General features: G+C 46.1%; 51 protein-coding genes and 1 pseudogene (1 of these 52 running past the window's edge). 36 read left to right on the forward strand and 16 right to left on the reverse strand.

From position 1 onward, the window contains the following. From AC0YNV_RS15965 to AC0YNV_RS15985, 5 genes are all read left to right on the forward strand, one after another. A partial coding sequence (locus AC0YNV_RS15965) for a pentapeptide repeat-containing protein (protein ID WP_475768948.1) occupies positions 1 to 657 on the forward strand: 657 nt, incomplete at its 5' end. Positions 658 to 671: 14 nt separating this feature from the next. Then, positions 672 to 1433: an ABC transporter ATP-binding protein gene (locus AC0YNV_RS15970; RefSeq protein WP_475768949.1), complete on the forward strand. Its 762-nt coding sequence runs from the start codon at positions 672 to 674 to the stop codon at positions 1431 to 1433. Next, entirely contained in the window at positions 1434 to 2201 is a 768-nt protein-coding gene (locus tag AC0YNV_RS15975; protein ID WP_475768950.1) for an ABC transporter permease, read from the forward strand. It abuts the gene before it with no gap. Positions 2202 to 2491: 290 nt separating this feature from the next. Then, positions 2492 to 3715, forward strand: coding sequence for a serine hydrolase domain-containing protein (locus AC0YNV_RS15980; protein ID WP_475769357.1), 1224 nt, complete (start codon positions 2492 to 2494; stop codon positions 3713 to 3715). A gap of 174 nt (positions 3716 to 3889) precedes the next feature. Continuing rightward, entirely contained in the window at positions 3890 to 4168 is a 279-nt protein-coding gene (locus AC0YNV_RS15985; RefSeq protein ID WP_475768951.1) for a hypothetical protein, read from the forward strand. An 18-nt stretch (positions 4169 to 4186) separates the two neighbouring features. On the opposite strand, the gene AC0YNV_RS15990 is transcribed toward AC0YNV_RS15985, so the two are convergent. The 5 genes from AC0YNV_RS15990 to AC0YNV_RS16010 form a co-directional block, all read right to left on the reverse strand. Continuing rightward, positions 4187 to 4393, reverse strand: a complete 207-nt coding sequence (locus AC0YNV_RS15990; protein ID WP_475768952.1) for a hypothetical protein — start codon at positions 4391 to 4393, stop codon at positions 4187 to 4189. Positions 4394 to 4552: 159 nt separating this feature from the next. Continuing rightward, the gene (locus AC0YNV_RS15995) at positions 4553 to 6013 is read right to left on the reverse strand and encodes an ABC transporter substrate-binding protein (RefSeq protein WP_475768953.1); all 1461 of its coding nucleotides are present in this window, start codon (positions 6011 to 6013) and stop codon (positions 4553 to 4555) included. Positions 6014 to 6049: 36 nt separating this feature from the next. Beyond that, positions 6050 to 6949, reverse strand: coding sequence for a sugar phosphate isomerase/epimerase family protein (locus tag AC0YNV_RS16000; RefSeq protein ID WP_475768954.1), 900 nt, complete (start codon positions 6947 to 6949; stop codon positions 6050 to 6052). A 4-nt stretch (positions 6950 to 6953) separates the two neighbouring features. Next, positions 6954 to 7856: a sugar phosphate isomerase/epimerase family protein gene (locus AC0YNV_RS16005; RefSeq protein WP_210044274.1), complete on the reverse strand. Its 903-nt coding sequence runs from the start codon at positions 7854 to 7856 to the stop codon at positions 6954 to 6956. Between the two features lie 194 nt (positions 7857 to 8050). After that, positions 8051 to 9079 carry a LacI family DNA-binding transcriptional regulator gene (locus AC0YNV_RS16010; protein WP_475768955.1) on the reverse strand — a complete coding sequence of 343 codons (1029 nt, stop codon included), beginning with the start codon at positions 9077 to 9079 and terminating at the stop codon, positions 8051 to 8053. A 343-nt stretch (positions 9080 to 9422) separates the two neighbouring features. Here AC0YNV_RS16010 and AC0YNV_RS16015 point away from each other — a divergent pair, with 343 nt between their 5' ends. From AC0YNV_RS16015 to AC0YNV_RS16025, 3 genes are read left to right on the forward strand one after another with little or no spacing between them, the layout of a single operon-like run. Continuing rightward, the gene (locus AC0YNV_RS16015; RefSeq protein ID WP_210044284.1) at positions 9423 to 10364 is read left to right on the forward strand and encodes a carbohydrate ABC transporter permease; all 942 of its coding nucleotides are present in this window, start codon (positions 9423 to 9425) and stop codon (positions 10362 to 10364) included. Further along, entirely contained in the window at positions 10361 to 11191 is an 831-nt protein-coding gene (locus AC0YNV_RS16020; protein WP_475768956.1) for a carbohydrate ABC transporter permease, read from the forward strand. Before AC0YNV_RS16015 ends, AC0YNV_RS16020 begins: the two co-directional genes overlap by 4 nt. A gap of 39 nt (positions 11192 to 11230) precedes the next feature. Further along, on the forward strand, positions 11231 to 12415 hold the full coding sequence (locus AC0YNV_RS16025) for an MFS transporter (protein ID WP_475768957.1): 1185 nt from the start codon (positions 11231 to 11233) through the stop codon (positions 12413 to 12415). A 188-nt stretch (positions 12416 to 12603) separates the two neighbouring features. Here the strand turns inward: AC0YNV_RS16025 and thpR are convergent, their stop codons facing one another. Continuing rightward, positions 12604 to 13272 carry an RNA 2',3'-cyclic phosphodiesterase gene (gene thpR / locus AC0YNV_RS16030; protein ID WP_475768958.1) on the reverse strand — a complete coding sequence of 223 codons (669 nt, stop codon included), beginning with the start codon at positions 13270 to 13272 and terminating at the stop codon, positions 12604 to 12606. A gap of 272 nt (positions 13273 to 13544) precedes the next feature. Here thpR and AC0YNV_RS16035 point away from each other — a divergent pair, with 272 nt between their 5' ends. The 4 genes from AC0YNV_RS16035 (at position 13545) to AC0YNV_RS16050 (ending at position 16979) form a co-directional block, all read left to right on the forward strand. Further along, the gene (locus AC0YNV_RS16035) at positions 13545 to 15323 is read left to right on the forward strand and encodes a DUF5050 domain-containing protein (RefSeq protein ID WP_475768959.1); all 1779 of its coding nucleotides are present in this window, start codon (positions 13545 to 13547) and stop codon (positions 15321 to 15323) included. 55 nt (positions 15324 to 15378) lie between these two features. Further along, positions 15379 to 15894 carry a GNAT family N-acetyltransferase gene (locus AC0YNV_RS16040; RefSeq protein WP_475768960.1) on the forward strand — a complete coding sequence of 172 codons (516 nt, stop codon included), beginning with the start codon at positions 15379 to 15381 and terminating at the stop codon, positions 15892 to 15894. 91 nt (positions 15895 to 15985) lie between these two features. Further along, positions 15986 to 16291: a hypothetical protein gene (locus AC0YNV_RS16045; protein WP_475768961.1), complete on the forward strand. Its 306-nt coding sequence runs from the start codon at positions 15986 to 15988 to the stop codon at positions 16289 to 16291. 13 nt (positions 16292 to 16304) lie between these two features. Next, positions 16305 to 16979, forward strand: a complete 675-nt coding sequence (locus tag AC0YNV_RS16050; RefSeq protein ID WP_475768962.1) for a hypothetical protein — start codon at positions 16305 to 16307, stop codon at positions 16977 to 16979. A gap of 822 nt (positions 16980 to 17801) precedes the next feature. On the opposite strand, the gene AC0YNV_RS16055 is transcribed toward AC0YNV_RS16050, so the two are convergent. Then, positions 17802 to 18239 (reverse strand): SRPBCC family protein, encoded by a 438-nt coding sequence (locus AC0YNV_RS16055; protein ID WP_475768963.1) that lies wholly within the window; start codon positions 18237 to 18239, stop codon positions 17802 to 17804. Between the two features lie 20 nt (positions 18240 to 18259). Next, the gene (locus AC0YNV_RS16060; protein ID WP_475768964.1) at positions 18260 to 19072 is read right to left on the reverse strand and encodes an N-acyl homoserine lactonase family protein; all 813 of its coding nucleotides are present in this window, start codon (positions 19070 to 19072) and stop codon (positions 18260 to 18262) included. Between the two features lie 294 nt (positions 19073 to 19366). Here AC0YNV_RS16060 and AC0YNV_RS16065 point away from each other — a divergent pair, with 294 nt between their 5' ends. Beyond that, on the forward strand, positions 19367 to 20254 hold the full coding sequence (locus AC0YNV_RS16065) for a class I SAM-dependent methyltransferase (protein WP_475768965.1): 888 nt from the start codon (positions 19367 to 19369) through the stop codon (positions 20252 to 20254). 119 nt (positions 20255 to 20373) lie between these two features. On the opposite strand, the gene AC0YNV_RS16070 is transcribed toward AC0YNV_RS16065, so the two are convergent. Beyond that, on the reverse strand, positions 20374 to 22266 hold the full coding sequence (locus tag AC0YNV_RS16070) for a PAS domain S-box protein (RefSeq protein WP_475768966.1): 1893 nt from the start codon (positions 22264 to 22266) through the stop codon (positions 20374 to 20376). Positions 22267 to 22555: 289 nt separating this feature from the next. Between AC0YNV_RS16070 and AC0YNV_RS16075 the strand changes: the two genes are divergently transcribed. The 3 genes from AC0YNV_RS16075 (at position 22556) to AC0YNV_RS16085 (ending at position 24045) form a co-directional block, all read left to right on the forward strand. Beyond that, entirely contained in the window at positions 22556 to 23461 is a 906-nt protein-coding gene (locus AC0YNV_RS16075; RefSeq protein ID WP_475768967.1) for an SDR family oxidoreductase, read from the forward strand. 66 nt (positions 23462 to 23527) lie between these two features. Beyond that, a complete protein-coding gene (locus AC0YNV_RS16080; RefSeq protein ID WP_475768968.1) occupies positions 23528 to 23695 on the forward strand; it encodes a hypothetical protein in 168 nt (55 codons plus the stop codon). A gap of 137 nt (positions 23696 to 23832) precedes the next feature. Beyond that, entirely contained in the window at positions 23833 to 24045 is a 213-nt protein-coding gene (locus AC0YNV_RS16085) for a hypothetical protein (protein ID WP_475768969.1), read from the forward strand. Between the two features lie 130 nt (positions 24046 to 24175). Here AC0YNV_RS16085 and AC0YNV_RS16090 read toward each other — a convergent pair whose 3' ends face one another. Beyond that, positions 24176 to 25015: an SDR family NAD(P)-dependent oxidoreductase gene (locus AC0YNV_RS16090; RefSeq protein ID WP_475768970.1), complete on the reverse strand. Its 840-nt coding sequence runs from the start codon at positions 25013 to 25015 to the stop codon at positions 24176 to 24178. Between the two features lie 304 nt (positions 25016 to 25319). Here AC0YNV_RS16090 and AC0YNV_RS16095 point away from each other — a divergent pair, with 304 nt between their 5' ends. The 4 genes from AC0YNV_RS16095 to AC0YNV_RS16110 all read left to right on the forward strand — a co-directional run bounded on the left by AC0YNV_RS16095 (position 25320) and on the right by AC0YNV_RS16110 (position 32491). After that, entirely contained in the window at positions 25320 to 25697 is a 378-nt protein-coding gene (locus AC0YNV_RS16095; RefSeq protein ID WP_475768971.1) for a MerR family transcriptional regulator, read from the forward strand. Positions 25698 to 25879: 182 nt separating this feature from the next. Then, positions 25880 to 30493 carry an S-layer homology domain-containing protein gene (locus AC0YNV_RS16100; protein WP_475768972.1) on the forward strand — a complete coding sequence of 1538 codons (4614 nt, stop codon included), beginning with the start codon at positions 25880 to 25882 and terminating at the stop codon, positions 30491 to 30493. A gap of 255 nt (positions 30494 to 30748) precedes the next feature. Next, positions 30749 to 31180 carry an SRPBCC family protein gene (locus AC0YNV_RS16105; protein ID WP_210044355.1) on the forward strand — a complete coding sequence of 144 codons (432 nt, stop codon included), beginning with the start codon at positions 30749 to 30751 and terminating at the stop codon, positions 31178 to 31180. Between the two features lie 315 nt (positions 31181 to 31495). Beyond that, entirely contained in the window at positions 31496 to 32491 is a 996-nt protein-coding gene (locus AC0YNV_RS16110; RefSeq protein ID WP_475768973.1) for an aldo/keto reductase, read from the forward strand. A gap of 104 nt (positions 32492 to 32595) precedes the next feature. On the opposite strand, the gene AC0YNV_RS16115 is transcribed toward AC0YNV_RS16110, so the two are convergent. Further along, positions 32596 to 33033 carry a winged helix-turn-helix transcriptional regulator gene (locus AC0YNV_RS16115; protein WP_210044368.1) on the reverse strand — a complete coding sequence of 146 codons (438 nt, stop codon included), beginning with the start codon at positions 33031 to 33033 and terminating at the stop codon, positions 32596 to 32598. A gap of 410 nt (positions 33034 to 33443) precedes the next feature. Here AC0YNV_RS16115 and AC0YNV_RS16120 point away from each other — a divergent pair, with 410 nt between their 5' ends. After that, positions 33444 to 34055: a class I SAM-dependent methyltransferase gene (locus AC0YNV_RS16120; RefSeq protein WP_475768974.1), complete on the forward strand. Its 612-nt coding sequence runs from the start codon at positions 33444 to 33446 to the stop codon at positions 34053 to 34055. A gap of 217 nt (positions 34056 to 34272) precedes the next feature. Here the strand turns inward: AC0YNV_RS16120 and AC0YNV_RS16125 are convergent, their stop codons facing one another. The 3 genes from AC0YNV_RS16125 to AC0YNV_RS16135 all read right to left on the reverse strand — a co-directional run bounded on the left by AC0YNV_RS16125 (position 34273) and on the right by AC0YNV_RS16135 (position 38556). Next, positions 34273 to 35640 carry an ABC transporter substrate-binding protein gene (locus AC0YNV_RS16125; protein ID WP_475768975.1) on the reverse strand — a complete coding sequence of 456 codons (1368 nt, stop codon included), beginning with the start codon at positions 35638 to 35640 and terminating at the stop codon, positions 34273 to 34275. A gap of 139 nt (positions 35641 to 35779) precedes the next feature. Further along, entirely contained in the window at positions 35780 to 37138 is a 1359-nt protein-coding gene (locus AC0YNV_RS16130) for an LLM class flavin-dependent oxidoreductase (protein WP_475768976.1), read from the reverse strand. A gap of 44 nt (positions 37139 to 37182) precedes the next feature. Further along, positions 37183 to 38556: an LLM class flavin-dependent oxidoreductase gene (locus AC0YNV_RS16135; protein WP_475768977.1), complete on the reverse strand. Its 1374-nt coding sequence runs from the start codon at positions 38554 to 38556 to the stop codon at positions 37183 to 37185. A 412-nt stretch (positions 38557 to 38968) separates the two neighbouring features. On the opposite strand from AC0YNV_RS16135, the gene AC0YNV_RS16140 reads away from it, so the two are divergent. Both AC0YNV_RS16140 and AC0YNV_RS16145 read left to right on the forward strand, forming a co-directional pair. Next, entirely contained in the window at positions 38969 to 39472 is a 504-nt protein-coding gene (locus tag AC0YNV_RS16140) for an ankyrin repeat domain-containing protein (protein ID WP_475768978.1), read from the forward strand. Continuing rightward, positions 39382 to 40587, forward strand: a complete 1206-nt coding sequence (locus AC0YNV_RS16145; protein ID WP_475768979.1) for an ankyrin repeat domain-containing protein — start codon at positions 39382 to 39384, stop codon at positions 40585 to 40587. The genes AC0YNV_RS16140 and AC0YNV_RS16145 overlap by 91 nt, the downstream gene beginning before the upstream one ends. A 128-nt stretch (positions 40588 to 40715) precedes the next feature. Here the strand turns inward: AC0YNV_RS16145 and AC0YNV_RS16150 are convergent, their stop codons facing one another. After that, positions 40716 to 41510 (reverse strand): cyanophycinase, encoded by a 795-nt coding sequence (locus AC0YNV_RS16150; protein ID WP_475768980.1) that lies wholly within the window; start codon positions 41508 to 41510, stop codon positions 40716 to 40718. Positions 41511 to 42314: 804 nt separating this feature from the next. Between AC0YNV_RS16150 and AC0YNV_RS16155 the strand changes: the two genes are divergently transcribed. Continuing rightward, positions 42315 to 47747 (forward strand): S8 family serine peptidase, encoded by a 5433-nt coding sequence (locus AC0YNV_RS16155; RefSeq protein ID WP_475768981.1) that lies wholly within the window; start codon positions 42315 to 42317, stop codon positions 47745 to 47747. A 127-nt stretch (positions 47748 to 47874) separates the two neighbouring features. On the opposite strand, the gene AC0YNV_RS16160 is transcribed toward AC0YNV_RS16155, so the two are convergent. Beyond that, on the reverse strand, positions 47875 to 48246 hold the full coding sequence (locus tag AC0YNV_RS16160; protein ID WP_475768982.1) for an iron chaperone: 372 nt from the start codon (positions 48244 to 48246) through the stop codon (positions 47875 to 47877). A gap of 507 nt (positions 48247 to 48753) precedes the next feature. On the opposite strand from AC0YNV_RS16160, the gene AC0YNV_RS16165 reads away from it, so the two are divergent. The 12 genes and pseudogenes from AC0YNV_RS16165 to AC0YNV_RS16220 all read left to right on the forward strand — a co-directional run. Beyond that, on the forward strand, positions 48754 to 48975 hold the full coding sequence (locus AC0YNV_RS16165) for a hypothetical protein (RefSeq protein WP_475768983.1): 222 nt from the start codon (positions 48754 to 48756) through the stop codon (positions 48973 to 48975). A gap of 43 nt (positions 48976 to 49018) precedes the next feature. Next, positions 49019 to 49933 (forward strand): phosphotransferase family protein, encoded by a 915-nt coding sequence (locus AC0YNV_RS16170; RefSeq protein WP_475768984.1) that lies wholly within the window; start codon positions 49019 to 49021, stop codon positions 49931 to 49933. A gap of 109 nt (positions 49934 to 50042) precedes the next feature. Then, positions 50043 to 50879, forward strand: a complete 837-nt coding sequence (locus AC0YNV_RS16175; protein WP_475768985.1) for a nucleotidyltransferase domain-containing protein — start codon at positions 50043 to 50045, stop codon at positions 50877 to 50879. Between the two features lie 753 nt (positions 50880 to 51632). After that, on the forward strand, positions 51633 to 51824 hold the full coding sequence (locus tag AC0YNV_RS16180; RefSeq protein ID WP_475768986.1) for a hypothetical protein: 192 nt from the start codon (positions 51633 to 51635) through the stop codon (positions 51822 to 51824). Positions 51825 to 51881: 57 nt separating this feature from the next. Further along, entirely contained in the window at positions 51882 to 52490 is a 609-nt protein-coding gene (locus AC0YNV_RS16185) for a zinc dependent phospholipase C family protein (protein ID WP_475768987.1), read from the forward strand. Between the two features lie 255 nt (positions 52491 to 52745). Continuing rightward, positions 52746 to 53216, forward strand: a complete 471-nt coding sequence (locus tag AC0YNV_RS16190) for a DinB family protein (protein ID WP_475768988.1) — start codon at positions 52746 to 52748, stop codon at positions 53214 to 53216. 273 nt (positions 53217 to 53489) lie between these two features. Then, positions 53490 to 54035, forward strand: coding sequence for a DinB family protein (locus AC0YNV_RS16195; RefSeq protein WP_475768989.1), 546 nt, complete (start codon positions 53490 to 53492; stop codon positions 54033 to 54035). Positions 54036 to 54344: 309 nt separating this feature from the next. Continuing rightward, positions 54345 to 55010, forward strand: a complete 666-nt coding sequence (locus AC0YNV_RS16200) for a short chain dehydrogenase (RefSeq protein ID WP_475768990.1) — start codon at positions 54345 to 54347, stop codon at positions 55008 to 55010. A 235-nt stretch (positions 55011 to 55245) separates the two neighbouring features. Further along, complete coding sequence (locus AC0YNV_RS16205) at positions 55246 to 55584, forward strand: VOC family protein (protein WP_475768991.1); 339 nt, start codon at positions 55246 to 55248, stop codon at positions 55582 to 55584. 139 nt (positions 55585 to 55723) lie between these two features. Next, positions 55724 to 56185, forward strand: a pseudogene (locus AC0YNV_RS16210) (DUF6985 domain-containing protein). Between the two features lie 499 nt (positions 56186 to 56684). After that, positions 56685 to 56843, forward strand: a complete 159-nt coding sequence (locus AC0YNV_RS16215; protein WP_475768992.1) for a hypothetical protein — start codon at positions 56685 to 56687, stop codon at positions 56841 to 56843. A gap of 255 nt (positions 56844 to 57098) precedes the next feature. Continuing rightward, positions 57099 to 57671 carry the 5' portion of a TetR/AcrR family transcriptional regulator gene (locus AC0YNV_RS16220; RefSeq protein ID WP_475768993.1) on the forward strand. It continues 153 nt past the right edge of the window, so 573 of the gene's 726 nt are visible here — the first part of the coding sequence; the start codon lies at positions 57099 to 57101; the stop codon falls past the right edge of the window.

The following is a 57671-nucleotide window of genomic DNA, read 5'->3' on the forward strand; positions in this document are numbered from 1 at the left end:
CTCTCCCGCTCGCTCGAGCGGCAGGTGGTGACCAACTTTAACGGAAGCAACCTGGCGAAAAGCGACTTTGCAGGCGTTACGGCCCATAAAGGACAGTTTAAAGGCAGCGCGCTGCACGGATCCGACTTTGCGGGCGCAGACTTGACCGGCAGTTCGTTTAAGGGCAGCGACGTGCGTGAAGCCAATTTTGACGGAGCGAACCTGACGGACTGCAGCCTATCTGCCCTTGACCTGACGAATGCAAGCTTCGATCAATCGATCCTTGTACGCACGAGCTTCAACATGTCGGAACTGGCCGGAACAAAATTTATCGGTATAAAACTGACCGATGTCAAGTTGACCATGACCGATCTTAGAAAAGTGATCTTTGAAAACTGTATGTTTGACGGCGTTGACTTCAATTCCTCCGATCTGCGAGGGTTGCGATTTGACCGGCAGACCTTTATCGGCGTCAAATTTGATAAGGCGGCACTAAACGAAGTTTCGTTTAAAGGCGCGACACTCAAAAATACTTCATTCAATCCTGGTTTTACATTGTCCAAGAAGTACTACCGCGCCATCAAAACCATCTGCTTCGACGGTGCGATGATGGATAAGCTGACCTATGCCTCCCTTAAAGGCATAGGTGCCAATTTGTCAAAAGTTACGGTTATCTAAGGGAGGGGAAGAATATGCCAACCAAATCCATTCAAGTAAAAGGACTGCAAAAATCCTACAAGCAGCTTCAAGTCCTAAAGGGCGTAGATTTCGAGGTGGAAAAGGGTAGTATTTTCGCCCTCCTCGGCTCCAACGGGGCGGGCAAGACCACGGTTGTCAAAATCCTCACCACGCTGCTCAAGCCAGACAGCGGAACCGCCACCGTAAATGGATTCGATGTTGCGTCCAAACCCGACAATGTGCGGCAGGCAATCAGTCTGACCGGGCAATTTGCCGCCGTGGACGAAATGTTGACCGGACGGGAAAATCTGATCATGATTGCCAAACTGCGATACCTCAAAAATCCGCGTCAGGTTGCGGACGACTTGCTTCAACGCCTCGGCTTGACAGACGCTGCCGACCGCAGGGCGTCTACGTATTCGGGCGGGATGCGCCGCAGGCTCGACATCGCCTTGAGCCTTGTGGGAAAACCGTCGATCCTTTTCCTCGACGAGCCGACGACGGGGCTTGACCCCGAGGCGCGCATCGAGGTTTGGAAGATTGTCAAGGAGCTTGCCGGCGGGGGCACGACGGTTTTCCTGACCACGCAATATTTAGAGGAAGCTGAGCAGCTTGCCGACCGAATTGCCATTCTGCACGAGGGTAAGATTATCGCAAACGGCACGCTCGCGGAGCTTAAAAAGCTGTTCCCCTCCGCAAAGGTGGAGTATGTTGAAAAACAGCCGACATTGGAAGAGATATTCCTCTCCATCGTCGGCAAGAAGGAGGCCATGTAAATGGAGGCGTCAAAAAATCATTTCTTCACCGATATTAGTGTGATGCTCGGGCGTTCCATGCGCCATATTTTCCGCAGCATGGACACCATCATCACGGTCTGCATCACGCCGATTGCGATGATGCTGCTGTTCGTCTATGTGCTTGGCGGCGCCATTCAAACCGGTACGGATAACTATGTGAACTACCTGTTGCCCGGTATCCTGCTGATTGCGATTGCAAGCGGCATATCCTATACGGCTTACCGTCTGTTTTTGGATAAGCAGCGGGGCATCATTGAGCGGTTTCATACCATGCCGATTTCACGTTCCGCCTTGCTTTGGGGGCATGTGCTGACCTCGCTGGTATCCAATGCCATCTCGGTTGTCGTCATCATTCTCGTAGCGCTCATTATGGGCTTTCATTCGTCCGCCGGGATACTGTCATGGCTTGCAGTAGCTGGCATACTCGTATTGTTTACCCTGGCCTTAACCTGGGTCGCGGCGATTGCCGGGCTGACCGCAAAATCGGTGGAAGGCGCAACCGCCTTTTCCTACCCGATTATCTTCCTGCCGTTTATCAGCTCGGCGTTTGTGCCGACCGAGTCGATGCCGAAGGTCGTCCGCGCCTTTGCCGAAAACCAGCCGGTGACCTCGATCGTGGAAGCCATTCGTGCGCTGCTGTCAGGTCAGCCGGTGGGCAATGATATATGGGTCGCTCTTGCGTGGTGCGTCGGGATTTTGCTCGTAGCCTATTTCTTTGCAATGAGGGTGTATAAAAAGCGGGTGTGATAATGGTAACATTGAATTTGATGAAATCGAGAATAAACGTCTGACGAGCATATGGCTCTAAGCTAAGTGCGGGGACATATCTCGATTTTGATCACCCTGAACAGGAGGTGAGTCATCATGTGATTGCCAATAGTTATTCTCTTTGCTGCATCGAACACACCTTTTTTGACAAAGGGTTTTCCAGCATGAATAACGAATTAGTAGTTGAAAACAATAGGGCTGATAAAAAAGGAAGAGAGGGAAACCAAATGCAAAAGATTACAACAGAAGATTTTAGTTCGTCGGAAAATATGAAGAATGTTGTTGGCTTCTCCGAAACAGGGCTGCGCAGAATGCGAGAGGTGCTGGCACGGCATGTCGAGTCCGGGAAGATTCCCGGGCTGGTCGCCCTGGTCAGCCGGGGCGGTGAGACGCATGTCGAAGCGATCGGGACGATGCGCCATGATGGTGGCGCGCCGATGCGCCGGGACACAATCTTCCGTATGGCCTCGACGTCCAAGCCAGTCGCGGTTGCGGCGGCGATGATTTTGCTCGACGAGTGCAGGATACGGCTGGACGACCTGGTAGAGCAATGGCTGCCTGAACTTGCCAATCGGCAGGTGCTGAAACAACCTGACAGTCCGCTAGATGATACTGTGCCAGCACGGCGGCCGATTACCGTACGGGATCTGCTAACCTCCACGTTCGGGCTCGGTTTGGATTTTACGGCGCTGGGCACTCCGATCATGAACGCGATCCTCGAGAAGAATCTCGCGCTCAATGTACCGCCGATGCCCGATCCGGATGAGTGGATTCGCCGCATTGGCTCGCTTCCGCTGCAGTACCAGCCCGGAGAACGCTGGCAATACAACATCAGCAACGATCTACTCGGCGTGCTCGTTTCTAGAGTCACGGGCCAGTCGTATGGAACGTTCCTACGCGAACGTATCCTCGATCCGCTGGGCATGAAAGACACTGGTTTCTATGTGCCCGAAAACAAGATCGACCGGCTGCCGCCCCTCTACGCCCCCGATCCGCAAACCAGAGAGTTCATCGTGTGGGACGAGGCCAAAGGGGGACTCCATAGCCAGCCTCCGGCGTTCGAGAGCGGCGGTGGCGGACTTTCCTCCACAGTCGACGACTATCACGCCTACTTCCGGATGCTGCTGAACAAAGGGATGCACGGGAGCAAACGGATCTTGTCCCGGGCCGCCGTCGAGCTAATGACCACCAACCGCCTAACGCCCGAGCAACAAGCCGTCCGAAACGAAATGGCCACCAACAACGTCCATATATCATTCGGCCAAGGGCAGCACGGTGGCTGGGGCATGGGGATGGCAGTGCGCACCTACCGCGGCGACTACGCGCCCATCGGCCAGTTCGGCTGGGACGGCGGAAGCGGCACCTCGACCTACGCCGACCCAGAAAATCAGCTCATCGGAATCCTGATCACCCAGGTCGGGATGACCACTCCAGATTCAGCGCGGGTTATCCACGACTTCTGGACCACGGTCTATCAGGCAATCGAAGACTAAAACCGAGCCCGGCTCACATTAGCACCGACTCAACCTCTATGCTTGAACAAACCGATATCAAACATCCCGAAGTAGTTAAAAAGATTCAAGATAGCTGGAGTCGGGCGGAAATCAAACTTGATCAACAGATGGGACGATCAAACAGCCTTGCAAGTGAGTGGCAATTAATAGATAGTGGGGGATATTGATATTGAATTTACAAATACAAACAATCTGCCCCAGCATGAAGCATTTTCATTCAATAAAGCGTTTATGAGCCAAGAAAGACGTGATGCATTACAAGTCGGGGATGTTTGGCCGGCAGTACGTTTAAACACTGAAAAAAATAAGGTAGTATTATTTCGGGAAAGAAAAAATGGCAATGTTGTCTACATTAACATTTTGTCTCGTGAGAATGAAGATGGAACACGCGAATGGTTTGTGGAAGGCCCTGCAGAAGAGTTAACAAAATAATATCAATCATTGGCACGTTTAGATGAAAAACAAAGCAAAAACCCACCGTAAGGAAGCCATATGCGGTGGGTCTTTGCTTGTTACGAAGCTTCCGGCACCGAACTCACGGTCAGGATATAATAAAAGATTTTGATCCGACTTCTTCGCCGTCAAGCGCATAGCATCACCGTCAAGCTTCCAGAAAAGTGTGACATGTTCATCCAGTTTAAAATTAAATGTCTCCATTATAAACGCAAGCTCCTTTTGTGGTGTGAGATTGACATACAAGAACAAGCAGAGGAGGATCAAAATCAAAACCCCGAATAGATCACATTTAAGTGAGCTCTTCGGGGTTCAATGAAATAAAGAATACAGCTTAATTACCTTAGCTGAAATATTGCATCCTTACGGATTAGCAGTATGCCAGTCCTGCAGCAATTGATTCGTTGAGGAATCAATATTGGAAATTGTCGTTGCCATATCCTGACTGCCGTTGCTGAATTTAATAATTTCATCTTGGATAAGCTGGTCCATATCAGTGAAAGAAGGTACCCATGGTTCTAAATATTTCGTGTAATTTTTAGAATGCTCCATAATGGTTTGGATAATATTAAATTGCGGGTTCTTTTCTAAAAATTGTTTCGTTCCTTCCAGTTCCATTGCTTGGTTATTCATTGGATAGTAACCAGTGCTCTTAAACCATTCTGCCGATACTTCAGGTGTAGCTAAATATTTCAAATAATCCCAGGCACCAAGAATGGAATCCTTGTTGCCGCGGTCAAAGAGATAAACGGCGGATCCGCCAACTCCTGTACCTGTAGTGCTGTTTTCATTTAGACGAGGCAATTCCGCTACCCCTACATCAAATAATCCGGCATCAATGATGTTTTTTGTTACACTCCCCATAGATGCAGTGGATGCTGGCATAATGGAATACAACCCGGATTGAAATCCTGCCATCGGAGAAGTATCCGTGTATTCTACACCGCCAGTAGCAAGAACCTTTTCCCATTCTGTTAACAAGGTTTCGAGTGTACCATCACTAGTCATCGAAAGTTTAGTTGGTGTATCTAAATGTCCATCTTCGTTATTGAAAATATATTTGTTCTCGCCTTGCATAGGAATCCATGTTCCGAGCAGGAAGAAACGCAATTTAATACCAATGCCGTAACGAGTAGTTTTATTTTTCTCAACGACAGCCAGTTTATCTACCGCTGCAGCCAACTCTTCTAGTGTTGTCGGCGGTGATTCCGGATCTAAGCCCGCTTCTTTGAAGTGATCTTTATTGTAATAGATCATGATCGATGAGTTAGAGAATGGCAAGCCAAGCATCTTATCATTATACATGGCATATTGCATTGCATTTTGATTCAAATCATTTAAGTTAATCCCTTCAGAATCTTGCTCGATAAAATCTTGAACAGGTACAATATATTCGGAATTTTTTACATCAAAAATCCCTTTAGAGCTTAGCTGCATAATATCCGGCAGTTCCTTTTGAGAATCGGATTGCAGGATTGCCGCTAATTTGGTAGATGCTTCATCATAAGTACCTTGGAAGGTAGGCGTAATCGTGATTCCTTTTTCTTTACCGACCGACTCATTGTACTCTTTTGCAGTTTTCTCAATCATTTCTGCAGCCTCACCCGTCATCGAATGCCAAAAGATAACTTCTGTAGGCTTACTTGGCAATAAATTTCCATCTGTTGGAACGACCGATGAGGTTGCTTCTTCCGTAGCTGCGGCATTAGTTGGGGTCGTCGCATTAGTGTTACTAGATGAGTTTGTAGAAGCTCCTGACGTGCATCCCGCAATTAAAGAGAGAACTAATGCAATGCCAAAAACTTTAGATAACCATTTATTCATGTCTGATTAAGCTCCTTGTATTTAAGATTTTTAACATTATAATTTTGCTGCATGGGCATGAAATCTGTCGACACAATATTTGCCGATTTGATAAGCATAGCTTGCCGATATATCTTTCAAAGCTTCAGGCATTTGCTTTGTTAAACCATAAATTTCATAAGTAAAATCGCCTGAATAGCCAATGCTCCATAGTGCATCTATAGCATCTTCCCAGTTAACAGTCCCCATAAAGGGTGTAAAGTGTTGATCAGATATTGCCGTGTTATCATTAACATGAAGAGCAACTAAGCGACTGCCTAAAACCTTTACCGGACGAGATAAGTCTCGATACATACGATGCCCATGACCAAAATCCCAACATACACCAATTCGCTTATCGTTAAAAGAATCTGCTAATGCTGCTAATTCTTCGGCACGGGCAGAAAATTTACGGTGTTCCGGATATTCAATCATATTTTCAAATGCAATACCAACACCATTTTTAAGAGCCAGTTCAATCGAATCAGCGTAAAACTGATGGTTAAATTGTATACTTGCTTCCTCGTCAAATTCCGTTTCCTCACATTGAGTAAATGGATGAACAACACCCCATGAAACACCCAGCATACTGCTTGCAAGAACACTTCGTTCCATGTGTTTTACGTATAAAAGTCGTTGTTCTTCATTTTTCCAAGTCGGCATATATCCTGGGTTGTAAGGCAAGTGGGATTGTGAGAACGTCACACCGAGTCGTTCCGCTTCATTCCGGATCATATAAATTTCATTTTGCCAATCCTCTTCCCACAGCTCTGTTCGGGTAAAGAAAAATTCGACAAAACTAAAATCCAAAACTTTAAATCCAGCCTGTCTGCAGCGCCTAACAGATTCGATATACGGTGTATGCATACGTCCGTTGCGGCCTTTTCCAAACAAGTTTGTAGATGTCACTAATCTCATAAGATTACTTGACCTCTCCGGATTTAGGGGCATTACCCAAAGAAAGTAAATATTCCCCAACTTTGTAACAAAATTCAGCAGTCACATTTTTAAGTTCATCCGGCATGTAATTGTTCGTTTTGATCTCATAAACGAAATCGCCTTTATACCCAATCTCTGTAAGCAGCGACATAATCGTTTCCCAATCAATATTCCCTAAGAAAGGCAATAAATGGTCATCGGTCAAACCATAATTATCATCGACATGAAGGGCAATGATTCTTTCACCTAGAAGACGAAGCGGGCGAACTTGGCTTTTATACATGCGGTTTGCATGTCCAATATCCCAACAAACACCTACGTGTGAATCGTTAAAAGAGTCAACTAATGTAATGAGCTCCTCTGCGATTGAACCAAAGCGCCGTTTGATATTTGTATCCACCATATTTTCAAATGCGATATTTACATTCCGTTTTACAGCTTCTTCTACTATAGAATCGTAGAATTGATGGTTCAAATTTAAGTTTGCTTCTTCATTATGCTCTTCAAACACCTGCTCTGTTAAAGGATGAACAACAGCAGCTTTTACACCTAACTCATGGCTTACGATCAGAGAGCGCCAAGTGATCTCATTAAAGAATGCTTCTTCCTCGGAACCTGCCGGGAACAATTTATTTCCGGGCAAATAAGGTAAATGTGATTGAGAGAATTCAACACCCAAATTTTGTGCGGCAATTTTGATTTTTTCAAGCTCGGCTTCCCAATTGGAGCCATTTAATTCGGTTTTATTATGGATCATTGCGCACATATTGAAATCCAGCACAGAGAAGCCTGTATCTTTGCATCTTTGGATAGATTCAATATAGCTGATGTGATCATCGGCGCCTCTTTTTTCTCGAAATAGACTTGTCATTGTTGCTAAACGCATGGTTTTCTCCTCCACTATCTTTAGAATTGTTTAATTGTTCTTCACTTGAACATGTGAAAAAGAAAGAATACCGCAGCGGGATAAAAATAGTTATCGAAGTTTTATCGTCATAGCATTGGATTTATAATTACGAGTCGTACATCGCGTTCCGGATGGGTAACATCACCACCTCCTTAAAAGAATTCTATTTATTTTTAAATTAAGGATCTGACTGAGTTTCGCAAAATAAATGAGGGCTCGATAATTAATGTTACTTCTTGTGCATTTTGCTTTTTGATACGGTTAATCATCGTCATGCATGCCATTTCACCCAGTTGTATTTTATGTCCATCAATTACGGTTAAAGAAAAGGGAGCATGTGTTGAAAGCAGCGATTCTTCATAACTAATAATTGAAATATCTTTAGGTACAGAAATTCCCTGCTCGTATAAAAAAAGAATGATTCCTGCAGTGATTCCGTCACTGCCGCCAAAAATGGCAGTTGGCTTAACTCCATCATTCCACAATTGTTTCAACGTTTGATATCCACCCAAACCTGTATACGGCGAATGCATGAAATAAATTTGCTCCATGCTAATGCCTAGTTCGGCAACAGCTGCCGCAAAGCCATTTTGTTTGTCTTGAGAAATCGAACTATGTGCTGGCCCGCTTATAAATGCTATTTGCTTATGTCCTTGCTCCAACAAATATTTTGCTCCTAAATAACCAACTTTGTTGGCGTTAACAGAAACAGAATCAACCCCTTCTTGATGACGTCCTATAATGACGACATGAATCCCTTGCTTAAGGACCAGATTAATAAAGGCATCGTCATATAATCCACCAATTAAAAATACACCGTCTACACGTTTGTTTTTAATTAAATCAGGCAGTTTTGCGTGGCCCGATACTGAAAAGCGTTCAGTAAGCAAGCTGTAATCTGTATTTCTTAAACAAGCGTTGATTCCGTAGGTAACATCATAAAGCAAGGTTTCGGGTACGGAGTCCATAGCATAAGGAAGAGAGGTCTCATCTGAAGTCAAGAAGATCAGCCCCAATGTTTTCGTTCGACTTGTTGTCAATGCCCTTGCAGCCATATTAGGCACATAGCCCAGGTCATTAATCGTTTGCCATACTTTATGTCTCGTTTCTAATTTCACCTTATCACTTTCGTTAATAACTAGTGAAACTGTACTTTTTGAGACCCCGGCAACTTTTGCGATATCTAAAATGGTTACACTCATCCTCAAGCTCCTTTTATTAGAACGTTCCAAAAACTGTTTTTATCGTAAGGGATGACGATGGAATATTCAAATTAAGATATTGTGTAGATCGAATCGAATTTTTATGAGAAGCATCTCTTAAATATTAAGTATTTATTGATTCGTTGACACCGAATAAAAGCATCCTGTATATTGAATCCCATCGGAGCGGGGTTTATCACGTGCATTGGATTTTATTTACGATGTGTATCTTGTCAGGAGTTTGCGAGCTTAAATTTCGGGAGGATCATTACTCTAAAGAATTGGAACCTTCCAATTTTTCGGGTGATTATGAAGTCAATAACTAGCTGGAGGAAGTTTTTATATGACGTCTTTTACGAGTGCTACTAAGAAAACGAACACCTTTCCATCACTGGCGCAGCTGGCAAGACGAAGAAAAAGAATTCAGACCCTTAAAGCTTATTTATTTTTGGCTCCAATAATCCCGTTTATATTAGCATTTGACTACTTTCCGTTTATTCGGACCTTTATTTATAGTCTATCTACGGTTAATTCACGAGGTGAGATTGTCGATTTTGTTGGATTGCAAAATTACATTAATATTTTAAGCCGTAAGGATTTTGTGAATTCAATTCTCGTTACTTTGAAATTTACGGCCATGTATGTTCCGCTTGCTATTATTTGTCCCTTGTTACTAGCGTTGATTGCTTCACAGAAAAAACCTTTTTCTAACGTCTATCAGCTCTTGTATTCCATTCCAATGGCTGTATCCATGGCGGCAACCTGTTTAATATTTGAACACCTTTTGACTCGCAATGGGTTGTTAAATTATATTTTGAATTTATTGGGAGTCGCGAGCGATATCAATTGGTTAGGTGATTCTACATGGGCACTTCCGTCACTCGTGTTGATTTCAGTCTGGACGATGATGGGCTTTGACTTCATGCTGCTGCTTGCTGCTGTTCGTAATGTTCCGCAAGACTTAAGTGAATCGGCCGTTATCGATGGTGCCGGCTATTGGACAAAAACGTTAAAAATAACGATTCCAATGATTACTCCAACGTTGTTTTATGTCGTTTGTACGCAGATTATTGTAGGGTTGACAACCGTAGGACCCGTTATGATCCTTACCCAAGGAAATCCGCTTGGTCATACCTCTACATTAATTTATTATGTGTATACGTCAGGATTCCGCAGTCTGAATTATACGATTGGCAGTACAGCGAGTATTTGTGCATTTTTGCTTACACTTGTGTTTTTGCTTATTAACTTTTTATATGAAAAAAGAGGGGTTGTTTACGAATGAGAATGCAACGATCATGGAAAACCTCTCTGAACACTGTATTAAGCTTACTTCTTGGATTAATTGTGGCATTCCCATTGTTTTATGCTATCCTCGCGGGATTTAAAACCGAAGGGGAATTCGGGTCTTTTCCTCCAACCGTATTGCCGGATAGCTTCTCCTATCTGGAAAATTTTAAAGAAGTCCTTTTTAATACGATGATTCCCAGATTCATGTTGAATTCATTTATGATTGCGCTAATCGTGACCTTAGTCCGCTTACTGATATCGACCTTAGCCGCATATGCACTAGCGTTTATTAATTTTCCAGGTCGTAAATTTATGTTTGTTTTCATTCTTGGAACGATGATGATTCCTTCTGAAGCTTTGCTTATTTCGAATTTTATTACGGTTAGTAAATTACATCTGTTGAATAGCTATTTAGGAATCATGATTGTATTCTTTGTTAGTGCTGGACAAGTATTTATGTTTAGACAAAGTTTTAAGACCATATCCGGAACGTTAAGAGAAGCTGCTTTCTTGGATGGCTGCGGTGATTTCAAATTTTATGCAAGCATTTGTATACCTGTATCTGTTCCTGTCATTATTTCATTAGGGCTGTCCTCCTTTGTAGGTGTATGGAACTCTTATTTGTGGCCGTTGCTTGTCACTACCAAAGAAGAAATGAGGACCGTACAGGTTGGAATTACCTTATTATCTGCGCATGAAGGCAGCAACAATACACTTGTATTTGCGGGCATTGCCATTATATTGATTCCATCCGTTATCTTTTTTATGATTTTTCAACGCAATATGATTGGTGGTATTTTTAACGGCTCCATAAAAGGTTAACTGGCACCGTTCCATCGTACAAACTAGCTGAAGAGAGAGATGACATATGTGCATGGCAGGAGACTTTGGACAAAAAATTTCATAGCCATTTGCTTTAGCAGTTTTTTTATTTATATAACCGTCTATATGCTCAACACTACGCTCCCGACTTTTGTAAAGGAAGTCTTGCACGGCAATCAACAACAAATGGGATTGGTCATTACACTTTGGTCGGTGGGTGTTATCGCATTTCGTTTATTTTCCGGTCGGTGGATCGAAATGCTTGGCTTGAAAAAAACGGCAATTATTTCTTTTTTGTTATTTTTTCTAGCTGTTGCAATTTATTTGGGAGCGTATGGTATTTTATTTCTACTAATAGTACGTTTGATACACGGCGGCAGCTTTGCCGTCGCTGCTACTGCTACAAGTACCTTAGCTGCTGATCTGATTCCAGAATCTCAAAAAGGAGAAGGCATTGGGTACTTTAGTATGTTCATGAGCATTGCCATGGTCATTGGTCCAGCAATTGGAGCCTATGTGATACATGGATATGATAATAGCCAGGCCCTTTTTATCGTTAGCTTGATTTTATCTGGTCTATCCCTGATATGCTTAGTATTTGTTCGGCATTCTCAACAAACTTCTGTAAGACTAATAACGAATGAAAAAAAGTCCTGGCGTAATTTAATAGAGAGAAAAGTTCTTCCCATTTCATTCGTAGGATTTTTGCTGTCATTTTCCTATAGCTCGCTAACTTCATTTATCTTTTCTTATTCAATGGAAATGAATTTAAGCCGCTTCTCGGGTCTGTTTTTTGTTATTTTTGCACTCATCATTATTGTTTCAAGACCACTTGTCGGTATGGCTTTAGATAAATGGCGAGAGCATTTTATCGTGTATCCGGGAACGATCATCTTTGTAATCGGGGTGATATTGCTAAGTAAATCAGAAACTGGATTTCTGTTATTACTTTCAGCAGCGATTATTGGATTTGGTTATGGAGCACTATTTCCATGTTTTCAGTTATTAGCTATTCAGGCTGTGGCCCTTGAACGTCGAAACATTGCTATTTCAACCTTTTTTTTGTTCTTTGATCTGGGCTTTGGCATTGGATCATTTGTACTTGGATGGATTGCAAGCAAGACAAGTTATCAAAGTATGTATCTTGTTGCAGCAATCGCCGGCTTAGCGTGTAGTGCTGTTTATTTTGCAGTGCGTCATCCGTTTCTTAAGAGAGATAAATGAGAAAGTTTGAAATGTGCCACTTTATCAAGAACGAACCAGTTAACCCCGATATCGACTTTATTAAATGATAGAAGTCCCATGCTTCACATCATGATTGTGCTGGTGCATCCACTATGGAAGAAGGAAAGAGCCATGAGGAATCAATTCCTCACGGCTCTTTTTGCTCATTCCTATTCACTTCTATAAGGTCAGCGTAAAGCAAAGCGGGCTGCCGCTTCATACATCTGACGCTGATGCATATGGGTGCGATACAGTACGATCTCGTCGACCCGCCAACTTAGCGGATCGTTAACATTGCCATAAGCCTGCGGCTGCGTGCCGTCATCGGAGTTGTGACCGGGTCCGTTGACAAGCTGGCCGCTCGAATGGTCGGCCCGAAGGAGCTCCGGTGGGCTGAACTCATCCTTGCCTGTGTATTTACGGGCGATGGTGAGATGGGGGCTGTAGGGGCGTTTTTCCGCTACAAAGCCGAGCGGCGCCGTTGCTTCGACGATCATGCGCTGAAGGCTGTGCAGCTGCTCCAGTTCGCTGCCGATTCCTGCCCAAAGCACACTTGGCTGCCCGGGTCTGCCGAAGGTTCCCGTATCCCGGAGCGATAAGGTGAATGGCTGGATTCTGCCCGAGCCGGCTGCGGACGCCAGGGCTACCTTCAGTTCAGGGATCAGGGCCGGAGCCGTATCGCCCAGAAATTGCAGCGTCACATGCAGGTCTGCCTCGTCTGTCCACTTGCGAAAGGGAAATGATGTACGGATATCTCTCGTCCATGCGCCGATCAATCGTTTCAGTGAATCCGGCAGCGGTACGGCTATAAACAGCCGCTGAGATTCCTTGGTTGAAGCGGTTATCGGGGTGGTCATTTGGTTCTTCCTCCTTCACGAACAAGTCCGGTCTCATCCTTATTTTAACCTAGCCGGCTTTAAAGCAGACACTATATTGCATGTACAACCTCTTAGCATAGTTTATCATTGTGTGCTGGGCGTGTGCTGGGTATACAGAAGGAGTTGGGAATAGGGGGATGGTCCCGGTACGACACTTCTGAATGTCTGGACCGAAACATTTACGGTATGGTTGCGTCTTATGACTTGTAAGTAAATGGATTAAGCAAGATTTGGGAGAAGGAGGGATGTTTATGAAAAATTTTATAATGGTCATGTTTATAGGCATATGGTTTGTCAGCGGTTCTCTAACAACTTATGCGGCGGCTGAAGAGGGGGACAAAAAACCGTTAAACGAAGTTTTCGACCAGATTGTGATCGTTCCGTTCGATTATCAGAATAAAGTCTTTGCAAATGGACAAAAAACAGACTTCTATCAAGATTATCAAATCGTGCAGAGAGACGGACATATCCTGGTACCCATTCGATTGATGAGTGATCTGGCAACTCAAGCCAGCCAGTATAGCAGCATGTGGGAAGCGGTTTGGCAGCCTCAAAATCCGAATGACGTGCTCTTGAAGAATTCCAACTTAAACAAGATCATCAAATTTACGGTAAACAGCAAAACGATGCTGGTGAATAACAAGCCCCATGCCATCGACATCGCGCCGCAAAAAATAAACGGGAGAATCGTACTGCCTTTAAGGAGCGCGGCCGAGGCACTGGACAAAAAAATCGATTGGCTGGACGGTCTGGTCCTGATCGGCGACGAAAACGTAGATTTGCAGAACCCGCAGACGCTGGCTATCAAGGATCGGATCAAAGCCGAGTTGACCGACACCCGCAAACGGGTCGATTACACGCAAACCGTTTACCCTATTACGAAGTACGGAAATTCTGTTTACTATTTCAAGCGCAGTTATACAAACAACAGTGAAATACAAGCGTTGTACAAGAAAACAGACGGACAGAAAGAGGTTCAAGTCCGAATACAGGGAAATGCCATATTTGACTCTGCGAACGTGATCGATGACGAGCTCTATTACATATCCATGGTTAATAACAAGGCCGAGCTGGATGCATTCAATTTTGCCGAAAATAAATCAAGGAAAATCTGTGCAGTCGAGCAGTGGAGGCCAGGGGACGGATGGCTGGTGAGTATTGAGAAAATCGACAATGAATTGTATGTCAACCTGCATTCCGGGGATTTGACGATGGGAAGCGAGACGTTGTATAAGGTTGATCATGGCGCTCTGAAAAACGTTGCAGGTGCAAAAAGCTTTATCCGTTTTATAAAAGAAGGTGACTATATATACCAAACGGATTTCGCGCCAATGAACGGCGGAGCCGATAATTTAAATCGGGTCGATACGAAGACGGGAGAAGCTTCATCTATAGGAGAACCGGGGTTTGCCTACGGAATCAACCGGACGATAGACGACCGGGGCATCAGTTTTGGGACCAGCCGTGCCATGTATATTAAAGACGGTTACCTGTATACGTTGGGCTATAAAGAAAACGATCCTAAAGACGTAAGCTCGGTGTACAAAATCAATTTGGCCAACCAGACCCAGATCAAGCTAAGCTCTCCGGCAAATGAATTCTGGATGGCGGACAACCGGATTTATTATACCGACTCAAGCACAGGCTATTTGGGAAGTGTCGACTTGAATGGAAACAACAATCAGATTCTGGTCAAACGAGAACTGATGCAGGCGCAGTTCTTTAACGGGAGTTTCTACTTCACTGCAAGTGAGAATACGAAAGACAGCTCCGGCCTGGGAGAATTATACCGATATGATACTGCGAATGGGCGGGAAGTCAAACTAAGCGATAAATCGGTCAGTTCGTACTATGCGGGGAGTGCCGGCGTTTATTATCTGTCCAATGGCTATGACTTGGGATTATACAAAATCGATGCAGCCGGCCGCAATGTTCGTCTGGTTAAGGACACCATAAATTCTGCGGTATTAACGGATGAGGGGATAGTTTATACGATGGCTTATAAGGAGGGGATATATTCGGCGAAGTAGCATATCGTACGAAATCGCTATTCGTGTAAAATAAGCGGCATTGGGGGATTGTTGTATGAATGCTCGCATCCAAATCAGACAATTGGAAAATGAAGATATTAGCGTGGTTTTCCAGACACTTGAACACCATAATATCGGAAAACCAATGGACTATATAAAAAGGTGCTGGGAAGAGAATAAATCTGGGGAGCGGATCACACTTATTGCTTTATATGATCAGAGTTTCGCTGGATGGCTGCATCTTCTGTCCCAATCAAATTATCCGTATTTCGCAGACAAAGGGATTCCGGAGATCAATAATCTGGATGTTATTCCCTCTCGACGCCGACAAGGCATCGGCAACGCATTAATGGATGCGATCGAACAAATTGCATTTGATAAATATGGTATTGTCGGAATCGGAGTTGGACTCTATTACGATTACGGTAATGCACAGCGGCTTTATGCAAAGCGGGGATACATCCCTGATGGAAGAGGAATATTTTACGAAGGCCGACAGGTGGAGCCGGGTAGTTTTGTTCGAGTCGGACACGATCTGGCCCTGTATTTGACAAAAGACCGAACGATTTAAAAAGCGTGAAATTGAGTGTGAGTCCATCCTGTAAGGGATGGACTTTATTACAATTGTTCTGCCGCGGCAGAGAAGTGGAAGTGGTTTTAATATGTTGAAACTACTGAGAAAAATTAATCTGTGGGCGTTTTGGTTTTCTTTATTATGCTGGTTATTTTTCATGATATTATTTAAGCGTAATTTTGCTCAAGCAATTGAAAATGTAACGGGGATAGATCCTTGGTTTATTCTATTAGCATTGTCAGGACTAAGTATTACGATGGGGGCATTCGGAATATCCGGTATTAACGGTTGGCTTTCTGTTTTAAGAGGGATAGTAACAATGGTGATATCTGTCCTACTATTTTTTATTACCGTATTTATTGTGTGCATAGGTGGGCTTATTGAGAGTGTATAAAGGAGGAGTACATATGGATTGGATAACTGAGGTTCCATCACGCGGAAATTTTAATGAAAATAATGATGACATGTTTTCGATTCCTAAAATACGGAAGCTTGATTTAAGTGAAATCAAACCACGTTTTAATAATATTTCCCATTTCTTTTTGTCTTTATCTACAACAGGAGAACAGCCAAATGTTATTTATTTACCTATACCTAATGAAAAGATTTATGAAATGGCTTTGCAGTGTTTAGGGACTCAATTCGCGGATGTAAAATCCGTAGCTATCAACGGTGATGTAAAACAACTTATCTTAAGAGAAGTTGGATATGAATCAGAAAAAAAACTCCAGGAAGCAAGACTTAATAATGAAATTCATCCTATCATCATGGATTTGTTTTTCTCTTCAGACTCAGACAATATTACTAAACCACATGAAGTTCAAAATAAGACGGTGTATAAGATTATTAACTCAAAAATTGAAAACTATCAATCAACTGGTTTTGAAGCTACGTGGAATTTTCTTAGCAACTGCTATAGCAAAGAAGGTGATCTGCTAGTAACCCCTGGAAATTGGTATTTGAATGATGAATTAAAAAATTCTGTAGCGCTTAGATATTTTTCAGCAAAGGTAAGTAAATTAAATTTATGGGTTAATTCGGATACGCTCGAAGTAATTTATGTGCATATGAAATTTGATTGAATCTGTAAGGTTCTGAAAACCCATTTTAAATAGTTGATCAAACTCTTGTCAGAACAAGGTTTTCTATAAACTTACAATAGATACAATTTGTATAATAAAGCAATCATTTTAAAAATATGGTTTATTCTAAAGTCAAGGGAGGCAACTATGACAAGCTGGAAAAGTATCAAGCGCAGTTTTTGTCTTATCGTTATATTTATTCTGAGCCCTGGCCTTTTTCTTTTATTTCAAGGAACAGCGCAGGCCGCTTTCGATGATCGTTTCCAGTTTGAAAGTCCGTATTATGGGGTCAACGAGTCGGATGGTTCCGTTACATGAACGGTTTATCGCAAAGACTCATTTGAAGAATTGAACATAAGTTGAGAGTGAATAGAAACATTGAGAAATAGGGGACCCGCCGGACTAATGAAGCATGTTAACTCAACAAGGGAGGGCCATGATGGTCCTTGCGACCATGTGGTTTTTGTTTAGCGCGCCTGCCGATGTAATACTTGCAACGGATAGCCGATCGGGTTAACAACAACTTCGGGAAAAGCCCGGAAGAGCGAGACCTTATCCTGCATCATCTTACTGAAGTCGAACCCCGGATTACGGGCAACAGCAACTACTGTGATCGATGCCTCTGCACCGTTAGACGAGGTCGTTCTGCAACTGGAGCTGCTGGATTAGGAGCGAGAAGGAGCATGGCCACGCAGTCAAAGCAGCTCGTGAGGAGCTGCTCCACGTCCGGTCGTAAAATTTGCCGAGAGTACGAACGTTTAATCATGATGATAATGAAAAATGAAAATCTTGAATCGTCGAACATTAAATTCTTCCGATAAACTATCGAGGCAATCCTATCTCTTCCATAATGTTTTTTAATACAAGCAGATTATTCTTTACTTCAGTTTGTATATGCCCCTTTAAAAGCTTAAGCAACACACCGCTAATACCGTTCGGCTTCATTGTCGCATAATTGGCCAGCAACGTTTTATTTCCCAGTTGCTTGAGTTCATATTTCATTTCATAAGAAAATCTGCCTCCGGTCGCTTGAAATTGCAGAAATTTGTTTTTTTGAGCCTTAATGATAGTTATCGTTTCTATTTCTACATGTTGACCTAAATTCCTTACTAACCTGTAGGTATCCTTGTGATCTTCTACCGCCTCGACACGAATAACTGCATAATTCCAAATTGAAAAGTTCTCCATTTTACTCAGATAGTCATAAATTTGATCCACACTGCTATCCATGATAATTTCATTGCTAAATGAAATTTCCAACGCTGACTCCTCCTTGTTTTTCAAGTTATTATTTGAGGCGCAATCTCGGGATCGTGATTGACAATGACCATTCTGCAATCGTCCCTTTTGGAAAACTCGCCCAGCCACGTTAGAGATTTATCCGCTTCTTCCATACTTGTTGTCACACCTGGCAGTATATGTTGTTCCCACGATTTTCTGGCATATCCGACATCGCTGCCAAGCAAGACCCAGCCATCATCGGTTTTGACAAGTAAAGAGACCATGCCTGCACTATGTCCTGGTGTCAGTACGAGGTAGATCGAACCATCCCCGAATAAATCCAAACCTTTCTTGTAGGGACCGTGAGGAATAGATTTCATATCGAACTTTTCCATGTTTACACCTTCCCACATGGATTTAATATAGTTGCGATCTTTTAGCGCCGCTTTCCACTCCAAATCCGAAACAATAATGCGTTTTGCACCGCTAACATGTTTAATTCCGCTGACATGGTCGGAATGCAGATGAGTCATAATGACAAGATCAAGATCCTTATCCGTATACCCCACACGCTGCAGCTGTTCTCTTATGGATTGTCCTGGAGGCAATACTCCAGAGATCATAGTGCTTGTCAAGAAGCCGAGATGTTTGCGCACGTTCACGCGCATATCTTCATGCCAGCCGGCATCGACCAATAGGAGTCCCTTCGGGTGCTCAATCAAATAGGCAGAAACGGGGACCCACATTCTCCAGCTATTGGGACGCAGCCAACCCGAGAATGGCAGGGGGTGAAGTGTTTTCTCCTTAAACGGCAAAGCGCGGTCGACATTGACGCTTCCAGTGTGTAGTACGTGAATTTTAGTTTGGCTCATGTTTTTTTCTCCTTATAATTAAATGATGTGTCATCTATATTCCGATAATAAGTGATACGTCATCTATTGTCAAGGAAAATTCTGCACGGTAACGTCCACAATCGATCCTGATTGGGAAATTGCACCCCTCTATCTATTAAATTACGGAGCAGTATAGGTCTAATCTGGTAAAATATGATTGAGCAATGGAGTCATCGATTGTAGGAATCCAGATAGATGCTGATCTAGAAACTGTACGACTGGGCTGTGATAATGGCCCGTTGGTAATATGAGTAACATACAAGGAGGAATATAATGAACTGGAAGAATGACTATAAGATATTGCGCAAGTCATTTGAACAATCCGCGAGCCTTTATCAGCAGGCGCGTCCGGATTACCCGGAAGAATTGTTCGATGATTTGATTCATGCGGCGGATTTGCAACCAGGCGATCGTTTGTTGGAAGTGGGTTGTGCTACAGGAAAGGCTACTCTTCCGTTAGCCAAGCGCGGATTTAAAATTACATGCGTAGAACTTGGCGCTGAGCTCGCTGCAGCTGCCCGTCAAAACCTTGTCGGAATGGACGTTGACATAATCACGGGAAGTATCGAGGACTGGCAACCAGAGACGGAGAAAGGGTTTGATCTGGTATTCGCTGCAACCGCTTGGAAGTGGGTTGATCCCGAAGTTCGATACCTCAAGGCTTGGCAAATCCTTCGTCCAGGCGGACATCTGGCATTTTGGAACGCAGATCACGTTTTTCGAGACGGTGGGGACCCATTCTTCCGTGAAATTCAAGCCGTTTACTATGAGATCGGCGAGGGTAAATCGGTAGACAACAACGAATGGCCGCGGCCAGGCGAGCTGCGCGAGCAAAGAGATGAGATTGAGAAAAGCGGGCTGTTTGAGGTTGTTCACGTTCGACACTTCGACTGGGAGCGCATTTATCATGTTGATGAGTACATTAAACTACTCGAAACTTTCTCCGGACACATACTTATGGAGGAATGGAAACGCGATAAGCTCTTCAACGAAATCCGAGTTCGCCTTAATAGCCGTCCAGAAAAGTCGGTTCACCGCCACTGGGGCGCTGTTCTCCATGTTGCCCGCCGAAAGGATTGGGCGTTTGTGAAAGAGTTGGAACGAAAAGCATTGCATTGGTACAAAGCGGGCAAGGAACATGCAGCTGACGAAGCACGATAGCACAATGCAGGTCTGCCGCGCGGGGGCCCTTCACCACGGGCATTGCTTTCAACTTGATGGAAAGCGATATATCTCTGGATATGGAATAAAGCCGAACGTTTTAAACGTTCGGCCTTTTTCTATTCATTCACAAATCGGTTTAAAAGCTTTAGGATGACATCGCGCTTTACAGGCTTGCTTACATACTCGTCCATCCCCGCAGCTATGCACTTTTCCCGGTCGCCCTTTAGGGCATTGGCTGTGACTGCAACGATACGGGGACTTTGCTCCTTGAGCTCTTCTTTTATTTTCTTCGCTGCATCCAGGCCGTTCACAATCGGCATGTGCAGATCCATGAAGATGAGATCAAACGGCTCTTTGCGCGTTGCTTCGACAACATCGATGCCATTTGTGACAATGGTAACCGTATGCCCCATTTTTTCAAGCATTTTCGTCAGTACCAGCTGATTAATGGGATTGTCTTCGGCGACCAATATGCTCGCCTTGCGTGACGTTTGATGCACTTGCATGCGTTCATCTTCACGGTTGGGTTTCGATGATTGCTTTAGCGGGATGGTAAAGGTAAACGTCGAACCGCTCTTTCCGTCACTCTCAGCGTAAATCTCGCCATCCATCATTTCGATGATTTTGCGGCTGATGGCAAGACCGAGGCCAGTTCCTTCGTGTCTGCGCACCATAAAACTGTCAAGCTGCGCAAACGGTTCAAAAATGTCGTTAAGATGCTGAGGATCTATCCCAATGCCTGTATCCGTTACAATAAAGGCCAACCGGGGAGAACTTTCCTTCACTCGCATCACCTTAACCGAAATGCTGCCCTTGATTGTAAATTTGACGGCATTTCCGAGTAGGTTAAGGAGCACCTGTTTCAAGCGATCGGCATCGCAATAAATAAAATCGGGAACATCGTGATTGATGGTGTAGGAGAGCTCCAGTTGCTTTTCATCGGCTCTTGTGGAAATGACGCCGAAGCACTCCTTGATGCTGTTGCGCAGATCAACGGTATCCTCTTGCAGCTCACTTCGGCCTGCCTCGATTTTGGAAAGATCAAGGATGTCATTAATAATGTTGAGCAGGGTTTCCCCGCTTTTCCTGATGATCTCCAGATAGCCTCGCTGCTCGTCATTTACATCCGTGGAATCAAGCAAAATATCCGTCATTCCCACCACCCCATTCATAGGGGTGCGAATTTCGTGGCTCATCATAGCCAGAAACTCGCTCTTGGCTTTGTTCGTGGACTCAGCTGTCTCCTTTGCCATCAGCAGCTGTTTCTGCTCGGAGATATCCTTGCAGATGAGGTAGAACCCGATATTTTTCTGGTTCACAAAAATCGGTGCAAGACTTGTAAGCACTTCGACGACTTCATCGTCTTTGGTGACAATCGTGTCAATTTGCTGTTCAATCGTATTATCGTTAAGCGCCTTTTCTAAAATGAGGCTCACATTGGCCTGCCCAATTAAATTCGAAAGCTCCATCCCGATTAGATCCGTTTGGACTTGATAGCCTGTCAACTTTTCCGCCATCGAGTTGGCATTAATGATAACGCCGTTGAGGCCAAAGGAAATGACAGCGTCGTGGTTGTATTTTTTGAGCGACGTGTACCGTTCAACAGATTCCTGCAGCCGCTGTTCTGATTCTTTTTGCTTGGTAATGTCAATAATCTGGGCAATGTAATATATCGGCTGGTTCGCCTCGTTGCAGAACAATTTGACGGAGAGCAGTCCCCACAACGTGTCGCCGTTCTTTTTGATATACCGCTTCTCGAGCTGTATCTCCCTATTATCATCTCCCATCAGCGCCTTGAGATTGTCAAAGCTTGCCATCTCATCATCGGGGTGAGAGAGAGCGCCAAAAAACTTGTTTTCAAACTCAGCACTGGTGAGGCCAAAGATTCTCTCACAGGCAGGGTTTACTGTCAAAATCAAACCGTCTGGCGCAACAAGGGCAATTCCGAAAGAAGCATGCTCAAACACTTGCTGATTGAAGGCTTCCTGGTTCAGATTTACGCGGTGCATGGCTAACCTCCGTATAAGTATAGGAACTGGATACGTAAAAATAGACCCCCATTTTTGAAGGTCTTATCAATTCATAAAACAAAATGGTTTCTGCAATATAGATTACCCGCCTCCTAGCTTATTTAAACAGGTCACGCTAACCTGGAATTACTACAAAGCTTTCTGCTTTCAAGATATAGCTATCAATTTGACGGGCAAGCATTGATTCGAACGGCATTGCTATCGAGCGCACTCTATACTTTAGCATTGCACATGTAAGTAATCATTTTCATTTTAGGAGGAATTCTTTATGCGTGTTTTTGTCACAGGAGCGACGGGTTTCATCGGCTCCGCCATCGTACGCGAACTCATCGACGCTGGGCATCAGGTCCTGGGTCTCGCCCGTTCCGACACCTCCGCTGCGACTTTGGCGAGAGTCGGCATCGACGTGCACCGCGGTGACATCGACGACCTCGACAGCTTGCGTGCCGGAGCCGCTGCAGCAGACGCGGTGATCTACGCGGCGAACAAGCACATCTCCGAGACCGCCGACTCGACTGTACGCGCGCAGGTTGAGCTAAACGCAGTTCAAGCGATCGGTTTGGAATTGGAAGGAACTCACAAACCCTTCGCGGTCACCTCGGGAGTCATAGGCCGCACGCCGGGACGCCTGCTCAGCGAAGAGACTCCCGCCGTTCCCAACACAATCACAGCGCTGCGTCTCCCAGTTGAGGAGTCCGTAATCGCAATGGCCGAGCGCGGCGTGCGCTCCTCTTCGGTGTTGTTGGCGCCGACCGTGCACGGCGAGTGCGACACGCGCGGATTCATTTCGACCCTAATCGGCATAGCTCGCGCGACGGGCGTATCCGCCTTCGTCGGCGACGGATTGAACCGATGGCCTTCTGTGCATCGACTTGACGCGGCGGCCCTATTCCGGCTTGCTGTGGAATCCGCCCAGGCCGGTACGCGACTGCACGCGGTCGCCGAGGAGGGGGTGCCGTTTCGGGACGTCGCAGAGGCCATCGGCCGCCAGTTGAAAATCCCAGCCGTAAGTATGACGGCCGAGGAGGCAAGCCAGCACTTCAGATTTCTTGCCCCGTTGGTTTCAATCGACAACCCGGCGTCGAGCGCACTGACCCGGGAACGATTCGGCTGGCAGCCAACGCACCCTGCGCTGATCGCAGACATCGAAGAAGGCCACTACTTCAAACAATGAGCGCGACGGAAAACGAAAAACGGTCCACCCAGGCGGCTCAGTAGCCCGCCGGGGGCAATTGTAGGAGTGCACCGGCAGTCGTGGTCCTTGTTGGTCGAATGCTGCTTTGTAGGGATGGTCAGCGTCGTAGCTGGCTATTCGACCTTTGGATTTGATTACGGCGGCATGTACGACGAGGTGAGCATTAACGAGAGCTGGGCAAGGTCTTATAATGTTTCGCGGAATGGGGAATAAGAAAATTTGCAAGCCAACTGGGCACAATAAAAGGAGCGGCTGCTACGGCAGCTGCTCCTTTTTTCTACTGAAATAACGGGCAGGTGATTGGCGAATGCCAGTCAACAAATGAAAGGCGAAAAGCAGAAGAGTCGACTGTGGATTACCTTAGTATTGGAGATAAACATTATATCAACGCCTGGCAACTAGCATTGATCGATCCAGCACCATTGCACGTTAAAGGAGGAGCTTTAGTGAAAAAACAAGATCTTGTCATTTTCCAGGTCTTTGATGCGTCGATTGAAGAAGTTTGGAGAGCCTGGCATAATGCGCAGAGAGATCATTATTTGGGTGTAAAGAAGAAGACTTGAAGTTGTACAGCAACAACGACAATAACATAAGCATGGAGGCTACGGAGGTGGAGGCAGCCTCACCCAATCTGCCCCCTATCCTGCACGCTTCTCCTTGCCGCCCCTGCAGGTTTTCACCCCCGTGTCTCAGTTAGTCAAAGTCTGTTGATGTAGCGAGAGCTTCCCATGCTGCCAGATCCCGTTGAACGCTTTTGATCTTGGTGCGGGCGACTTCGTAAGCATCCTTCCCAAGAAACAGATGCAGCGGCGGATGTTCGGACTCCGCTGCGCGAATCAGCACATCCATCCCTTTCTTCGGATCACCCGGTTGATTCTGATCGTATTGTTTGAGGGCGGATTCCTGGGCTTCCCTGAGGGGAACATAATCGTTGATAAGATGGGTCGAACTCGTTTTCAAGGATACTGGGGATAAAAATTGGGTGCGAAAGTATCCGGGTTTAACAGCCGTTACATGAATCCCGAAAGGCTGAACATCCTGAGCCAGCGCTTCGCTCATTCCGTCTATGGCAAATTTGGTGGCCGCATAAATGGCGCTTCCGCCGAACCCGTGAAAGCCGGCTGTGGATGAGAAGTTGATAATATGTCCCGACCTCTGTTTTCTGAGCTGAGGCAGCGCTTGACGCACCACATTAAAGGTTCCGAACACGTTGACTTCGAAATTTTGCCTGGCGGCGGCATCAGGAATTTCCTCGAAGGGTCCGACCTGTCCGTAACCCGCATTATTAACGACCACATCCAATCGACCAAACCGATCGACCGTTGCGGCTAGCGCTCTTTTAACATCATTTTCATCCGACAAGTTCATTTGCAACGGAAGAAAATGATTGTTTTCACCCACAGCCCGCTGGAGATCTTGGGCGGTTCTCGACGTCGCGGCGACGTTGTATCCTCTTGCCAGCAGCATTTTAACCAACGTCAGGCCCATCCCCTTGGATGCACCCGTAACGAACCAGATTTTTTTCGTACTCAATTGAATTTCCCCTTCCAGGCAATGAATTTGTCAAGCTAGTAGAGCTATTAACAGCATACAGGCTAGAGTCTTGTCTAAGTCAAACAACTGAACCTCGATATCGGCGTATAACACATCGCCCCGTTCGGCGAATCCACAAATTTACCGGTTGAGTTTGCCCCACGGCTGAGCTTGCTGAGTTGCTGCCGGACATCGTTCACATGTCCGCCATCGTCCTCGCGAACGGCTCTTTATAGTTAAAACGGGGATATTAAGGTAGAATATCTTGGAGTAACTCTAATCCATAACAAGGAAGTGCGGACATATGGCCTACACGATTAAGGAAGTTTCCGAGAAAACGGGAGTTTCCCGTTATACTTTACGCTTCTATGAAAAAGAAAGTGTGCTGCCCCATGTTAGGCGGGACGACAACGGAGTGCGTTTGTATAGTGAATCTGATATCGACTGGATTGAAACGGTGCAAGTCCTCCGTTCAACGGGCTTGCCTCTGGCGGAAATAAAGGAGTATGTAGAGCTGTACAAGGGCGGGCGCAAGACGCTGCATCAGCGGAGAACGTTGATGATGCGTCAAAAAAACAAAGTAGAGGAGCAAATTTCACTTTTTATCAAAACCTTAGAAAAGATAAATTACAAGCTTGCATTATTTGACGCCCAGGAAGAGAAGCTAGTGAATCTGCCGTAGAAAAATTTGAAAGAAGAAATTTCTCTGATTCGATAATGGAAGCCGCGTCTGCGGCTTTTTTTATTTTTGGTTGCATATCTGGATTTAAGATAGTGCCCTTTACATGAACTTTAAATAGATGAGGTTGAAAATTAACATTAGATTGTTATGTTGAACGTTACATAAACGAAAGGAGCTTAACAATGCCAAGAAATAAGCTTTTGTCATCTTTGCTGGTAGTTGTGTTGCTGGTATCCTTCTTTGCGAATTTCTCCTCTAAAGTTTACGCCGAGGAGGTTATTGCGGAGGACAAGCCTGTTTTAAATAACGGAATCTACGAAATCAGCAACCCGGAGCAATTACTCTATATAAGCCAGAATTTTGGCGATCCCGATATTCCCAAAGACGGTTATTACAAGCTGATGAATGATATCGATATGAAGCTGATTACTAACTTTGAGCCATTCGGCAGATTTTACGGCACCTTCGACGGCAACCACAAAGTGATAGCTAATCTGAGAATTGATATGCCAAACAGCGGAACCGTAGGTTTTTTCAATCATCTTGGCGATTCCGATGTGCAGGCAGTTGCCAAAAACCTTGGCCTTGTCGATGTGTATATCCGCGGCGGACAAACGGTCGGCGGCGTGGCCGGCATGCTGTGGGGTACGGTCGAGAATGTATACGTAACGGGCGAGGTCATCGGCAGCGACCATAGCGTAGGCGGTATTGCAGGCAGAATTCCGGAGTACAGCTCCGGTACGATCAAGCAGACGCCCGCTCCGGACAAGGCCGCGCATCCCACGATCAGGAACAGTTATTCCCTCGTCAATGTCAGGGAAGAAGGGACCAAAGACAGTCAGGGCGGGCTGGCTGGACGTGTTCTGAACCCCAATACACTCATCGAGAACAGCTACTCGGCCGGCATCATTGACGGTTATACAAGAGTTGGCGGGCTTGTCGGCGATTTGAGAACCGGCGTTATCCGAAACAGTGTCGCTGCCAATCCGCTGATGACAGCAGCTACCAATTCAGGCAGTGTAGGTTCGGCCGTGGGGCGGGTAAAGGCAGTTCCCGATCCCGATCCCGACCCGGATGTGGATTTGTATCCCCCAGCTGTTGCCACGGACCTCTTGTCGTTCGATAAAATGAAGAAGGTTGGCGACGCCAGCGGCGAATCGTTTGACGGCACAACCAAAACGGATGCACAGTTGTATGACCAGGCTACCTATGAAGCTCTGGGCTGGGATTTCGGGCATACATGGGAAATGCTTACGGTTACTGACGGAGGCAAAACGTTCAGTTCCCCCGTGCTGCAGGGCTTCGAGCATCAGGAGCTCGCCTTTGATTTCGATAACTATCTCTCCAGCATTGAAGTAACGGTGCAGGCAGGCGATGTCGAGCCCAATTCTGTCACCATCGACGTCTATGCGAGCGATACGGAAGATCGGGAAGCCAAGATTACGGATTACAGCATTATTCAATCCGCCAAGCGGCCGACCAGCGATCAAATCAAATGGGAGCAGCAGCCGCACAAAACATTTACCGGCCTTGCTCCGTCGACGCAGTATACCTTTTGGATTAAGGTGCAGAGCGAAGACGGGAAGGAAAGCGGCTGGTCTCAGTTCAAGCAATACACCAAATATGCAATTCTGACCGATAAGATGCCCAAGGATATAAGTAATTCCATTACACTGGATCCCCAAACAAGCGCGTCGCTTGTCTGGTCGACAGACAATATCGATCTGGCGGACAGCACCGTTGAGATTGTGAAGAAGACCGACTCGGCATCTCTTCCGTCGAATCAATCCATAAGATTCAAGGGGAAGAACGAGGTCAAAGAGGTTCATATGACCCCGGGCGAGCTGGTCTTTGACGGAATAAGAAACTTCCACAGCGTAAGCGTGACAGGGCTGGAGCCCGGAACGGAATATATTTACCGGGTAGGAGATGCCGCCGAGAATGCTTGGAGTCCTGCCGGAAGCTTCAAGACGGCGCCTGCTTCGGATGACTCGGTTATGTTCACTTACATGGCCGATCCGCAGGTTTCTAACTCGAGCGCGGCAAGCGCGGCAACATTCAAGACCGCGCAAGAGATGTTTCCCGATGCGTCCTTCACCTATATTGCCGGAGATCACACTGAAAGCGGCAGTTCCAACGGACAGTGGGATGTGCTTTTTCAGGCGGGGCAGGACTCCTTCATGAAAACACCTGTCGTGTCTGCGCTGGGTAATCACGATGAAGAAAATATGATTAAATATTATATGAATAATCCGGACGACCCGGACGCGGGGCTGCCAAGTGTTTATTCCTTCGACTACGGTCCAGCCCATTTCTCTGTGCTTAACTCGGAGCACTACTCCGGGGAAGGCTTGGACAAGCAGATTGATTGGCTGAAGCAGGATGTGGCTGGTTCGGATAAACAATGGCATATCGTGATGCTTCATAAATCGCTATACGCCGCAACGGATCATGTAGACGATGAGGACATTAACGATCTCAGGGTCGCTCTTGCGCCTGTTTTACAGGAGTTGAACATAGACGCTGTGCTGATGGGACATGACCATAGCTTTTCGAGGGGCTTTGTCAAGGACGGCTATAATGCCAAGCCTGAAAAGCTGGCAGATAGCGGCAGCGAAGTGTTCATCAAGCCGGACTCGCCTTTGTACATTGTGAACGGAACGATGGGGAACTCGAAATGGTATCAAAAAATAAAATACGATAACACCTTGTATCATGTTTCGCCGGACTATGAATTTATCGATAAAACTTCGGCAACCTATGATACCTCGCTCCATCAGCAGAGCTTTACGGCTGTTAAAATAGAGGATGGCGTGATGTCGCTGGACACGTACTTCCTGGAATATGATGCGAACGATCCGAACGGGTATGCGATAGCGCCGTATCTGTACGACTCTATCAAAATATCGAAAAACGATTACTATTGGCCCAAAGACAGCCAGCTAACGGCAAGCGATGTGACGCAAAACAGCTTATCCCTGGCATGGACGCCTGCGAATACACATGCGGAAAACGCCCAATACCGGTTGTACAAGGACGGATCGGTCATGGATACGGTTTACGGCAATTCTTACGGCGTCACGGGCCTGACCAAGGATACAACCTATAATTTCAAGGTCGAAACAGCCGACGCTTCCGGCGGCTGGAGCAGCAACGGTCCGGCTATTACGGTCCGGACGCCAGGCGACAAACCAGACGCTTCCAGCAATGCCGCTTTAAGCTCGCTTGCTTTAAGCGGGATTACATTAGACCAGACGGTAACTGGGAATGTTTATGCCTATACGGCGACTGTACCAAACGCTGTCTCCGTAACCAGCGTTACCTATGAGACTGCCGACAGCCGCGCATCCGCGTATCTGCAGCTTGACGGCGTGAGGATTGATAATCCGGTTAATCTGAGTGTCGGCTCCAATGACATCAGCGTTGTCGTTACCTCCCAAGCGGGGACAACGCAAACCTATTCGGTTGATGTAACGCGCAGAGGCATTGACTCGTGGCCTTCTTCACCGTCTAATCCGGCGGCGCCTGGACAAGATGATTTTAAAGTGAGTGATGCGACAAAATCCCTGTTGGGGCAAGACGCTTCTTCCATTCTGACGGCTCCGGTCACCGTTCAGCAAAATGCCGATGGAGTAACCGTCAATACCGTCAATGAAACTGAGCTGCTGGCAATGATGGCTGATACAGCCAATATTAAAGCTATTGTTGTGCCTGTATCGGTTTCCAGGAATGGCAAGTCCATTACGAGCTTTACGCCGGATCTGCTGACGGAAGCCGGCAAACAGGAGGCTTCGGCGAAGATCGTGCTTCAGGGCGACGGCTTCGCCTACGAGATTCCGGCGGCATTCATGAACGTGGACGCTCTAGCGAAAAAGATCGGCCTGGATGCTTCAACCGTACAAAAGGCGACGATCAACGTGTCGATGAATGTAGTCTCGGATGCGGCTGCTCTTGAAGCCATCAGCAAGAGCGGAGGAAAGCTGCTGTCCAAAGCCGTTGAGTTTGCGATTTCAATAGCTTCCGGCGGCAAGAATTATGATTTCAACGATTTTGAAGGAACTTACATCAACCTGTCTTTTGAACTCGAAGATGCTGCAGATCCTGCAAAATCGGTAGGAGCAGTCATTCATGACGACAGTTCTGTATCGCCTGTCCCGACCGTCTTCCCGAATGTTGGGGATCGGGCTGTGGCAGTAGTAAAAGCAGATCATAACTCGACCTATGCCGTAATCGGACACAGCACTGCGCTTACCGATATCGCCAATTCGTGGGCCAAGGAATTTATCCAGACGCTTGCCGACAAGATGATTATTAACGGGTACGAGGATGGAACATTCAAGCCCCGCAGTAACGTAACCCGTGCTGAATTTGTCACCATGCTGGCCGGCGGTCTGGGACTGACCGATAAAGATGGAGCATCCAGCTTCACCGACGTATCGCCATCCGCATGGTATGGGGAAGTTGTCCATGCAGTCAGCGAGCGCGGATTCATTACCGGTTACGAAGACGGGAGCTTCAAGCCCAACCAACAAATTTCACGGCAGGAAGAAGCTGTCATTCTTCTGAGGGTATTGAAATACCTGAACAAGCAGCCTGCGTCTGTCGACGCAGATGGCTTTAAGGATTCCGCTGCCATTGCCGGATATGCCAAGCAAGCAGTTTCCGTTCTGGCAACCTTAAACATCGTTGGAGGAGACGAGAACGGAAACTTTAATCCTGCGAGCTTCGCGACCCGTGCCGAAACAGCGAAAATGATGATGAACCTCATGAAGGAAACAGATTTTTTAAGTGAATAACGGGGCAAGTAAAACGATTCCCCCATGATTTACGCATAAAGGAGCTGCCGCGGCAGCTCCTTTTATTTATGACGGATTGTCAAACTAAGTGCGGCAGTTCAACCATGATCTTGCACGACCTGATTTATATACCCGCTGCTATGAAGTTGAAAATCATGAAGAGACCTATAGAGTCATGGACTTCAGACATATCGACTGCAAGTGGATAATATGGTATTATTTGAGAATATAACATTCATATAAGGAGGCTATGTAATGGGAACAGGTAATCCGGTAACGATTACAGTAGAAACAATCGTTCATTCTCCCGTCGAAAGCGTGTGGGAATATTGGACGGAACCGAAGCATATCAAACAATGGAATAATGCCTCCGATGACTGGCACACGCCACACGCCGAGAATGATCTGAAGCCCGGCGGTAAATTCGTCTCAAGAATGGAAGCCAAAGACGGCAGCTTTGGATTTGATTTCGGCGGCGTGTACGACGAGGTGAGCATTAACGAGAGCATCTCCTATACGATGGCCGACGGCAGAAAAGTGAAGATCGCTTTTATTCGCCAAGACAACGACACGCGAATCATTGAATCATTCGACGCGGAAGAGACCAATGCCATCGAGATGCAGCAAGCCGGATGGCAGGCCATTATAAATAATTTCAAAAAATATGTGGAAACAGCTGTACAATAATAAAAAAACTTTCGCAGTTTTAGAAGCGCATGCCGACATCGGCATGCGCTTTGCTATGTACGCCTGGCAGGGGCGTTATCTAAGACGCCGCATAATCGCGGCTTTTTTCATTATATGGATATATATTCTTTTCCACGTTCTCCGGCAAGCTGTTATGGACCCCTGCATGGACTCTACATTCAACAGTAAGTCACCTGAAGGTTACCAGATGAGTAAATAGTGCCTCCTTGTGGGTGGCTAACCTCTAATTCATACTAGATTTACGCCTTGGTAGAACCAATCGCAATTTAAATCGAAATCGGAGGAAACCCTAAAATGCTAAAACGCAAACCTGGCCAAAGCAACGAAGCATTGTCGGCGATCGGACTCGGTTGTATGGGGATGTCGGATATGTACGGAGATGCGGATCGACTGGAGAGCATCGCAACGATCCACGCGGCGATGGGGGCGGGAATTACACTCTTGGATACCGGAGATTTCTATGGGTCAGGTCACAATGAAATGCTGATTAGCGAAGCACTGAAAGGGAGAAGCCGTGAGCAGGCTTTTATCGCTGTTAAATTTGGTGCCTTGCGCGATCCGAAAGGTGGTTGGGGCGGCGTCGATGGTCGCCCTGCTTCCGTGAAAAATTTCCTTGCCCAGACGTTGAAACGTCTAGACACCGATTATATTGATTTGTATCAACCAGCGAGACTTGATCCGAACGTACCAATCGAAGAGACGGTTGGTGCGGTCGCGGACATGGTTCAGGCGGGATACGTCCGGCATATCGGATTATCCGAGGTAGGTGTGGATACCATTCGCCGCGCTCATTCCGTGCATCCTGTCTCATGGCTGCAAATCGAATATTCTCTGTTCAGTCGTGGCAGTGAGCGAGAGATTTTGCCTGTATTACGTGAGCTGAAAATTTCGCTGAGTGCGTACGGGGTACTGTCCCGGGGGCTTCTGAGCGGAGCATGGACGAAGGAGCGATCAGGCAATCCGGCGGATATCCGTAACTTTGGGCCACGTTTCCAAGGGGATAATCTTGAGCATAATCTGGAGCTGGTCGAGAAGTTGCGCAGATTGGCGGAATCTCGCGGCACCAATGTGGCGCAATTGGCTATTGCGTGGGTAATCGGTCAAGGGGAGAACATCATTCCGCTGATTGGTGCCCGCAAGCGCACACAATTGAACGATGCATTGAACGCAGTGGAAATACATCTGTCTCCCGAGGAATTGAATGATATAGGCAGCGTATTTGCCCCCGAAGAGGTGGCGGGAGAGCGTTATGACAAACATTCGATGGCATTATTGGACAGTGAGAAATAAAGAAGAAGACTAAAAAAGAAGCTCTCAGGATTATGTTCCTGAGAGCTTCTGAATCATTTTCTAAATTATCAGTTTCAGATGACATCGAAGAGTCGAAGGCAGTTTTATGCGTGGGGAGTGCTGCTGCTTTGCGCCAGGCGTTGACGATGGTTTGCTCCCCATTCAAACATGATGTCAAACATAGGCCCTAACGTATGCCCGTATACCGTCAATGAATACTCTACCTTTGGAGGGATATCAGGAATGACATTACGGTTTACTAAACCGTCTTCTTCCAGTTCACGAAGCTGCTGAGTCAGCATTTTCTGGGATATGCCTGAGAGCCTCCGGCGCAAATCGTTGAACCGCCGGGTCTTACCAACCAATTCATACAGCAGCTGCAGCTTCCATTTCCCGCTGAGAACGCGAAGGGTTGCCTCGATATTGATATCGCATTCTTCCTCATGTTCAGTGTTTACTTCTCCATTTCGCAGCTGTTGCTCCTCAGTCGTCGTTATTTGATCCGGCCAAATGTCGTTAAGCTTTGGATTTTCTTTCGTCATATTCCCCACCCCCTTTTTGACAAACACACTCTACCAAGAATACGGTAAGTTACCAATAGAAAGCAACTTATGAGCAATCAACATGGGACTATAGGTAGAAGGATTATTCGATATACACAATATTCAAACAAAGGACTGAATATAGTTACCGACCCAGTTTGGGCAAATCGGATGGGGCTTTCCAGACGCTAAAAATTACATTATGATAACTTCGAGAGCACACTCGTTAGAAAAAGGCATCATTCCAGAATTTTCATCAATTATCTTTTTGCATGCAAATAATTTATCCATTTTCATGAAAAACGACCTAAGATGTAAACTTGATTTCCTTCCCAAAGTTCTGGAAGATATAAGAAAAGATTTAATACATAGAATCACTCGCCATTTCAAGAACTGCTGTCAATCTTGAAATGAATATAGAAAACGTAATTCAAACAAAAAGACTGATGGGAGAGAACTCCAAAATGACACTTTACGACAAAACGACATTGAAGCAAGCTTATAACCGATTCGCCGCACAAAGGGATAAGGCAGAAATTGAGCCTTGGAAGTTTGAAGAACGGGAACGTTTTGTCGGGAAAGTCCTTCGAGAAAACCGCTCAACGCTTCTTGAAATCGGCGCCGGAACAGGGCGTGACAGTTTCTATTTCGAGCAAAGGGGGCTTCGCGTCACCTGTGCTGATCTTTCCGAAGAGATGGTGAAGCTTTGCAGGGAGAAGGGGCTGAACGCTTATTGCATGGACTTCTCCGAATTAACATTTGCTGCAGATAGCTTTGACGCAGTTTTCGCGCTAAACTGCCTCCTCCATGTGCCGAAGGCTCGGCTTGATTCCGTATTGGGTCAAATCGCCAAGGTCCTCAGACCTGGCGGGCTGTTCTTTTATGGCGTATACGGCGGACAGGATTCGGAAGGGGTTTGGGAAAAGGATTTCTATGAACCAAAACGCTTTTTCACCATGTTTCAGGATGATTCCATCCAGGAAGTTGTGAGGTCCAGATTTCGGGTGGAAGACTTCCACTGATAACTTCTTTTTCACCAGAAGATCGGTATAACCTCCATATTCTGTGGGGAGGCGCTAGCTATCACTCACTTTAAGCTATCAGGACTTGTAATGCCGGAAGAAAAAGCGGCTTCTTATATTTATGGGATCAAGTTCTTGTCAATTGCTGATGAAGAGAACTTGATCCCATTCCCGATTGAAGTACGAAAATATTTTACAGACGCTTTACTGTTTACCGTTAATAGGGTTCCCCCAGTGTCGTGCGAAGGGTATCAACATCCTTGTTGATCGCTTCGGTTGCTTTGCGAATCGCCGAGTTCACATCGAGTCCATTGATTGCCAAATCCTCGGTAGCCTCTGTCAGCCGGATGAGGATGTCCGTCTCGTAAGGGTGGATATAATGGTTCAGAATTGGCGTACCTACAAACACATTCTGGATCGTTTTTCCTTTCAGTACAGGAATATCCTGTCCGAATTCCTTCTCCAGCTCCGGATTGATAATGGCGGGCACTCTGCCATTGCGGGCGATTATTCGCTGCCCTTCATCCGACAGAAGCTCCTGGAGCACTTGGAAAGCTTCGTCTTGGTGCGGGCTTTTGCTGCTGATTCCGATGGTATGAATTTGTGCCTCCCTTGTCTTGGGCAATTGATCCTCAAAGTTCGGAGAAGGGGCGAAATCCCAATTGAATTCCACACCCTGCTGGCGCAGTTCCTCTAACGGACCCACCATGTTCGCCAGGAAGGAGACCCGCATTCCAATCACCTGATCCTTCATGAACTGATCCCTGCCCCAGTTCCAGAACTTGTCTGTCGCAATATAACCGGGAATATCGAAAATCCTTTTTTGCAGATCGAATATCCTTCGCCACTCCGGCGTATCAATAGCGGCATCGCCTGTCTCTGCATCAAGCAGCGGAAGAGCGAGCGATTTGGACAATCCTGTCAGATTGTCCGCGGCCAGACCGACATAATGAACGCCGCTCTCGGTCCGGGTCAGTTTAGCCGCGATCTCCAGTGTCTGGTCCCACGTCAACTGCTTCTCCGTCGGATAAGGAACGCCGAATTTATCGAAGAGATCCTTGTTGTAATACATGATTTGCTGATTTATATTGAACGGAAGCGCGGAAATAGCATCACCCCGGCCCTTGGTAAAGCTCTTGATGTAATCGTACCCTATTGGCTTCAGGCGGCTCTCGTCAAAATGATGCCGTTTGATCAACTCGCGCAGATCCTGGAACACACCGGTGCGTACCAGCTGCGGGTTCGCGCTGCTGAAGATGATGTCCGGTGTATATGTAGTCAACACTTCTTCCGGTGGGGTATCTTCCGCCGGTGTAATCCGCTTGATCGTCACATTCGGATATTTCTTGTGGATGGGATCGGCGATCATTATCGCGAATTCGGAATCCGTAAATGTCGATCCGTAGCTATAAAATTTCAGTTCCAGCGGTTCGGCGCCCAGCTTCTTGAAATCTTCGTCATCGGCACTTTCATTACTCGGATGAGGGTCGGGGCTATTGGGGCTCCCATTGTTCCCCGTTGATGTGCAAGCTCCAAGAAACACCATTAGCATTGCGAGTTGAAGCCAAGTGATCGTCCTTTTCATTGTTCATCCTCCATATCTGTACAGCAAATTAGGGTTACCCCGCCGTTCCTGTTGGAATGCCAGTCTTTGCCGAAACCAAAAAACCGAAGAAGCCCGCAGGCATTCTCCGGTGATCCGGTAGGTATTGTTGGCACAAAATTTATCCGGAGGCATTCAGCGCGGCAAGACTTTGGCCGTTGGCAGCCCATACTTTCTTATGTTGGTTGTCGGGACGCGCAAGACCAAGATTTTCCCGCAGCGTCTTGCCCTCGTAAGCAGTACGGAAGATTCCGCGGTTCTGCAGCTCCGGTATCACCTTGTCCACGAAAGCTTCCAGACCGGACGGAATAATCGGCGGCAAAATGTTGAACCCGTCGGCGCCTCCTTCGCGAAACCATTTCTCAATGAAGTCCGCTACCTGCAGGACGGACCCCGTAAAGGTAACATGGCCATGTCCCCCTGCACTCCGGCTCAGGAACTGCTTGATTGTAAATTGATCCCGGATCGCAGCATCGATGATCACATCCCGTCGGGATGTGATTCCGACTCTGAAGTCCTCCGCTGGCCTCAACTTATCCAGCGGTACAGGCGCATCCAGCGGATATTCCGACAGGTCTACCGTAAAGAAACGGGACAAGTTTTGAAGGGAATGCTTCGTATTAAGCAGTGAAAATAACTCCTCTTCGAGGTCTCTGGCCTCCGCTTCCGTATCGCCGATAATCGGGCTCAATCCTGGTAATATGAGCAGTTGTTCCGGCTTTCTTCCAAACTTGCCCAGTCTTCCTTTCACATCCCTATAGAATTCCTGCGCGGCTCCAAGCGTCTGTTGAGCGGTAAAGATTGCTTCCGCTGTTCTTGCCGCCAATTCCTTGCCGCCTTCGGAAGATCCGGCCTGCACGAGTACCGGATAGCCCTGCGGAGGACGTGGAATATTCAGTGGACCCTTCACTTTATAATATTCACCCTGAAAATTAATACTATAGACCTTGTTTGAATCCAGCTGCTGACCCTTCTCTTTGTCATACACGAGAGCGTCTTCTTCCCAGCTGTCCCATAATTGCCTGACAACATCTACAAATTCCTCGCCGACCTTGTATCGCTGCTCTACATCCGGATGCTCATCCCGGCCGAAATTATGCGCCGCCGACTGGGCCCCTGTCACGATATTCCATGCAGCGCGTCCTTTGCTGATATGATCCAGCGAAGCAAATTGACGGGCAAGATGGAAGGGGTCGTTATAGGTCGTTCCGACTGTAGCGATAAAACCGATATGCTTCGTAAGCACGGCAAGCGCGGAAAACAATGTGAACGGCTCGAATCGGCGGGAAGCGCCAGAGTATCCATCCGCAACAAATAATGAATCAAGTAACCCACGTTCAGCGATTCTCGCCTGATTGACGAAATGCGCCAGATCCAGACCTCCGTTCGGATTAACCGATGGATGCCTCGAGGAACCGGCATGATGTCCGGTACTGCGAATGAATACATTGAAATGGGCTTTTCTATTGACGTTAGTCAACTTGTTCACCTCATCTTCTTTTTTATTCGGAATCAATTCCGGCTTTACTGCACCGGATCGGATACATTTTCCTTGTTGGCCTGGTACCGGGTCGTCCATATTTCCCTATTTTTGTTCTCGGGTCGAGTCAGTCCGAGATTCTCGCGCAAGGTCGTACCCTCATAGGCCGTACGGAAAATTCCACGGTTCTGCAGCTCGGGAATGACCTTGTTAATAAATGTTTCCAGGCCATGAGGCACAACCTGCGGCAATAAATTGAATCCGTCCGCTCCGTGCTCCCGCACCCATGTTTCGATAAAATCCGCCACCTGAATGTAGGAGCCCGTATACGTGACATGCCCGTGTCCACCGGCGCTTCGATTCAGAAATTGACGAATCGTAAACTTCTCTCTGCGGACCGCATCGAGAACGACTTCGCGCCGGCTGGTAATACCGCTCTTACGGCTGCCGTCTTCCGGTTTGATTTTATCGATCGGCAACGGATCATCCAGCGAATACTCGGACAGATTGACGGAAAAAAAACGGGAAGCGCGCTCAAGCGAATTCTCCAGATTCAAGAGGCCGAACAGATCATTCTCCAAATCTTTGGCCTCCGCTTCCGTTTCTCCGACAATGGGCGCAAGCCCGGGCATAATCACCAGTTGGTCAGGATTCCTTCCGTACTTAGCCAATCTTCCCTTGACGTCGGCATAGAAATTCTGTGCGGCTCCCAGCGTTTGCTGTGCAGTAAAGATTACCTCGGCATGCTTGGCCGCCAATTCTTTGCCGTCTTCAGAGGAACCCGCCTGTACCAGAACGGGGTAGCCCTGCGGAGGACGCGGGATGTTCAAGGGTCCTTTGACATTAAAGAATTTGCCTCTGAAATCAATTTCGTGAAGATTGATATGGTTAACCCGCAGCTCACTTTCCCCGATGCTACCCGCACCTTCATCATCCCAGCTATCCCATAGCTGTTTGGTAACTTCGACGAATTCGTCGCCGATTGCATATCGTTCGCTCTGCTCCGGATAACCTCCCCACCTCGTAATGTTGTCCCCATCTCCCGGCGAATGCCCCGTGACAATATTCCAGGCGGCCCGGCCATTGCTCAAGTAATCAATCGACGCCAGCTTGCGGGCCACATGAAACGGATCGTTGTAGGTCGTGCTGACCGTTCCGATCAATCCGATATGCTTCGTCATTGCTGCCAACGCCGAAAGCAGAGTGAACGGCTCCAGCCTTCTGCCTGTTCCGGAATAATTGTCTGCCGTAAACAGCGAATCGATGAAGCCCCGCTCAGCCAAAAGAGCCAGTTCTGCATATTTATCAATATCCAGATCGCGTTCAGGTTCCGCTTCGGGGTGCCTCCATCCGCCAGCATGGTGGCCTGCTATACGCACAAACACATTCAGATGCACTTTCCGATTACGTTCGCTCAACTCATTCCACACTCCATTTTCGAAAATAATGATGGTCTGTCAGCAGAGCTGCTTGCCTGATCTGAAGGATACAGTCAGCTAACAACAAAAAACCGCAAACGAGCCGCAAGGCTGTTTCCGGTTGACCGGTAAATATATTATATTCGCATAAGAATACTGTGAAATAAACTTACTGCTGTATTGTGTATATTGTCAAGTCATTTTTATGTTCGAAGTGAGGGACCATAATGCTTTTCAACATGTGTACAGTGTCAAAGTGTATGGAAATGAAGGCAGATACGTACCAAGACGTATTCTCAAGCGATTGCAGCATATTTAATTTTTCAGTAAAATGGTAGAAAAATTATAATACTTTTGAAAGATTATTCACCCCGTATATCAAACGAATCTATCTCTGACGGTGGGTGTGAGCATGGAATCGAAAAAGATATTCAGAGGGTTTGACCTTACAGCTATCGAAGAGAGCAAAAGGAAAACGATTATCCATTCTATGCTCGGAGACACTGCAGCTTTAGAAGCACTGCTTCGAAATGACGCAGGACTTGCAAACTGCATATGGGGATATTTCACCCCTTTACATTTTGCTGTCAGGTCAGGAAATACCGAATCGGTCAAATTGTTGTTGGAATATGGAGCGGATGTAACCAAGAACACACAAATTCTCGGATGGCAGGACGATCCTTTGACCAAAGCCAAAGATCGCGGATACCAACAAATCGTGGACATCCTGGAGCAGCATCTTGCAGAAAATTTTCAAACCTCGCCTGCGGGCAACAAAATTGCAGGTTGGATAAAAGAGGGACAGAGAGAGAATGTACTTCGGAATTGGATCATTCTCCAGAGCTGGTTAGGTCGGGCGACGAACGGGGCAATACTCCCCTTCACTGGGCTGTTCTCACCCGACAGATCGGGTTAATTGAAGATTTGCTCCGCCGCGGAGCGGATATTCAAGCCAAAAGGTCGGACGGGGCCATGCCCATCCATCTTGCTATTCACGGTGATTATTGGTTTCGTGCAGCTCGGGATCTAAGTGAGCAAGCGATGAGAAACCAATGGTTCCTTGTTGGATTTTTGGTTGCGTGCGGCGCAGAGTACGACATCTGGACCGCTTCAACCGTCGGCGACTCTGTCCGTGTTGCTTCCTTACTGCATACGGATCCCAAGTTAGTTAACGCGAAAAATTCAGTGGATAGGAGACCTTTAAGCTACGCGGCCAAGTATGGGAATGCTAATACGGTAAAGCTTTTGCTGGATCAGGGTGCTGATCCGAATGCCGACGAAAGAGACGCTCCGCAAGGAAGTGCGCTTTGGGCTGCGGTTGCAGGCAACCATGAGGAGTGTGCAAGGTTGCTCTTGGAGCGTGGTGCAGATCCGAATTCCAGTGTGGAGTCAGGAGCCAATCCTGTTAGCATTGCCATGAGCAACGGTAACGACTTGTTGATGAAGTTGCTTTATACCTATGGAGCCTCGGTTAATCTTGATGCAGCTTGTTGGATGGAGAGAATCGATTTAGTGGGTGAAATCCTAAAAGCTAACCCGTCTTTGATAAATGCCGGCGGTGACTATGGTCCGCTCTGTATGGCTGCAGGATCCGGACATACAGACATCGTCAGGATGCTTATTAGAGGCGGAGCAGATTTAAACGCTCCTTGGTATGCCAATAATTTCATGGGATATGCCATTGACAGCGGTCTGGAAATGGTCAGATTACTGCTGGAGTCCGGTGCGGATGCGAATAACGCAAATTGGGTAGGTGTTTCGTATCTCCATAAGGCTGCATGGCTCGGCAACTTGGAATTTGCTAAGCTTCTCATTAAATTTGGAGCTGAGCTAAACGTGGTTGACGAGGAGAGCCACTCTACTCCACTCGGTTGGGCAGCGAAATATGGAAAGACCGAATTAGTTCGCTTTTTGCTAGACAAGGGAGCGAATCCTCGTCTTCCGGAACATGAAAAGTGGGCTCAGCCTCTAGCGTGGGCTGAACGTAGAGGACATAAAGATATCATAACGTTACTTTCTCAATTGAATTGACCAAAACTTGCGTTACACAGTGCGGAATATGTCAAGGCCCGGCATTCCCGAACCATGGGATACGACAAAGAGGGTACCCGATCGGGCACCCTTAAACTTGCCGTTGCCCATTCAGGTCATTACGCTCTCTACTCGTTTGACGCCTGATTGGAAGCCTGATTCATATTGTATGATAATTTTGCTTCTCTTGTTTCCAGGTTGAATGTATCTCCAGGGGATAGAAAATAAAATTTACCGCCTGTAGTATTCATATACTCCTTGTCATAAATGGACACATAACTTTTACCTACTACTTCAAAGGTTGTTCCCTGAACCACAATGGCCGTTCCTTCGTCAATACCAATACCCAGCAGCTCCGGATGAGCGGAGATAACTTCAACTAGATCAAAATGACGGTTTCGACGTAACAAATGCTGGTCAATCGTGACGTTTTTCAAGAAACCAAAACCCTCCTCATGGTCACCCATGAGAATGGTGTTTGTTTGAGTATCTCCTCTTACCAAATAGGACCCTTGGATTGTCGCACCCGCAGAAGTTCCGCCAATAGTACCTCCCCGGTCAAGAAGAGCGTTCAATTCCTGATGTACTTTCGTGTGCAGGTAGGCGTCAGCAAGCCTCCATTGTCTTCCGCCCGAAAACCATACGGCATGGGCCGATTTTATTGGAGCGGCGAACTCCTCCGTATCAGCCAAATTTCGATCGTTAGTGTGAAGGAAAGTGATATTGGCAGCGCCAGCTTGTTCAAAAGCAGTAAAATCCTGTCCTTTATTGGCGTTCAGGTTCTCTTCTTGAGCCGTAGGAATCACAATGATTGAAGCTTGCGTACCGCCTGCCAATCCTATAAACCGCTCAATTACATCCGAATGTAAGCGTCCCCCGCCTGCAATAACCAAAGAACCATTTTCCAGACCTTTTGAAATCATACACACCATCCATCCCCTCATTTTTTATGTCCATAAGAAGATTCTTTTTTGTTGATATGATAGGTTAGTATGAAAATTATATCATTTTTATTAAAAACTGACATACAGGAATCTTATATGTATCTATGGTTTCTTGACGATTCAATATTAATGGATGTTGGAGGAGCCCAAAAGCTCGGAATAAAAGCGGTATGGTTGAACCGAGACAGTACCTCCAATGATTACGCCCGAATATGGTTGTTATGACCTTACGCTAACGGGCACGAGTGTTAATAAACAACAGGAGGAGGCAGCCGACCTAAGTGAATAGGCTGTCTTTCACAACTAACAGGCATTAGTGTTAAATTTTGGAATTATCTGCGATAATTTTGATTTTCTTGTAAGGAACACTTACATAAATGCTTGTAAGTTTCTTGTAATATCTTTATACTTTACTCAAGCTTAAATACCCTCGTGTAAGAATACAGGAATAAATATGTTCCTTAACTCACTCTAAAAAGACCCATAACATCCTCTGTTTCTACTTCTATTGATTTTAGCTTCCTCCCATCTAAGATGACATTCTCTCTGATTTGACTCGCAAATTGTATGTATCGACTCTATTACTAACGTTTGATTCACCTTAAAGGGGGTGGTTATCAAAAAAGGACAAGCCAGATTTGGTTGTGTGCTTCTCGTCGGTTAGTGGTTTATTTGGTGTTTCTAAGAGTACTAGTTTTGTTATTGCTGTAAGCAAAAATGTATTCCAAAAATTTGGAGAAGATCCTACCGTTTTCTATTCCATTTTAAAGGAGTGTAGTAGACTTGGTCACAGCGAAAAAAACTAAAAGAACGTTCTCACTCGGGATGGCTTTCCTCCTGGCAGTGTCTATTGTTATTCCGGTTGGCGCTGCTCCTGCAGCGGCGGCATCAGACAAAGTCGATTTGCGATCTGCTTCCCCGGATTTGATTACGGCGAAAGTAGATTCCAAGCTGAACAAACTTTTTGAAGAAGACAAGTACGTGACTTATCTCGTCAAATTAAGTGAGCAGGCAGATACCGGACTTGCTGCTCAGAAGGCATTTGAACTCGCAACGGCTCAAAAGGCAACACCTGCGGCCGCGAAGAAGTCAGCAAGGACATCAGTCGTAAATACGCTTCGAGAGGCTGCAACCCGTACTCAAATCCCGATTCAAAAGTATCTGGATGCGCAGCAGGCTTCAGGAGGAGTTAAGGAATACAAGAGCTTCTTTATCGTCAACTCCCTGGCTGTGACCAGTACGAAGGAAGTAATGGAAGAACTCGCTCTCCAGCCCGGAATTGATAAAATTCTTCCGAACGAAGAACGCTTTCTCCAGGAAGTTACCGTGGACAAGAATGCTTCCACACCAAAGGCAAGCGCTACAGCTGGCGGTTCTTCTACTGCTGTTAAGGGCTCCGAGGCAAAAGCCTCAGATTTTGACCCTGAAAACATCGAGTGGAACATTGCCCAAGTCAATGCTCCTGAAATATGGGAACAGGGAATCGATGGTTCCGGTATTGTTGTAGCTAACTTGGATACAGGCGTTGAATATACGCATCCTGCATTGGCAAGCAAGTGGCGCGGTTTGGATGCCAGTGGCAATGTCGTGGATCCGGAGCTCAGCTGGTACGATCCGCACAGCGGTTCTTCGATGCCGACGGATGCTGAGGGTCACGGAACGCATACGATGGGTACGATGGTCGGTGCGGAAGAGGATGGCACCAATATTATAGGCGTTGCTCCCGGTGCAAAATGGATGGCGGTCCGGATCTTTAATCCATCTACAACGGATGCCATCATCCTCGACGGTGCGCAGTGGCTGCTTGCTCCGGTTGATGAAGAAGGGAATCTTCACCCTGAACTTGCGCCGGATGTTGTAAACAACTCCTGGGGCGGAGGTCCAGGCATCGACGAGTGGTTCCGTCCGATCGTACAAGCCTGGCGGGATGCTCAGATTTTCCCTGAATTTTCTGCAGGCAATACTACAATAACCAATCCCGGCGGACCTGGATCTGTTGCAAACCCGGCCAACTATCCGGAATCGTTCGCTACCGGGGCTACGGATGTTAACGGCAACCTGGCAGATTTTTCACTTCAAGGACCTTCTCCTTATGGCGAGATCAAGCCTGAGGTTTCTGCGCCAGGTGTAAACATCCGTTCATCTGTTCCTGGCGGCGGTTATGAAGGCGGCTGGAACGGAACGTCAATGGCTGGCCCTCATACAACAGCGATCGCAGCGCTCTTGCTGCAAGCCAATAATTCGCTCACTGTAGACGATCTGGAAGATATCTTGACGGAAACGGCGACGGAAAGAACCGATAGCAATTTTCCGGATTCGCCTAACAACGGTTATGGACATGGTATCGTAAATGCGCTTGATGCGGTTGGTTCTGTCCTTCAAGGCGTTGGATCTGTAACGGGCCGCGTAACCATTGATGGAGATGATCTGACAGCGCCTGAGCTCGAGCACACGGTAGTTGAGACCGTTTATGCGGGACTTGATACCGCAATTACAATAGGTGCGAGCGATAATGTAGGAGTAACGGATGTCAGCGTATTTGCTAGAATTAAAGGAACGGGTCTCTATGGTTACATACCAGCGGAGCTCACTTCCGGAGATGGGTTAAACGGGACTTACCGGGCAGTCATTCCTGCTTCACTCATTGAAGAACCGGGACTTGAATATTACATTCGTGTCAACGATTACGGCAATAACGGTTATGATACGAAAGTATATTCTGTAACCGTACTGGAAGGAATTGAACCTGGTTATTTCCAAGATTTTGAAAGCAATTCTGTTGGATTCCTGCCAGACTTCGAAAACCCATGGGTATGGGGAACTCCCGAAAGCGGTCCTGGAAGTGCATATTCCGGTGACAGTGTTATGGCAACGAATTTAACGGGCACTTATGCACCGGGCTCCAGCACGGCCTTAATCGCACCGCCAATCAACCTGGTTGATGTGCCGGAGGGCGGCCTGTTATCCTTTAAACAATGGTATGACCTAGAAGATAACGGCGATTTTGGAAGTGTTTATATCGCAACGGAAGACAGCGGCTATGAGTTCGAACAGCTGCTTACTTTCACCGGCAGCAGCGAGGCATGGGTCAACCAATATATCGATTTGACAGCATATGCGGGTCAAAAAGTATATATAGCTTTCTTGCTGACTTCCAATAGTTCGATTGAAGGCGAAGGGTGGTATATTGACGATTTCTCCTTGCAGCTGCCAGATGAAGAGGCTCCGGCTTCCCCGACAGAGTTGACGGGAACACCTTCTGTTCTTGGTGACGTCACCCTGACCTGGACTGCTCCGGCAGAGGAAGATTTGAAAGAGTACAATGTTTACCGTTCTGATGTTTCAGGCTCAGGTTATGAGCTTATCGGAACGACTGCTGACACGACTTATGTGGACAGCATCACGATTGAAGGAGACGCCGCAACTTATTATTATGTAGTCAAGGCAAAAGATTACAGCGGGAATGAAAGCGCGGCTTCCAACGAAATTTCTGTAGATGTTCAAGTGCCTGAAACGATCTTCAGTGATTCGTTTGACAGTGCAGACGATAACGGCTGGACGCACTCAGGCACGCATGATGAATGGGAACGAGGAGTCCCTTCTGCGCCTGGGCCGGCTGCCGCTGTGAGTCCGCCTAATGTATGGGGAACGGATCTCGACAGTACCTATGAGAATGACGCCAACTTCTCCTTGGTATCGCCTGTTATTGATTTGACTGCAAATAGCAATGCAGCTCTTACCTTTAACCAATGGTATGAAATCGAGAGAAACTATGATGATGCATACGTAGAAATAACAGCTGACGGTGGTTCAACCTGGACGGAGATCGCTTATTTCTCCGATCCGAATGAAGGAAAACAGTGGTCACCTGTATTCATTGATTTAAATGACTACGTTGGAGGCGAGGTTCAGGTACGATTCAGATTCACATCAGACGGCAGTGTGACGAATGCAGGATGGTATCTGGATGATTTCCGGGTACTTGCAGTCGAAGCTCCTGAATCTACAGCAAGCGATAAAAACTCCGAAACGGTCAAAGAAAAGGCTGTAGAGAAAGCTCCTGTATTAAGAGACGTTTCTGCGCCAGTATTAAGTGACTTTGCTGCAAGCAAAAGCATTTCGACACAAGGCGATTCCGTCTCCAAAGAAGATGAGGTCGGGATCTTCAGTCTTCCTGTTCCAGCGACGGTAACCGTGGTTGAAACCGGACGTTCCGTACGCACAGATCCCTACACGGGCCGTTACAGCTTCAATCATGTGGCAGGCGATTACAATCTGAAGGTGGAATCCTATGGATACTATCCACAAACGGTACCGGTAACCATTGCGGATGGGCAGACGCGTTCAGTCAACTTCCAATTGGAGGCTATTCCCCAGGGCACCATTACGGGTACAGTGAGGAATGAACGTACTGGCGAACCGATTGCTGACGCGGTTATCATGGTGATGGAGGATGCACAGGTAGCTCCAGTTCGTTCCGGGGAAGACGGAACATTTGCGCTTACCGTATATGAAGGAGAATATAACCTGTCCATTTCCGCACTGGATTACTACAGTAAATCCATAACAGTCGATGTTCCCGCAAACGGCACTGTAACGCAGGATGTTGATCTGAAGCCATTTATCGGCCATGCAGGCGAAATTGCTTACGATGATGGCACAGCGGAAAATGCTCATGCGTTTTATGCTGCAGGAAATGGATGGGCCGTTCGGATGACACCGGAATCTGAAGCGGCTCAAGTGACCGGAGCCTCCTTCCGTTTCTGGAATACGGAATGGCCTGTACCCGGAGGGACAGAATTCAAGTATGCCGTATATGATGCTTCGGGACCGGATGGCACCCCTGGACGTCAGCTCGCCGGACCATTTGATGGAACAGCTCTTCGCAATGATGAGTGGACGGTGGTCGAGTTTGCTGAACCGGTATCGGTTGAAGGTGATTTCTACATCGTCTACATCCAGACGCAGCCGGATCCGAATGCGCCAGGACTTGGTACAGACGAAAGCAGTACTGTCTCTGGGCGAAATTGGCAATTGGTCAGCGGTGTATGGTCACTTTCCCCTGTAGAAGAAGGAAATTACATGATCCGCGCAGCTGTACAGTATCCGGTCAATGCTCCAGTCTTCACATCACCGGCTGAGGATACTTATACCAATGAAGAACGCATTACCATTACCGGTACTTCTTCTGCCAATGGATCTACCGTTGTCATTTATAACGGGGAAGAAGAGGCAGGAACAGCATTAATAGAAGACAGTCGATTTGAAGCGGCGATTGACTTAAATGCCGGTGAGAACGTCCTGACCGCTGAGGTATTGGTCGGTGAAGAGGTAACTGACCGCTCTGCGCCAGTCACTGTAACACTTGATCAAACGGCGCCTGAACTGGCAGTGACTTCTCCTGAGGATGGAGAGAAAACGAATGCAGAGGCGTATGCCGTCAGTGGTACAGTAACGGATGAATTCCTAAGTGAACTTACCGTTAACGGTGAGTCTGCTGAGGTTGCTGAAGACGGCAGCTTTGTTCACCGGATATTGATTAATCCGGGTGAGAATGTCATTACTGTAACCGCCACGGACTTGGCAGGCAATGAAACGACGATTTCTCGTACGGTGATTGCAGACTGGAATTCACCGGTGATCACGAATTTGAATCCGCTCACGGATATGCATCTCACAGTAGGGGAAGCGGTCTATGTATCCTTTGACAGTGATCCCGGTCTTTCCGCTTCCTTCCGTATCGAACTGCCAGGAAACACTCTGTCCAGTTTCAACGAAACCGCGATGACCGAAACGACATCCGGTCATTACGAAGGAGCCTATATAACTCCGGCGTCGCTGCGCCTTGAAGGTGGAGTCATTGTCGTTAGAGTATGGGATGCCGCAGGCAATGAAATTGAAGCAACGGCCCTTGGCAGAGTGTATGTATCAGAGGACGGGGAAGAGCCGGCTCCTCCAAACATTGCACCTGTAGCGCTAATTCAAGGACCCAATGCAGCTCAGCGCAAGCGTGACGTAACGTTTGATGGCACTGCCTCCTACGATGAGGACGGCAGCATTGTCTCCTATGAATGGAATTTTGGGGACAGATCAACAGGCAGCGGCGAAACGGCTACACATGCTTATGCGAAAAAAGGAAACTATACAGTTGAGCTGACCGTTACAGATGATCAAGGTGCAACGAACACAAAAACCTTTGCCATTAGAATCCGTTAAACCAGTTTTATGAAAAAGAAGAGGTGTACGGGCTTTAGAGCCTGTACACCTCTTCTTTTCTCAGTGCGGAATGAAGCAGCTCCAGCTCTTCATGGCATTCAATATAGTTCAAGGGAACTTATAACTCTTATTTTCGCCAGAAAGTGGAACAGTCCGTCTTATCCAAAATATTAAACTCGATCATTTTCTCCAGTAGTGAGAACTCAACCGGACTATCCCACCGGATACGTACCAGCTCCTTGGTGTAATCATAGCCAGCCTGCACAATTTCATCAGAAAAATGATTAATCCCTGTTCTTTCCGGGGCAACAGCCAAATGATGTTTGGCTACGCTAAAGCCTATAATAAATGTGCCGTGATCGGTAAACATAGGCTGATTCCACGCAAATTTTGGCATTAAATTTGGAAATTTCTTCGTTACCCAAGTCAAAACTTCTTCCGTTCTGGTCCGATGCTGCGGGTTATCAATATGCCCCAAATATTCTGCAAAAACTTCCATTTGCTCCCTCCTAAAATAAAAATTATGTCGTTCAGAGAAGTTCCTCAAGCCCTTAAACAACAGCTATTACGCAAATTATAGAGCATTGAACTTGCCTCGAATAGATGGTCACAGAAAAAAACTCTATAATAAATATGCAGGGATTCATAATGGGAAAAGTGTGAAAGAACGCGGCAAACCGAACCAGGGATAAGCCACGATGTTAGCCAAAGGAGGGTATAGATGAGGAAACAATTAAATAGCAAAGCTATTGTTATATTAATACTAATTACCTGTTGTTTTCCCTTTCTTTTATATTGGTGGTTGTATCATATCCTTAATTCTTCCTTGGTATCGTGAAAGCTTCAACATCGTTTTTATGGTACACTCTCCATAAATTTGGCCAGGAAATAGGGTGTAATGAGCATGTGAATTTGAAATATATAATACATAAGCTTGCTGTGCGGAGGACTTATACTAAATCAGCTCTTTCAAGTGAGGCTCTATGGTGGCGCAGCAGGGTCGAGGTTGAAGAAACCCATCAGGACGTACATAGCCAGACTTGCACGTTTCGGTTTTATTGCAGCTGCAGGGCGCAGGTTTATAATGGTTATTGACAAGCTGATTTGTAACTTGGAAGTAGAAGATAGAATAAAACAGGGAAAAAAATCAAGTCATCTTTTTTTAGTTAGTCAGGCACTGCTAAAAATGGCAAAAGAGTCTTGGAACCTTAGAAGTGAAATAATATAGTTAATACAATACCGTATATCAAATTCCCAAAAGGAGCATCACGATGCAAATAACCGAAGTCCGGGAATATATCCCGGCGTTGTGCAAGGCGACGAACGTCTCAAAGATTCATAAAGGCTTCTCTTATGATGGGAAATATCTCGTTTACGAAGGCAGCGACAAACCGGTTTACGTGCTTCGTACTGCCGCTTTCAATCAGAGTAAACGCAAACGCAGGGAGTTTGAGGCGGTAGGCCGCATACACGGCCTCGGCGTCCGAACCTCGGAGCCAGTTGCATTCGGTACGGTCGAGGCGCTTGATTTATGTTACATGGTTTTGCGTTATGTCGAGGGGGAAGACGCTTCCGAGAGGCTGCCGCTAATGACGGCTGACGAACAGTACAACGTAGGCGTCGATGCCGGACGGGAGCTGCTTATGATGCACGAAGTGGAAGCGGCTGAGGACATGGAAGCGTGGTCAATGCGAAGGATAGCGAAGCACAATCTTCAATTGGCGGAATACCGCCGCTGTGGGGTCAGGCTGCCTGAGGAGGATGCGGTTGTCGCCTTTATCGAAGGGCATTTGCCGCTATTGGAGGGTCGTCCGAACCGGTTTCAGCACGACGACTTTCATCCTGGCAATCTACTCGTGTATGGAGGCGCTTATGCGGCGGTGATCGATTTCAACCGATACGACTGGGGAGACCCGTATCACGATTTTCTGAAAATCGCCTACTTCAGCCGCGAGGTCAGCATTCCGTTCTCGATTGGGCAAATCGACGGTTATTTTAGTGGAAAGATTCCGGAAAAATTCTGGAGCCTGTATGCGCTATATTCGGCGCTGATTATGTTCGGAACGATCAGTTGGACGCTCAAGGTGGTGCCGGCACAACTCGATTCGATGATGGCCCGCATCCGTACAGTGCTGGACGATCACCGGAATTTTGAAAGCGCTGTACCAACCTGGTACAAGCGTTAGTCTGGGAAATCCGTTAAGAAGGTGACTGAGCTGGAAATTATATATAGCTTGAAGCACACGTTCCCCTTTTTTATTAGGGGAAAATATAATAGCCAACCACGGAGGGTCTATGGAACTTGAGAATACAATTTCTATGCTTGTTAACGGTCTGAAGCAAATAAACGGCGTGAGGGCTATTGTTCTTGGCGGCTCAAGAGCCAGAGGGAACCATACTCACAACTCAGATATCGATATTGGCATATATTACGATTCCAGAAGCAGATTAGATATTCCTGGGCTTCAACAGCTAGCCGCCGGTATGGATGATGCTGGCAGACATAACTTGGTTACGGAGATCGGCGGCTGGGGGCCGTGGATCAATGGTGGCGGCTGGCTGGTTGTTAATCATTATCCTGTTGACTTTCTATATCGCGATCTGAACAAGGTATCTGACGTGATCGAGCAATGTCGCTCGGGAGAAATTACTGTTGACTATCAGCCGGGGCATCCGCATGGATTCATCAACTCGATTTATTTCTCGGAGATCGCGTTATGCCAAGTATTATGGGATCCTTCCGGTACTATTGGAGAAATGAAGACAAGAACGGTTCCGTATCCGCCTGAATTGAAAAAGGCAATGATTCACAAGTTTTTTTGGGAAGCGGCTTTTGCACTTGATAATGGGAGAAAGGGGATGTATAAAACAGATCTGGCATACATCGCCGGGTGCTGTTTTCGGTCGATATCCTGTTTGAATCAGGTCTTGTTCGCAGTTAACGAATGCTACTTGATGAACGAAAAAGGGGCTGTTGCAATTGCAGATTCATTTGGAATGGCACCAAGTCAATACTCCAGGAGAGTAAATAATATAGTCAGTTTAGTCACAGAGGATCAGGATTTTTTGGAAAAGTCCTTCAATGAGCTGCGTGATCTGATTGAAGAAACAAAGATTTTTATAAAGAACTAAATGGTTGCGGAAGCGGAGGAGGTTTGACGATGTCCAGGGGAAAGATTATTTATCATAGTGTCTCTTTTGTGGTATTTATTTCATTGCTTTTATTTATTATTGCTTTTCTGAGATATCACTTCATGAGTTCTCTTAAATTAACTTATTATCAATCAGACCGGGTTATGGTTTGGATCTTGATCTCATGTGTTCTTTCAATAAACGCTGTAGGTTTTTTGAATTATTTAAAAAAGCGATTATTAGAATAAATAAAGACTGAGGTTCAGATTTAACTGGTAATGACTATAATAAGGTTAAATCAACCCATACGCTGAGGGAGCGAATTGATTTGACAATAAAACGATCGTTTGGATCGGGATCAATTGCATTATTTGTTCTAATTTCGGGATTTTTATTTAATTTTAAATTTCAAAACGACTTCATGATAAGCCATTATCTGTTTCACTTGTTCAACTGGGATATATATACGAATGGAGATCAGGGTTTTCACATTCCGTTTATAGCCGCTATCATTTTTTGGTTGCCAACAGTGTTAATTTCAAAAAAATACCCCAACGATTTTGGTACATCTTTGAGCTATAAGGTAGGCGGATTTATGCTGGTTGCAAGCAGTATCGTTTTTACAGTTTTCTTATTGGGGATCCTTGTATAAATTCAAGCGATGATTGAGTATTAAAGGCTGCCGCGCGGCGGCCCTCGCTCGGTTAACGGAAACGAAAGCGGAATATTGATTCTATAGGGAGGGTGGATCATTTGGCAGAAGATCAAGAAATACAGGCGCTAAAGGAGCGGATTATTATACTCGAAACAAAAATTGAAATGTTGGATTCGAAAGAACATGAACGCCCATTTTGGGTAAATGTACTTATTGGCTTTGCAGTTACATTGGGGTTTATCTTACTTCTTACTTTGATAATCCCAGCTATCTTGCTTAGCTTCAGCTAGGGCATCATGATTAATTTGGGCGGAGCATAATATTCTTCTTGAGGGGGCCAGCAAGTAATGGGTTCGAGAATGATACACCTTATTATTGCTAATCAAATAGCCGACCACTTTTCAATAAAAGATAAACCGGCATTTTTGTTAGGCGGCATTGTACCTGATGCAGTTTCTCCTAAAGATTTATCCCATTTTTTTGCCGGAAGCCATAGTGATTACACAAGGAGTATTGATTATGAAAAATTCATAAATAAATATAGCTCCCATAAGCATACCAATTATATATTGGGTTATTATACACATTTAATTGCTGATGATATATGGTTAAAGGGCTTCTTTATACCTTGGTTAAAGAATAGACTTGAAAACGACAGGGACGTTTTGGATCGATATCACAATGATTTCCGTTTGTTAAATGGAAAGTTATTGGCTTATTACAACGTTGCAAACAATTTTACCCAGGTGATTGCAAAAGAGGTTGAAATCGTTGAATTAGAAGAAGTCTCAGAAAAAGATATAGAAAAATTTCTACCTGAGGTATTTGAAGATATGAATTATGAACAAAGCTCAATTAAAGAGCAGTTGAGTGTGTTTACTTTTGAACAAATCGTTGGTTATATAGAGACTTCAGTTGAGAAGGGTGTTATGTATATTAAACATCTGATCCGATAGAAAAGTTAAAGTTAATGAAGAAAATATGGGAGGTTGACGCACCGGAAATCATCATGTAAGATTATGGCATCGACAAAGGAGGTGGGAGCTATGAAAAAAAACCGCATAGATGTTATGCCGCAACTAGCCCCTCTTACGGAACAGATGTGTGTTTAGGATACGCCGTGCGCGTGTCCGCTCTATTCTGGCCATGGGCTGATTGCCCGTGGTCTTTTTTATGCTTTCAAATTCAGGCTGTATTAGGAGGCAAAACAGATGTTGAAATTATTCGAGTATAACTGGCAAGTTCGGCAAGACTGGTTCGCTTGGTGCCAAGACGTTTCTGAAGAAGAACTGCTCAAGAAGCGGACAGGCGGGATCGGAAGCATTTTGCACACGTTGTTTCATATCGTGGATGTGGAATTCAGCTGGATATCCGGTCTGCAAATGAAGCCGGAGTTCACGGAGCCATTCGAACCCTATGCCAGTCTGCAGAAGGTGATAGATTTATCCGCCAGGTTTCACGAGGAAGTCCGTCCTTTTGTCCTGTCGTGGACCGATGAAATGGATTCGAAGGATTTAACGGAATTAACGCCAAAGGGGGAACCCGTTACCTTCAAATATGGAGAAGTCATGCGGCATGTCATCGCCCATGAAATCCACCATATCGGCCAATTGTCCGTGTGGTCGAGGGAAGCGGGCAAAGTCCCCGTGACGGCTAATCTCATTCGCCGGGGATTGTTTTAACCCCAATAAGCTGATTATCGGAAAGTACAATTAAACTTTCCCGGCACGATAGTTTTAAAAAGACGAAAAAGGAGCTGCCTCTGCAGCTCCTTTTTCGTCTTTTTTTGGCGATGATTGAGCTAATGAGAGGAGAGTGGTTGAAAAAATCATGATAAAATGTTTGCTTGTCAGCATTGTCGATACATAGACTTTTTGATAAAATATTAGTTATTAAGCAAACATTTTTAATAAATGTTTGTTTTTTATTGACATAGGAATCGGAGGAGAGCAGCTATGAACGATAAAAATAGTCAAAGCACAACAGACTGCATCCGGCATACACTACATTTCCAGTTTGAAATCTCATGGAGAATGCTAGAGATTCATCTCGATGGCCTTGAAGATGAAGAGTATCTGTGGCGACCCGCTTCAAAGGGGCTTCATGTTTTTAATGAATCAGGAGTCTGGCGCGCAGATTGGCCGGAATCAGAGGCTTACGATATTGGACCGGCAAGTATAGCTTGGTTAACATGGCATATCATGTTTTGGTGGACAATGGTTCTTGACTATTCCTTTGGAAAAGGAACATTAACGCGTGAGGATGTTAGCTGTCCTGGCAACATCATCGAAACGAGGGAGAGAATCACACACTTGCGTCATGAATGGGAAACTGCAGTGGCCAAGTTGTTGGATGATGAACTTGTTTCTAACGATCGAACAAGATGGCCTTTCACCGATAAGCCATTTCATGCGCTTGCAGGCTGGCTAAATCTTGAACTTATAAAGAATGCTGCTGAAATCGGTTACTGTCGGTTCCTTTATGCCGCTCAAAGGAAATAATTCATGCTGTATATTCATCCATCCAAAAGACGGCGCAACCATCCATTTAGCTCCGTCTGGCACATCCGATACCGCGAAACATGGCCGGATTTTCGGCTGCATATGTCACTATTTCTTTGTGTGTGTCAAAATCAATCTAATTCAAACAGTTGGTTAGATAATCCCGGGAAACGAAATAGCAGGGTGGATAATTTGTTAGATAATTACGATCTTAAAGCAAAGACGGAGGATGAAATTATCAGTTTATTGGGTGAGCCTGAGCAGAAGATAGATGATACCTGTTGCACAAGAATAAGGAGGGGAATTCATATGAATAACCAGGAGTTACATTTAAGAAAATCGCAAAATCCCAAAAAAATAATCGTGATCGGAGCCACGGGAACCATCGGCAACGCGGTCGCCAATACTCTTGAAGAAAAAAATTATGAAGTTGTTCGTGCATCGCGTAAAGGAGCGGTTCAAGTGGATCTGGAGGACTCAGTTTCTATTGATGCGCTCTTTGCGGAGGTGCACAATGTCGACGCAGTCGTTGTCACAGCTGGAAGCGGCAAATTGACTCCACTTGAATTTCTTTCAGAAGAAGACTTCACGTATGGTATGAAGAGCAAAGTGCTGGGACAGGTTGCTCTCATACGCTGCGCAGTCGATCATTTGCGTGATGGGGGATCCATTACAATCACAAGCGGCAATATGTTCGAGAACCTCATTCCCGGCAGTGCGGTAAGCGCATTTGTGAACAATGGTCTTGAAGGCTTCGTCCGTGCCGCGGCGGCGGAGCTGCCGCGTGGAATTCGATTAAATATCGTCAGCCCAGGCTGGGTAAAGGAATCACTGGCGAGCATGAGCAAGGATTTACGGGTGAATCTTGGATTGGAAAATGTAAATGGAACATCTGCGATTGACGTGGCGCAAGCCTATATTAAGGTACTCGAAGGGACCATGCAGGGGCAGACAATCACCCCGAAGGCCTTTTGATCCTTCATGGACAATTTTATTGAGGTACATGAGAGATAAGGAATCTAAACTTGCGACACTAAGCGCGTCCGCGATCTCCAGCAGTTCATTCAAAATCCTTCAAGAAACGTGACGGATTATCTGCTTAAAAGATACATAATTTAAGGTGATTTTACCCAAACCCTGCCACTTGCATGAAGGTAATATAATGAGGATGAAACACGGTTCAAGAACGAATTGAGGAGAGGGTGGGAAAATGAAAATCAAACATCTCAATCTAACCGTTACGAATGTCTCAACTGCTCGGACGTTTCTGGAAACTTATTTTGGCATGACATGCGGGGGCACCCGAGGAAACAGCTTTGCGGCGTTGTTTGATGACGATGGCTTCGTCCTGACTTTAATGAAAGGGGAAGAAGTCCGTTATCCGAAAACCTTCCATATTGGATTCCCCCAGGAAAATGAAGAACAAGTGAATGCGATCAATCAACGCTTAAAAGAGGATGGCTTTGATGTGAAGCCTCCCCAACAAGCACATGGTTACACCGTTTATGTCGAAGCACCAGGAGGATTTACAGTAGAAGTGCTCTGCTGACTGAAGGGGATTTTCAATGGGCCCGATAGTGCATTCCGAGTGGCTGCCGCGCGGCAGCCCTTCGCTCAACAGCACGGTGCTTGCGCACTCCATAATATGCTACTATTAGGATTGAAATAGAATCGATGGAGGTTGCGAGATGCTGAACAATATTCGAAAAGACGGCTATTTCGTAAGAGCGGACGTATTCTCCCCGCTGTTCAACAAGGAAGTGTCGGTCACTATGGACGACGAGGAGCATATCGGGTATGCGGAGTCATGCATTACTTATTTTAATGCTTTCAGCGATGATTTAATTGTCCGGCTTTGTGAAGCATCAATCAGGTACAGCGACTTTTTTCTCGAATATATCGGTGAGGAGCTCACAGTTTATGAGTCGGCCTGAGACGTGCTCAACCATATTACGCCGCTCACCTTCATCATACCGAATCCTGTAAACGCCGATGAGCCCGTCCTGCATATGGAACTCAACTGCGAATGGGAGACGGAGCACGGCATGGAATGGATTGTTCGCGGCGACAAGGTCCTGTACGTCGGAGGCTACGACGGCATCGATCCATGGGGAGACTTCACCAAGGAAGACCAGTGGAATTACGCTTAAATTATGCGGAATTAAATAGATATACTTCTGTACAAATTATATAATATAAATTTACAAGTTTCGTTGACAAGCCATGCTTCTGCTGTATTTTCATATAGTGTTACACATCATATGTGGACATCCGTTTTAGTTGAGTTAAAGAGATCCCTTGCTTTTTTTCGCGAGGGATCTTGCCGATATTCGCAAGCTGTGCGACCTCCTCCCGGCGTAATCCGGCTGTCCGGCGGCGAGTGCCAACCGGTAATCTTACATCATCCGGAGAAAGGCTGGGCCTCCGTGCTATGTGATACACGTGAACGAACCATTCCTTCAAACGCCTCTCCCCCACAAATCCGGCAAAAAATGCAGCTTACGGATATCTAAGTTGAGGTGAGCCAAAAAAACTTTTATTCACGGGTCTGGAGAAAATCGGTATGATTGAACTAGCCGGCAGAATCTTTACACAAACAGACAGAAGAGATTAGTCATGGACCAACTATAACGACAACAGGAGGTAATAATGAAAATTTTTCTTTATTGTATGTACGCTGGTATATTAGGGGTTATTTCTTTTTTTACTCAGGAAGTTGTTGCTTTTGTTCTATTGGGCTTTATTTTAATAGCTCTTAATAATGTTTTGACGGTCCTCAAAGAGATCTCTAATAAGCTTGATAAATAAACAATATCAATCATTTAATATTGTCCCTCTTCAGAAGGAAGCTGAACTAAAGAAGCACGACAGTGGATGTTCTGAAGCAGTGCGCCACCCGGGGAAGGGATCACGAATGCTTCATCCCTTCTCTAAGGCCGATAGGAGTGGAGAATTGCGGCCGAAACCGCAGGTCTTGATATTATGGCAAGATATGATACAATTTTATTAATTAATAGAGAGAGAATCGGTTTATTAAATATAAATATATAGAAGGAGGAACTTATGGCACGTATTGTTAAAGAACATGAATATGCCAAGAAACGCAATGAAATACTCGATGCTGCTCAACGGCTCATATTTACCAAAGGCTATGAGCAGATGACTATTCAGGATCTTTTGTCTGAACTAAGGATTTCCAGCGGGGCGTTCTATCACTATTTTGATTCGAAGCCAGGGTTATTGGAGGCCTTTATTGAGCGGATAAATATAGAGTCGGAAAAGCCGATCCTTCCCATCGTAAATGATCCTCAACTGTCTGCAACCGAAAAACTGCAGGGCTTCTTTAACGCGTTTGATCAAAAGCGAATAGAGCACAAGAAAGAGCTGGTAAAGCTGCAGAGCGTTTGGTACAACGATGCGAACGCCGTAGTCCGTGAAAAAGTGAACGAGGCGGTGATTACACATCGTGCGCCGCTGCTGAACAAGATCGTACAACAAGGTATTCGGGAAGGCGTTTTCACTGCAGCCTATCCTGCACAGGCCGGTGAGGTCATCCTATCCCTATTGCAGGGCATGGGGAGCACTCATGCCAGGCTATTGCAAACATCAACAACGGAGCATGATGAACGAAGTGTC

The organism is Paenibacillus sp. JT31N11, from assembly GCF_056269285.1.

Excerpts from the sequence above, each read along its gene's own strand:
- AC0YNV_RS15970 (WP_475768949.1), top strand. The coding sequence starts at position 672 with ATGCCAACCAAATCCATTCAAGTAAAAGGACTGCAAAAATCCTACAAG.
- AC0YNV_RS15975 (WP_475768950.1), top strand. The coding sequence starts at position 1,434 with ATGGAGGCGTCAAAAAATCATTTCTTCACCGATATTAGTGTGATGCTC.
- AC0YNV_RS15980 (WP_475769357.1), top strand. The coding sequence starts at position 2,492 with ATGAAGAATGTTGTTGGCTTCTCCGAAACAGGGCTGCGCAGAATGCGA.
- AC0YNV_RS15990 (WP_475768952.1), bottom strand. The coding sequence starts at position 4,393 with ATGGAGACATTTAATTTTAAACTGGATGAACATGTCACACTTTTCTGG.
- AC0YNV_RS15995 (WP_475768953.1), bottom strand. The coding sequence starts at position 6,013 with ATGAATAAATGGTTATCTAAAGTTTTTGGCATTGCATTAGTTCTCTCT.
- AC0YNV_RS16000 (WP_475768954.1), bottom strand. The coding sequence starts at position 6,949 with ATGAGATTAGTGACATCTACAAACTTGTTTGGAAAAGGCCGCAACGGA.
- AC0YNV_RS16005 (WP_210044274.1), bottom strand. The coding sequence starts at position 7,856 with ATGCGTTTAGCAACAATGACAAGTCTATTTCGAGAAAAAAGAGGCGCC.
- AC0YNV_RS16010 (WP_475768955.1), bottom strand. The coding sequence starts at position 9,079 with ATGAGTGTAACCATTTTAGATATCGCAAAAGTTGCCGGGGTCTCAAAA.
- AC0YNV_RS16015 (WP_210044284.1), top strand. The coding sequence starts at position 9,423 with ATGACGTCTTTTACGAGTGCTACTAAGAAAACGAACACCTTTCCATCA.
- AC0YNV_RS16020 (WP_475768956.1), top strand. The coding sequence starts at position 10,361 with ATGAGAATGCAACGATCATGGAAAACCTCTCTGAACACTGTATTAAGC.
- AC0YNV_RS16025 (WP_475768957.1), top strand. The coding sequence starts at position 11,231 with ATGACATATGTGCATGGCAGGAGACTTTGGACAAAAAATTTCATAGCC.
- thpR (WP_475768958.1), bottom strand. The coding sequence starts at position 13,272 with ATGACCACCCCGATAACCGCTTCAACCAAGGAATCTCAGCGGCTGTTT.
- AC0YNV_RS16035 (WP_475768959.1), top strand. The coding sequence starts at position 13,545 with ATGAAAAATTTTATAATGGTCATGTTTATAGGCATATGGTTTGTCAGC.
- AC0YNV_RS16040 (WP_475768960.1), top strand. The coding sequence starts at position 15,379 with ATGAATGCTCGCATCCAAATCAGACAATTGGAAAATGAAGATATTAGC.
- AC0YNV_RS16045 (WP_475768961.1), top strand. The coding sequence starts at position 15,986 with ATGTTGAAACTACTGAGAAAAATTAATCTGTGGGCGTTTTGGTTTTCT.
- AC0YNV_RS16050 (WP_475768962.1), top strand. The coding sequence starts at position 16,305 with ATGGATTGGATAACTGAGGTTCCATCACGCGGAAATTTTAATGAAAAT.
- AC0YNV_RS16060 (WP_475768964.1), bottom strand. The coding sequence starts at position 19,072 with ATGAGCCAAACTAAAATTCACGTACTACACACTGGAAGCGTCAATGTC.
- AC0YNV_RS16065 (WP_475768965.1), top strand. The coding sequence starts at position 19,367 with ATGAACTGGAAGAATGACTATAAGATATTGCGCAAGTCATTTGAACAA.
- AC0YNV_RS16070 (WP_475768966.1), bottom strand. The coding sequence starts at position 22,266 with ATGCACCGCGTAAATCTGAACCAGGAAGCCTTCAATCAGCAAGTGTTT.
- AC0YNV_RS16075 (WP_475768967.1), top strand. The coding sequence starts at position 22,556 with ATGCGTGTTTTTGTCACAGGAGCGACGGGTTTCATCGGCTCCGCCATC.
- AC0YNV_RS16095 (WP_475768971.1), top strand. The coding sequence starts at position 25,320 with ATGGCCTACACGATTAAGGAAGTTTCCGAGAAAACGGGAGTTTCCCGT.
- AC0YNV_RS16100 (WP_475768972.1), top strand. The coding sequence starts at position 25,880 with ATGCCAAGAAATAAGCTTTTGTCATCTTTGCTGGTAGTTGTGTTGCTG.
- AC0YNV_RS16105 (WP_210044355.1), top strand. The coding sequence starts at position 30,749 with ATGGGAACAGGTAATCCGGTAACGATTACAGTAGAAACAATCGTTCAT.
- AC0YNV_RS16110 (WP_475768973.1), top strand. The coding sequence starts at position 31,496 with ATGCTAAAACGCAAACCTGGCCAAAGCAACGAAGCATTGTCGGCGATC.
- AC0YNV_RS16115 (WP_210044368.1), bottom strand. The coding sequence starts at position 33,033 with ATGACGAAAGAAAATCCAAAGCTTAACGACATTTGGCCGGATCAAATA.
- AC0YNV_RS16120 (WP_475768974.1), top strand. The coding sequence starts at position 33,444 with ATGAATATAGAAAACGTAATTCAAACAAAAAGACTGATGGGAGAGAAC.
- AC0YNV_RS16125 (WP_475768975.1), bottom strand. The coding sequence starts at position 35,640 with ATGAAAAGGACGATCACTTGGCTTCAACTCGCAATGCTAATGGTGTTT.
- AC0YNV_RS16140 (WP_475768978.1), top strand. The coding sequence starts at position 38,969 with ATGGAATCGAAAAAGATATTCAGAGGGTTTGACCTTACAGCTATCGAA.
- AC0YNV_RS16150 (WP_475768980.1), bottom strand. The coding sequence starts at position 41,510 with ATGATTTCAAAAGGTCTGGAAAATGGTTCTTTGGTTATTGCAGGCGGG.
- AC0YNV_RS16160 (WP_475768982.1), bottom strand. The coding sequence starts at position 48,246 with ATGGAAGTTTTTGCAGAATATTTGGGGCATATTGATAACCCGCAGCAT.
- AC0YNV_RS16170 (WP_475768984.1), top strand. The coding sequence starts at position 49,019 with ATGCAAATAACCGAAGTCCGGGAATATATCCCGGCGTTGTGCAAGGCG.
- AC0YNV_RS16175 (WP_475768985.1), top strand. The coding sequence starts at position 50,043 with ATGGAACTTGAGAATACAATTTCTATGCTTGTTAACGGTCTGAAGCAA.
- AC0YNV_RS16185 (WP_475768987.1), top strand. The coding sequence starts at position 51,882 with ATGGGTTCGAGAATGATACACCTTATTATTGCTAATCAAATAGCCGAC.
- AC0YNV_RS16190 (WP_475768988.1), top strand. The coding sequence starts at position 52,746 with ATGTTGAAATTATTCGAGTATAACTGGCAAGTTCGGCAAGACTGGTTC.
- AC0YNV_RS16195 (WP_475768989.1), top strand. The coding sequence starts at position 53,490 with ATGAACGATAAAAATAGTCAAAGCACAACAGACTGCATCCGGCATACA.
- AC0YNV_RS16200 (WP_475768990.1), top strand. The coding sequence starts at position 54,345 with ATGAATAACCAGGAGTTACATTTAAGAAAATCGCAAAATCCCAAAAAA.
- AC0YNV_RS16205 (WP_475768991.1), top strand. The coding sequence starts at position 55,246 with ATGAAAATCAAACATCTCAATCTAACCGTTACGAATGTCTCAACTGCT.
- AC0YNV_RS16215 (WP_475768992.1), top strand. The coding sequence starts at position 56,685 with ATGAAAATTTTTCTTTATTGTATGTACGCTGGTATATTAGGGGTTATT.